Source organism: Chromohalobacter marismortui, assembly GCF_004364315.1.
Classification (GTDB): domain Bacteria; phylum Pseudomonadota; class Gammaproteobacteria; order Pseudomonadales; family Halomonadaceae; genus Chromohalobacter; species Chromohalobacter marismortui.
Genome location: NZ_SOBR01000002.1, coordinates 1 through 57,671 on the forward strand (window position 1 = coordinate 1; position 57,671 = coordinate 57,671).

Annotated in this window: 45 protein-coding genes (1 of these 45 running past the window's edge); 19 read left to right on the plus strand and 26 right to left on the minus strand. The window is 58.4% G+C overall.

Annotated elements, in window-relative coordinates:
* Positions 1-76: 76 nt before the first annotated feature.
* Both C8E00_RS03340 and C8E00_RS03345 read right to left on the minus strand, forming a co-directional pair.
* Positions 77-1,612 carry an ATP-grasp domain-containing protein gene (locus tag C8E00_RS03340; RefSeq protein ID WP_133694562.1) on the minus strand — a complete coding sequence of 512 codons (1,536 nt, stop codon included), beginning with the start codon at positions 1,610-1,612 and terminating at the stop codon, positions 77-79.
* A gap of 10 nt (positions 1,613-1,622) precedes the next feature.
* Positions 1,623-2,138, minus strand: coding sequence for a hypothetical protein (locus C8E00_RS03345; RefSeq protein WP_133694564.1), 516 nt, complete (start codon positions 2,136-2,138; stop codon positions 1,623-1,625).
* A gap of 81 nt (positions 2,139-2,219) precedes the next feature.
* Between C8E00_RS03345 and C8E00_RS03350 the strand changes: the two genes are divergently transcribed.
* Positions 2,220-2,819 (plus strand): acyl-homoserine-lactone synthase, encoded by a 600-nt coding sequence (locus C8E00_RS03350; protein WP_133694567.1) that lies wholly within the window; start codon positions 2,220-2,222, stop codon positions 2,817-2,819.
* Positions 2,820-2,863: 44 nt separating this feature from the next.
* On the opposite strand, the gene C8E00_RS03355 is transcribed toward C8E00_RS03350, so the two are convergent.
* A complete protein-coding gene (locus C8E00_RS03355; protein WP_133694569.1) occupies positions 2,864-3,580 on the minus strand; it encodes a helix-turn-helix transcriptional regulator in 717 nt (238 codons plus the stop codon).
* Positions 3,581-3,742: 162 nt separating this feature from the next.
* Between C8E00_RS03355 and C8E00_RS03360 the strand changes: the two genes are divergently transcribed.
* Positions 3,743-4,405, plus strand: a complete 663-nt coding sequence (locus C8E00_RS03360; RefSeq protein ID WP_243833099.1) for a substrate-binding domain-containing protein — start codon at positions 3,743-3,745, stop codon at positions 4,403-4,405.
* Between the two features lie 173 nt (positions 4,406-4,578).
* On the opposite strand, the gene C8E00_RS03365 is transcribed toward C8E00_RS03360, so the two are convergent.
* The 6 genes from C8E00_RS03365 to C8E00_RS03390 form a co-directional block, all read right to left on the minus strand.
* Complete coding sequence (locus tag C8E00_RS03365) at positions 4,579-5,385, minus strand: hypothetical protein (RefSeq protein ID WP_133694574.1); 807 nt, start codon at positions 5,383-5,385, stop codon at positions 4,579-4,581.
* A gap of 18 nt (positions 5,386-5,403) precedes the next feature.
* Positions 5,404-6,144, minus strand: coding sequence for an SDR family NAD(P)-dependent oxidoreductase (locus C8E00_RS03370; protein WP_133694576.1), 741 nt, complete (start codon positions 6,142-6,144; stop codon positions 5,404-5,406).
* A 63-nt stretch (positions 6,145-6,207) separates the two neighbouring features.
* Positions 6,208-6,996: an SDR family NAD(P)-dependent oxidoreductase gene (locus tag C8E00_RS03375; protein ID WP_133694579.1), complete on the minus strand. Its 789-nt coding sequence runs from the start codon at positions 6,994-6,996 to the stop codon at positions 6,208-6,210.
* Complete coding sequence (locus C8E00_RS03380; protein ID WP_133694582.1) at positions 6,993-8,354, minus strand: MFS transporter; 1,362 nt, start codon at positions 8,352-8,354, stop codon at positions 6,993-6,995. Before C8E00_RS03380 ends, C8E00_RS03375 begins: the two co-directional genes overlap by 4 nt.
* A gap of 56 nt (positions 8,355-8,410) precedes the next feature.
* Complete coding sequence (locus tag C8E00_RS03385; RefSeq protein WP_243833100.1) at positions 8,411-9,385, minus strand: polysaccharide deacetylase family protein; 975 nt, start codon at positions 9,383-9,385, stop codon at positions 8,411-8,413.
* 324 nt (positions 9,386-9,709) lie between these two features.
* Positions 9,710-10,768, minus strand: coding sequence for a GntR family transcriptional regulator (locus C8E00_RS03390; protein WP_133694584.1), 1,059 nt, complete (start codon positions 10,766-10,768; stop codon positions 9,710-9,712).
* Between the two features lie 331 nt (positions 10,769-11,099).
* On the opposite strand from C8E00_RS03390, the gene C8E00_RS03395 reads away from it, so the two are divergent.
* Genes C8E00_RS03395 through C8E00_RS03415 form a run of 5 tightly spaced genes read left to right on the plus strand, consistent with a single transcriptional unit; the run spans position 11,100 to position 16,672 of the window.
* Positions 11,100-12,620: an NCS1 family transporter gene (locus C8E00_RS03395; RefSeq protein WP_224113565.1), complete on the plus strand. Its 1,521-nt coding sequence runs from the start codon at positions 11,100-11,102 to the stop codon at positions 12,618-12,620.
* A 49-nt stretch (positions 12,621-12,669) separates the two neighbouring features.
* Positions 12,670-14,025: an amidase family protein gene (locus C8E00_RS03400; RefSeq protein ID WP_133694589.1), complete on the plus strand. Its 1,356-nt coding sequence runs from the start codon at positions 12,670-12,672 to the stop codon at positions 14,023-14,025.
* Between the two features lie 36 nt (positions 14,026-14,061).
* Positions 14,062-14,367, plus strand: a complete 306-nt coding sequence (locus tag C8E00_RS03405) for a hypothetical protein (protein WP_133694591.1) — start codon at positions 14,062-14,064, stop codon at positions 14,365-14,367.
* Positions 14,368-14,412: 45 nt separating this feature from the next.
* The gene (locus C8E00_RS03410; protein ID WP_166638238.1) at positions 14,413-15,456 is read left to right on the plus strand and encodes a CobW family GTP-binding protein; all 1,044 of its coding nucleotides are present in this window, start codon (positions 14,413-14,415) and stop codon (positions 15,454-15,456) included.
* On the plus strand, positions 15,449-16,672 hold the full coding sequence (locus C8E00_RS03415) for an ABC transporter substrate-binding protein (RefSeq protein WP_133694595.1): 1,224 nt from the start codon (positions 15,449-15,451) through the stop codon (positions 16,670-16,672). Before C8E00_RS03410 ends, C8E00_RS03415 begins: the two co-directional genes overlap by 8 nt.
* A gap of 423 nt (positions 16,673-17,095) precedes the next feature.
* On the opposite strand, the gene C8E00_RS03420 is transcribed toward C8E00_RS03415, so the two are convergent.
* A complete protein-coding gene (locus tag C8E00_RS03420) occupies positions 17,096-18,280 on the minus strand; it encodes a reverse transcriptase domain-containing protein (RefSeq protein ID WP_133694598.1) in 1,185 nt (394 codons plus the stop codon).
* A 1,182-nt stretch (positions 18,281-19,462) separates the two neighbouring features.
* Here C8E00_RS03420 and hsdR point away from each other — a divergent pair.
* The 5 genes from hsdR (at position 19,463) to C8E00_RS03445 (ending at position 27,462) form a co-directional block, all read left to right on the plus strand.
* A complete protein-coding gene (gene hsdR / locus C8E00_RS03425; RefSeq protein ID WP_133694600.1) occupies positions 19,463-21,892 on the plus strand; it encodes an EcoAI/FtnUII family type I restriction enzme subunit R in 2,430 nt (809 codons plus the stop codon).
* 79 nt (positions 21,893-21,971) lie between these two features.
* Positions 21,972-23,477, plus strand: a complete 1,506-nt coding sequence (locus tag C8E00_RS03430) for a type I restriction-modification system subunit M (protein ID WP_133694603.1) — start codon at positions 21,972-21,974, stop codon at positions 23,475-23,477.
* Positions 23,474-25,207, plus strand: coding sequence for a restriction endonuclease subunit S (locus C8E00_RS03435; protein WP_133694606.1), 1,734 nt, complete (start codon positions 23,474-23,476; stop codon positions 25,205-25,207). Before C8E00_RS03430 ends, C8E00_RS03435 begins: the two co-directional genes overlap by 4 nt.
* Entirely contained in the window at positions 25,207-26,217 is a 1,011-nt protein-coding gene (locus C8E00_RS03440; RefSeq protein WP_166638239.1) for an Abi family protein, read from the plus strand. Before C8E00_RS03435 ends, C8E00_RS03440 begins: the two co-directional genes overlap by 1 nt.
* Positions 26,218-26,343: 126 nt before the next feature.
* The gene (locus tag C8E00_RS03445; RefSeq protein WP_133694611.1) at positions 26,344-27,462 is read left to right on the plus strand and encodes a PDDEXK family nuclease; all 1,119 of its coding nucleotides are present in this window, start codon (positions 26,344-26,346) and stop codon (positions 27,460-27,462) included.
* 45 nt (positions 27,463-27,507) lie between these two features.
* Here the strand turns inward: C8E00_RS03445 and C8E00_RS03450 are convergent, their stop codons facing one another.
* The 5 genes from C8E00_RS03450 to C8E00_RS03470 form a co-directional block, all read right to left on the minus strand.
* Positions 27,508-28,176, minus strand: a complete 669-nt coding sequence (locus C8E00_RS03450) for a GntR family transcriptional regulator (RefSeq protein ID WP_133694613.1) — start codon at positions 28,174-28,176, stop codon at positions 27,508-27,510.
* Between the two features lie 63 nt (positions 28,177-28,239).
* Positions 28,240-29,427 carry an alpha-hydroxy acid oxidase gene (locus C8E00_RS03455; RefSeq protein ID WP_243833101.1) on the minus strand — a complete coding sequence of 396 codons (1,188 nt, stop codon included), beginning with the start codon at positions 29,425-29,427 and terminating at the stop codon, positions 28,240-28,242.
* Positions 29,428-29,453: 26 nt separating this feature from the next.
* Positions 29,454-30,734, minus strand: coding sequence for a TRAP transporter large permease (locus C8E00_RS03460; RefSeq protein ID WP_133694618.1), 1,281 nt, complete (start codon positions 30,732-30,734; stop codon positions 29,454-29,456).
* Entirely contained in the window at positions 30,731-31,249 is a 519-nt protein-coding gene (locus C8E00_RS03465) for a TRAP transporter small permease (protein ID WP_133694620.1), read from the minus strand. The genes C8E00_RS03460 and C8E00_RS03465 overlap by 4 nt, the downstream gene beginning before the upstream one ends.
* Before the next feature lie 72 nt (positions 31,250-31,321).
* Entirely contained in the window at positions 31,322-32,326 is a 1,005-nt protein-coding gene (locus C8E00_RS03470) for a TRAP transporter substrate-binding protein (RefSeq protein ID WP_243833102.1), read from the minus strand.
* 470 nt (positions 32,327-32,796) lie between these two features.
* Between C8E00_RS03470 and C8E00_RS03475 the strand changes: the two genes are divergently transcribed.
* A complete protein-coding gene (locus C8E00_RS03475; RefSeq protein WP_166638240.1) occupies positions 32,797-33,012 on the plus strand; it encodes a PD-(D/E)XK nuclease family protein in 216 nt (71 codons plus the stop codon).
* A 193-nt stretch (positions 33,013-33,205) separates the two neighbouring features.
* Here the strand turns inward: C8E00_RS03475 and C8E00_RS03480 are convergent, their stop codons facing one another.
* From C8E00_RS03480 to C8E00_RS03505, 7 genes are all read right to left on the minus strand, one after another.
* On the minus strand, positions 33,206-33,952 hold the full coding sequence (locus tag C8E00_RS03480) for an HIRAN domain-containing protein (RefSeq protein ID WP_133694625.1): 747 nt from the start codon (positions 33,950-33,952) through the stop codon (positions 33,206-33,208).
* Between the two features lies 1 nt (position 33,953).
* Positions 33,954-34,946 carry a HipA domain-containing protein gene (locus C8E00_RS03485; protein WP_133694628.1) on the minus strand — a complete coding sequence of 331 codons (993 nt, stop codon included), beginning with the start codon at positions 34,944-34,946 and terminating at the stop codon, positions 33,954-33,956.
* Positions 34,947-35,019: 73 nt separating this feature from the next.
* Entirely contained in the window at positions 35,020-35,406 is a 387-nt protein-coding gene (locus tag C8E00_RS03490) for an alpha-hydroxy-acid oxidizing protein (RefSeq protein WP_243833103.1), read from the minus strand.
* Between the two features lie 26 nt (positions 35,407-35,432).
* Positions 35,433-35,627: a hypothetical protein gene (locus tag C8E00_RS03495; protein WP_208291873.1), complete on the minus strand. Its 195-nt coding sequence runs from the start codon at positions 35,625-35,627 to the stop codon at positions 35,433-35,435.
* Between the two features lie 68 nt (positions 35,628-35,695).
* Positions 35,696-36,271, minus strand: coding sequence for a histidine phosphatase family protein (locus tag C8E00_RS03500; RefSeq protein ID WP_133694630.1), 576 nt, complete (start codon positions 36,269-36,271; stop codon positions 35,696-35,698).
* 118 nt (positions 36,272-36,389) lie between these two features.
* On the minus strand, positions 36,390-36,626 hold the full coding sequence (locus C8E00_RS16705) for an alpha/beta hydrolase domain-containing protein (protein ID WP_243833104.1): 237 nt from the start codon (positions 36,624-36,626) through the stop codon (positions 36,390-36,392).
* Positions 36,627-36,651: 25 nt separating this feature from the next.
* Positions 36,652-38,394: a sodium:solute symporter family protein gene (locus tag C8E00_RS03505; protein WP_133694633.1), complete on the minus strand. Its 1,743-nt coding sequence runs from the start codon at positions 38,392-38,394 to the stop codon at positions 36,652-36,654.
* A gap of 241 nt (positions 38,395-38,635) precedes the next feature.
* Here C8E00_RS03505 and C8E00_RS03510 point away from each other — a divergent pair, with 241 nt between their 5' ends.
* On the plus strand, positions 38,636-39,394 hold the full coding sequence (locus C8E00_RS03510; RefSeq protein ID WP_133694635.1) for a sporulation protein: 759 nt from the start codon (positions 38,636-38,638) through the stop codon (positions 39,392-39,394).
* 283 nt (positions 39,395-39,677) lie between these two features.
* On the opposite strand, the gene fhuF is transcribed toward C8E00_RS03510, so the two are convergent.
* A complete protein-coding gene (gene fhuF, locus C8E00_RS03515) occupies positions 39,678-40,457 on the minus strand; it encodes a siderophore-iron reductase FhuF (protein ID WP_133694638.1) in 780 nt (259 codons plus the stop codon).
* 32 nt (positions 40,458-40,489) lie between these two features.
* Entirely contained in the window at positions 40,490-42,493 is a 2,004-nt protein-coding gene (gene fhuB / locus C8E00_RS03520) for a Fe(3+)-hydroxamate ABC transporter permease FhuB (protein ID WP_133694640.1), read from the minus strand.
* 242 nt (positions 42,494-42,735) lie between these two features.
* Between fhuB and C8E00_RS03525 the strand changes: the two genes are divergently transcribed.
* A complete protein-coding gene (locus tag C8E00_RS03525) occupies positions 42,736-43,503 on the plus strand; it encodes an ATP-binding cassette domain-containing protein (protein ID WP_133694643.1) in 768 nt (255 codons plus the stop codon).
* Between the two features lie 13 nt (positions 43,504-43,516).
* On the opposite strand, the gene C8E00_RS03530 is transcribed toward C8E00_RS03525, so the two are convergent.
* Positions 43,517-45,163 (minus strand): cyclic peptide export ABC transporter, encoded by a 1,647-nt coding sequence (locus C8E00_RS03530; RefSeq protein ID WP_133694646.1) that lies wholly within the window; start codon positions 45,161-45,163, stop codon positions 43,517-43,519.
* 252 nt (positions 45,164-45,415) lie between these two features.
* Here C8E00_RS03530 and C8E00_RS03535 point away from each other — a divergent pair, with 252 nt between their 5' ends.
* The 4 genes from C8E00_RS03535 to C8E00_RS03550 all read left to right on the plus strand — a co-directional run bounded on the left by C8E00_RS03535 (position 45,416) and on the right by C8E00_RS03550 (position 51,425).
* The gene (locus tag C8E00_RS03535; protein WP_243833105.1) at positions 45,416-46,522 is read left to right on the plus strand and encodes a GNAT family N-acetyltransferase; all 1,107 of its coding nucleotides are present in this window, start codon (positions 45,416-45,418) and stop codon (positions 46,520-46,522) included.
* Positions 46,523-46,548: 26 nt separating this feature from the next.
* Positions 46,549-47,847 (plus strand): lysine N(6)-hydroxylase/L-ornithine N(5)-oxygenase family protein, encoded by a 1,299-nt coding sequence (locus C8E00_RS03540; protein WP_133694648.1) that lies wholly within the window; start codon positions 46,549-46,551, stop codon positions 47,845-47,847.
* Positions 47,848-48,026: 179 nt separating this feature from the next.
* Positions 48,027-48,965, plus strand: a complete 939-nt coding sequence (locus C8E00_RS03545) for an ABC transporter substrate-binding protein (RefSeq protein WP_166638241.1) — start codon at positions 48,027-48,029, stop codon at positions 48,963-48,965.
* 243 nt (positions 48,966-49,208) lie between these two features.
* A complete protein-coding gene (locus tag C8E00_RS03550) occupies positions 49,209-51,425 on the plus strand; it encodes a TonB-dependent siderophore receptor (RefSeq protein ID WP_133694654.1) in 2,217 nt (738 codons plus the stop codon).
* Between the two features lie 266 nt (positions 51,426-51,691).
* Here the strand turns inward: C8E00_RS03550 and C8E00_RS03555 are convergent, their stop codons facing one another.
* Positions 51,692-57,671: the 3' portion of an amino acid adenylation domain-containing protein gene (locus C8E00_RS03555; RefSeq protein ID WP_133694656.1), read on the minus strand. It continues 5,924 nt past the right edge of the window; only the last 5,980 of its 11,904 coding nucleotides appear in the window; its start codon lies beyond the right edge, outside the window — the gene reads right to left on this strand; the stop codon is at positions 51,692-51,694.

Sequence of the window (57,671 nt, forward strand, 5' to 3'; positions counted from 1 at the left end):
CGTGGCACGTTCTTCGATGCAGAGTTCAGAATATGACATGGGGTCAACACCTTACCGGTTTGGTCAGGTGTTGCACTCAGAATTTGCGGCCAAGAACTATGGCATAAATACACAAGCCGATCTTGATCGCTTGACTTGCACTCATTATCCTGAGAATTGGCGAAATAAGGAGATCACTTACTAGCGCACCTATCCCGAAGGCCCCGACAATAACTCCCACTTGATAGGCAGGTAATCCTTCTTTCGCATATAGCCACGCTGATAGAAAAGGAAAAGCCATGGTGGACACCCTATAAATCAAGGTAGCCACGAAAAGCACTCGCAATTGTGGGTTCAGTGAGCGAACCAGCTGGAAAGATTGTCTAAGCATGGAGAGTATAAACTTCGTCTTTTTTTTCTCAATTTTTTCACAATCTTGGAATATTTGCTCATAGGTACTACCGGTCAGGAATACTCGCAACGGGCTGCTGAGGAGATCCTCGGTAGGCTTGAGCGACTTCCCAATAGGATACTTGACGCTTAACGAGTAAACGCTATCAAGCTTTCTTATTTGATCTATCGCATGCTGATTAAATCCTTTAATCGTACCTTCCTGCAAGGTCGCGGTATTCATTACCACTGCAGGCATTCTTAGCCGGTATGACTGGCCACCATATTCCTCGACAAACCGGATAGGCGAAGCATAGGCCAGCGCGGTTAGATACGCTTGGTTGTGTCCTAAGCACTGATCATGATACTGGGGATGCATATTCCCGTTGAGCCGAGCACCGATTTCCACCAACGTGGGACCTGTATCTGTCATGATTATTTCAGCATGCGATGGCCCATGGAAAATGTTCAAACAATCAAGTACGGATCGGACATAGTCCGCAAGCTCTCCTGCGACTGGTTCTTCGTGTGAAACCAATATATCTTTGTCATAGATTCTCTTACCATTGGGGAGGTCAATCTTCTGGTAACGCCAGGTTCCACAGATGTAGTGATGGCCACAGCTAGAAACCGTGTCCACAATATACTCTGTACCTGCTAGGTAACTCTGCACTAGCACTTCAGTGTTTGAGTGTCCAAAAATATCCCTTGAGGAAAGGATATATTCGAATGCTTGATCGAGCTCGCTCACTTGGCTGCAGATAAAAACGCTGTCCGTAGAAGCTGAACTCAGAGGTTTGACCACATAGGCCTTATCGCCAAGCTCACCCACCCATTTCCTGGCTTCTGCCACACTAGTCGTCTTCAGTTGCTGAGCGGTGCGAACGCCAAATCTTCGCAATCGCTCAATCATGAGGTATTTGTTACGCCGGGCCGAGCTGAGATGGACCCCATTAGTCATCAGTCCCATCGCTTCTGAAAGTGCGTCAGCTAGATTAACTCCAGATTCCTGTCCGGCCAGAACTGCCAAAGGTTTGAAATGACGAAGTTCTTCGCAGGTGCTAGCAATACTCCTATGCACAATATTAGCTTCGAAGTTTTCGAGGTCAGGGGCCAACATTGTCGGTAGCAATTCGGGGGTCGACTGCACATGCACGACCGTTGCATTAATGTCATGGAATGCATGTGGAAGATAGTTGCCGGTGGAGTAGGCATCAACAAGAACGAAGAAAGGCTGGTCCATAGTTTTGTCCTTAATACTTGTAACTGATATTTTCCGGATTATGAAAATCAGCAAGCGCCAGTATTACATTTTCCGGGTTCTCGGAAAGACGGTGAAGAAAGTGAAGGTACCAGTTACTTCCGTATACGCAGGTGATACGAGTGTTGATGCCTTGGTCCCGTAAGGCACGCATAATTCTGCTATTCACACCATGGAGCATTTCCACTTCCTCAATACAATCTATGAGACCCCTTTCCCTTAGGGCATTGATAATGCGCGGGTCCTGAGTCGCGCAAGCCACCCTCGATCCGTGCTCTACAATCTGCTCGACCATTGCAAGATAGCGTTCGTCCAATGGATAGCCCCTGACCAGGGAGGTCTCCGGGGGTTCGCTGTAGACTCCCTTGACCAGCCGTAGCTTGACGCCGGTTTCCAACAGTTCCGGCAAGTCTTCTACTGAACGATTGAGTTGCGCGGGAAGGGTGATAGCTAACCCGCAGGCCATATATTTCAACTCAACCATGGCATACGGGGCGAGCGATAGCACCTGTCCCTTAGGACAGGTAACGGCTTGAGAAACATGTGTTAACTATAATATTTCTCCAACGCTAGGCTAGGAGAGGAAGCCGTGACTAATTACATAGAAACCTATAAGGGCTATAAGGCTTCGTTACCGCCCCCTCTCATACAAGAAATGTTTGCACTTCGCAAAGCCTCATTTATTGATAGCCGGAACTGGGATATAGATAGCTATTCAGGCGGGGGGGATGAGCTCGACAGCTACGATGATGAAGATTCTTTTTATATTTTGCTAGCGCAGGATAGCAGATGTACCGCTACCGTTCGATTAAGGCCAAGCCAGTGCAGAAACTTCACGCGTGAACAATTCGGCTTATCTTTTTCCCTGAACGGTACCGCCGATATGAATATTTGGGAGGCGAGCCGTTTTTGCATCAATTCCAATATGCACGCCCACCGTAAGAGGAAAGAATTAGATATACGAACAGTCTCTATTTTCCATGCGATGGTCGAGCATGGCCTCACATATGGAATCGACAATTATAAAATTGTAATTGATAAAGCAATGCATAGAATACTGTGTAGATCCGACTGGCATCTAGTATTACTCAACGAGGGAACTGGAAGTCGAAACGAAGCTACCTTCTATTGTTTTCTGCCCTGTAACCTTGAGCAGCTAAACAGACTGTCACATATTATAAAAGATTAAAATACAGCCAACACCAACTAGCTTGCTTATGGTAATAGTCCTTTTCATTCCAATATCCCAAGCCTGACGGCACGGGCCACAACCTGCTTAATGTTGACGCAGTCAAGCTTTTCCATACAGTTTTTTACATGAAACTTTACGGTTCTTTCTTTAATTGACATTATTATACCAGTTTCTTCATAAGTTTTTCCACTTGCAATCCAAGCAAGACACTTCTTCTCTTGGGGGGAGAGAACGCTTAGCAAATGGCAGCTTTTCTCTGCCTGTAGATATTGATGAGCATAGGCTGTCACAAGTTTTAGCACTGGAAGATTACGGCTAATTTTACCAGGAAAATCACCATCATCGCCATCAGCTGCAAGGTTTATCGTGCTAAATGCAAGGCCGGCATCGTGCATAGGTATAGTGAAACCTTGCTCAATACCATATTTGGCACTCTCTTCATATACAATCCTGTCGTAAGTTATTTTCTCAACCGGGATGTCATCCCAAAAAAAATCTTCTGATGTTCTGCTGGAATACCTCATAACAGGATCAATATGATGATAACCTTCTTTCTTGTACTTTCTTACCCATTGCTGGTCATAATTACCAATCACCGTGATATTGCTAGCCTCAGCAATTTCAAATGGCACATATGCATATGCATACTTTTCAATCCCGACATACTCCATCACTTCGCCCAGGAAACAGATGTACTGGTCTTTTGTTCTTTTATTTATAAGACCTTCTAATAGAGCTTGCGTAACATCGGTTGTCATTCTAGAGCCTTGATATTTAAATATCGCTAAGCTTTGATTTCAACACTTATGCAATTTGACGCATAACCCACGTCAATATTAGCTGATTTAACATTCAAAGTCCATTATATGGACAACTCTATCCTCTGCTCCGTGCCCCCACCGGCATGCCCAACGCGGGCCATGGCTTGCAGCAGGAGCGTAGACGGCTTGATCCTGGCGACCAGCCGGCTCGATGATCAGTTACCCTCGCGCTTGCGCGATCAGGGTGTGTCGCACTCGCTGGTGTTGCGCACCGACGGGATCAGCCCTTCTTCATTGGGGGACGATATTCAGGGGGGATATCTCGCCACTCGTCATTTACTCGATCTCGGCCATCGCGATATCGGCCTGGTCGCGGGGCCAAGCTTTACCTCCAGCGCCCGGGACCGGCAAGAAGGCTATCGCCGCGCCATGCACGAAGCCGGGATTCCCGTGCGTGAAGAGTGGGTCATGGAGTCCGGTTTCGGGATCGAATCAGGGGAAACGGCGGGATACCAAATCCTCTCCCAAGAGGAGCGCCCCTCGGCGATTTTTGCAGTCAATGACAACTTGGCCATCGGGGTCATGGCTGCCGCGCATCGTCTCGACATCAGCATCGGCGCCTCGCTCTCACTGGTCGGTTACAACGACATACCGGTGGCGAGTCGCCTGCCGGTTTCGCTGACGTCGGTTCACATCCCCTTCGATTATGTCGCCCACCAGGCCGTCGAGTTGCTGTTCAGCGAAAGGCCCCCCGGAGCAGACTGTATCCGGCGCGCCATGCCCAGCCTGATACCAAGGGCTTCATCGGTGAGATATCCGTAAAGGCAGGAACTGCTAAGGGGAAGCGTATGGAGCGCTTTCCCCCATGGTGGCTATGGCAAGCTTGGAGAAGGGGGTCGTGAACACGACCAGAACTTTTTGAGCAACACCTGCCATGAAACCACGCTCAAAAGTGATTATCCGGGATGAATTTCCCTATCAGTCTTATGTCCCGATCACAGCAAGCCAGGATCATCCCGGGATGCGGTGACCGGCAGCCACCGAGGGAGAAACCACAACAGAGCGCTGACAAGAAGAGAGGCGACCAAGGCGAGCACGAAGACGAGCGCCGGAGGAAGAGACTCGACACAGGCTGCCATCACGGTACTAAAGGCCACTAGGCTAAGCATCCCGAGCTGGGTATCGGCCAGGGTGGCGCGGGCCACGCCGGCCCCGTGGCGCTGGTGCAGCGTCAAGGCAATAGTCAACATGCTGATGGGAAAGCTCAGGGCGACGCCGGAGACGGCGGGCGCGATGGTGTCCAACACCACGGTGGCCAGGCAGACGATAACTCCAGCGAGCGTGCCACGCATCAGCAAATCACTCCAACGTGGCGATTCCGATACCGTGTCGCGAGCGAGGCCCAAGGAACGCATCAAACGTAGCGCCAATGGCATGGCGAGCAGGAACGCAGCCAATCCCAATGCCACTCCCCCCGGCAATGACGCAGCGGCCGCGGCCACCGGCAGCCAGACGACCATCGCCAGGGCAACACTGCCCCAAGCGCCGAACCAGCCAGCCAACAGCACATAGCACAGACAGAACGTCAAAGTCGCCAGCATGGCGTGCAGCGATCCCAATGCCGCTTCGGCGACAAAAGCCGGAGGCTGCTCATTCAGCATGAAGAAATATCCCGGCCCCAGCACAATGGGGGTACCAGCCAGAACACCACCCAGGCGAGGACCTAACCTCACTACTGCCATGGATACGCCGACCACTATCAGAGCAGTGGAAAACCACTTGACGAACAACAGACCCAGCATCGCCGCGCTCCCGACCGACTACATCACGTCGCCACTATTGGGCCCGAGAGTTTGCCCGACATAGAGATCGCCGTCTGGCGAGGCGGCCAGCATCAGGGCCGTTGGAGCTACTTCTTCGGCCTTGCCGAAGCGACCCAGCGGCAGCTCGGCCTCCTTGTCGGCGATCCACTGCGGGCTCAGCCCCTCCAGCATCGGCGTCAGGATCGGCCCGGGGGCGATGGCATTGGTCAGCACCCCGAAAGGTGCCAGTTCGTGGGCCATGGCCTTGGTCAGCCCCAGCACTCCAGCTTTCGCTGAGCAGTAATGGGCAAGCCCGACGCCCCCCTTCAACGCCAACTGTGATGAAATGTTGATGATCCGCCCACGCCTGCGCTCGGCCATGTGGGGCGCGACCTGACGGCTAACCAGAAAGACACCCCGCAAGTTGATGCCGATCATGCGGTCGAAGGTCTCGGTGGACATCTCCAGCAAGGGGGTCTCATCCAGGATACCGGCACAATTGACCAGCACATCGATAGTTCGATGGGACTTCACAACATCGCCCACCATGACTTTTACCGCTTCCTCGTCAGACACGTCCACGCCATGCGTCGTGACACGAGCCCCGAGATGATCGGCTACCTGGCGGCAAGCCTCGAGATTGAAATCAGCCAGAGCAACCGTTGCTCCTTCGGCATGGAAACATTCAGCGATGGCACGGCCGATACCACTGGCGCCACCTACCACGAGGGCGACTTTTCCCTGGAGTTTTTGTGTCATGAGATTATCCCGTCTCGTAAGAGCCGGAGGCGAGACGACCGCCTCGCCTCCCTTATCAAGCGTTCAGCTCGGCCAACGTACGGTGAGCCCGCCATCGACAATCAATTGCTGTCCGGTCACGTATGACGCATCGTCACTGGTGAGGAACCGTATGGTGCGCGCGACTTCCTCGGCACGCCCCACACGCCCCGCTGGAATTTTCTCACCAGCAGATGCCAAGCCATCGGGGCCTAACGAGTTGACCGGATCAAGCGACTGCGGGGTCTCGATCAGCCCTGGTATCAGGGTATTGACACGTATCCCGCGGGGAGCCAGCTCCACTGCCAGAGATCTCACCAACCCCATAAGACCACTCTTGGCCGCCGCGTAGTGAGCGTGATCATTCCAGCCATAGACACCACCAGCTATGGAGGAAACTGCCACCATGGCCCCAGGTCCCGTCATCGAGCTAGCGGCACTCCGAAGCAGACGCATTACGCCAGAGAGATCCACCGACAGCATGTCGTCCCAATTTTCATCCGACATTTCCTCCAGGGAGGCCTGACGAAGGATACCCGCCGCAGCCACAGCAACATCCAGACGACCGAAGTGATCGATGGCCGCCCGCGCGAAGGCATCACACTGATCGCCATTACGCACGTCCACTGCCACGGCCACGCATTCTCCTCCCGCCTTGCTCACCGCTGTTACGGTTTCCTCTACGTCGTGTGGATCGCCGGGATAATATCCCGCCACCACCTTGACCCCGGCCCGGGCATAGCTGACTGCCAAGGACTGGCCAATCCCGCTAGCCGCACCGGAAATGATTGCGACCTTGCCCGCCAGGCCGTCGTCTCGTGTCAACTCATTCATGCCATGGCCTCCTTAATTTCATCGTGCTGACGATGGTCTACATGCCGGGTGCCGAACATCAAAAGCCCACTCAGGAGCAACGGCAGAGAGCCAGCGATAATGGCTGCCCAAGTCATGGTGAGCCCCATCGTCAAAAGCATGGAGACCAGTCCCGATCCCACGATGGCCCCTACCGGTGCCATCACATGCGCCACATTGGCTCCAGTACCTCGAACATGAGCCGGGAAGGACTCTCCCATATAGAAGAGGATGGCGGCGAACGGCCCTAACAAGAAGAACAGCGTGATGGCATACATCAGATAGACAAAACCATCGCTAGCAGGGCCAAGCAGCATCAAGAGACTCGCTGCACCGCCAAGCAGAAAGCCCATCAACACCGTGTTGCGGCGGCCAATGCGGTCGCCTACCCAGCCGTGGGACAGGTAACCCACGAAGCCCACAGCGTTGGCAAGGATCAGTACGTACAGGGAGCTTTCGAAACTGACGCCCTTAGCCTCCACCAGCACCGTCGTTCCCAAGACAGCAAAGACCTGAATCGCCATCCAGCTAAACAACCAGACCAGCGACAAGGAAATGGTATGACGACGCAGCTCCGGCGCCAGCACCCCTTTCAGACCCAGGTTATTACCGGTATTGACCTCGACATCGTGCTCGGCAGCCAACTTCGCGGCGCCTTCGGCATCCCCAGACTTACGGCGACGCTCAACTTCCTTCATCGCCGCGAATACCGGCGACTCAGGAAGTTTCAATGCCATCACGATGACGATGATCGAGGCGCAAGCAGCAACGAAAAAACTGCCACGCCAACCCACCACGGGTAGCAACAGGGAAGTCATCCCCGCAGCGCACAAGGCTCCAACCGGCCAGCCACTCTGGACCAGGCTGTACATGAAACCGCGCCCTTTAGCTTTCTTGTAGATCTCGTTGAGATAAACGGCATTGACCACTTCCTCGGAAACCGCGAAGCCGGAAAAGGCCCTGATGATGACCAGCGAAGCAGCGCCAATGGCAATCCCAGACAACCCGGAACTGACCGCCCCACCGATCACCAACAGAATCAGAGACTTCTTGCGCCCGAAGTGGTCGAGCATAGTGCCGACCACCAGCGACACGACAAATACCCCAATGGTTGCCCAGGTATTGACCGCTGTAGCCTTAGCCGTACTCCAGCCAAAGTCGTCGGCAATGACAGGCAACAACGTACCAAACAGGGTGTAGTCGTAGACCGACGCCACCCAAGCAACGAAGCAGACCAATGAGGCATAGCCGATCTGTTTCTTGGTGATAACTCTATTCCATGGCTCATCGGCACTGCCGCGAAGCCCTTGTGAAGGAACACTTGAAGTTGGCTCGGCCATCGACTTCACCCTCTTTTCGATTGTCGTTGTATGGTGATTCAGAAAAGATTCAAGGGTTATTTCTTCGGGTTACGCTCGGCGAAATCATCGGCGATTTCATCAAACGTACAGAAACGCACGCCTTCATGGCTTTGCATGTGCTCGATAAGACGTTCGAGCATCATGAGCACCTGAGGGCGTCCCGATACGTCGGGATGAATGGTAATGGTGAAGACCGCGTAATCGTTCTCGCGGTAGACCCAATCAAACTGATCCTGCCACATCTCGCCAAGGTGGCGGGGACTGACAAAACCATGACTATTGGGCGCTTTCTTGATGAACATCATTGGCGGCAGGTCATCGAGATACCAATTGGCAGGAATCTCGATCAAATCGGTTTCCTCTCCTCGAACCAGAGGCTTCATCCACTCCTTGGCGGGCTTGGAATAATCGATCTTGGTCCAAGAGTCACCTACGCGCACGTAATAAGGATGGAAATCGTTGTGCATCAGGCTGTGGTCATACTTGATGCCGCGCTCCAGAAGAAGCTCGTTGGTCACCGGGCTGAATTCCCACCAAGGTGCCACGTAGCCGGTGGGCCGCTTGCCGGACAGGTTGGTCACCAGCTCGATATTGTAATCGAGCACATCACGCTCCTGCTCACGGGTCATGGCGATGGGATTTTCGTGGCTATAGCCGTGGACGCCAACTTCATGACCAGCATCGACGACGGCTTTCATCTGCTCCGGGAAGGTTTCGATGCTGTGACCGGGGATGAACCAGGTCGTCTTGAGGCCATAGCGCTCGAACAACTTGAGAAGACGTGGCGCACCGACTTCACCTGCGAACAGACCGCGGGAAATATCGTCGGGCGAATCCTCGCCACCGTAGGAACCGAGCCAACCAGCTACTGCATCGACGTCGACGCCAAATGCGCAGAGGATCTCTTTCTTAGCCATCTTGAACACCTCGTTGTTGAGTATTGGATAGGGGGTGCTTGTGCAGATGACGACAGCCGTCGAGGCCGTCGACTTATTGAAGACTGGATACAAAGGTCATTTTTGTCAAGAAACCCTATCACTACCTCTTAACACCGCTCTATCATCCTCTGACAAAATTACAGTTAAAAACACTGTAAAAAATGAAAAATAATGGATGAAAAACGCAAAAATAGTTGACTAAGCAGGTGAAAATTCGAACATGGCACAAACGCTTATCCGGCTTTTCCACGTAACGCAAGCAGGCAGGCCCTCCCACGAAGGCCATCTTTTAGAAATTGGGCACAAAAGTCATTTTTATGCTTACAGCGGGCAGCAACGGCAAAGCGCCCCATCACTAAGGGCGCCCAAGAGGAAAAGCGGGAAGCGCAAGGGGGCTCAGGTAATCTTGAGCAGATAAGGGGGCAGGCTTGGTTCGGGGAAGACCGATAATACCTTCAGCCTACGTCGGGAACGCTCGGCAGCTGCCTGAAGATGTGACTGCAGACTGGAGGCCGCTGCATCGAAGGCGCCGAACAGCAAATGATCGAGAACCAGCTTGTGCTCCATCAACAGCGGCTCGTCTGGTGGCACACCCAGCGTCTGAAAGAAGATGCGGTTGACGATCACGGGAAGCTGACTCTGAGCGATCATCTCGCGAGCCTTGCGATTGGGATAAAGTCGAAGGCAGCGCTGATGCAGATCCTGCTCCAGCCGAGTGATGGCGGCGGCATTCTGAAGCTCTGGATGGTCGATCAGGCGTTGCACCTCATCTCGCATCGCCTCGAGTTCGGCGCGATCCAGAAGAGGACCGGAAACCTTGAGCGCCGCCGGCTCCAGCAGCACGCGAATTTCATAGTCGTCAGCCACCGCCTGAGCCGTCAATGGACCGGCCAACCAGTGCGAATGGCGATCCTTTTCGATCAGACGCTGGTTCCGCAGCCGTCCCAGCACCTCCCTGGCCACGGTACGACTGACCCCGTGATATTCACTCAGCACGGTCTCGATGATGCGAAAGTGGCCGAAGGCCAGGCAGGTGGCCACGGCCTCCTCCACCTGGACATAAATGCGATCAGCCGCCGACCGAGTGTCCACGACAGGCCGCTCATCAACTCCCAGGCCAAGCATTTCGGGTGTCAAGGGATCGCGCACCGGCTTCACCGACTCGGGGTCCGGTGTCGCCAGAAAGCCACGCCCCTCAAAACGGCTGATCAACCCCTGTTCATGCAACAGTTCCAGTGCCTTGCGAACGGGGCCTCGACTGGTACCAAACAGCCGCGCGATAGGCCCCTCGAGTAGAATTTGATTGGAAGGAAGACGCTGCGCCTGTATAGCCTTGCGCAATGTCTCCTGGATCATGACATAACGAGGAGCACGCCCCTCCTGCCGCCTGTTCGAACTGTCTGCAGTGGCCAGCACCCACTCCTCCCTGAACTCATCGACTCGCACCTCGCGCATGTCTGACTCGACCCACCCGACGCACGACGAGCCATCACGCCCGCCCACCTATTTTGACACTTCCCCCCAATCCTTTCGAGATCAAGAAAAACGACCAGTGGAACCATTCGTCATTTTTCTTGGGTCATAATATCGGGATAAAAATAAAATTCTATATAAAACAGAAACTTGAAAAGAGCATAGAACCCAGAATCACAAAGCTAGGACAATCATCCCTTGGCAAAAAATGATCTTTGTACCCATACTACAATTCCGAATGGCGTACCTGGTGGCCTCGCTACCGAACGATGGCGCCTTACAACAAACACACAACATCTCGAGGAACGCAGCAGTGGCCCATCAATCACACATCCACGACTCCAGCAGCTCCGTCGGAAGCAGCGGCGCTGGTCAACACTTGCTCGAAGCCGCCATCTTGCCGGTTTGGCTCAACCAGCGAACCATCGGTTTCTTCGGTTTTATCTGGCTCTGGATCGGCATGGCAGTCATTATCGCGACCTTTCAGCTTGGCGCTGGTGGCGTCGCCGGCTTGCCGCTACTTCATGTGGTAGCCATCATTTTCTTCGCTAACCTCGTGCTGGGTGTCGTCATGAGCCTAACGGCAGATATCGGCACAGAACATGGTCTCTCTTTCGCCGTTTACTTGCGTGCTCCTTTCGGTATCAAAGGCACTCACCTGCCCGCCGTGTCGCGCGGTATCGTCGCCGCGATCTGGTTCGGCGTACAAACCTACCTCGGCGCGCTGGCTCTCAACGGCATCGTCGAATATCTGTGGGGATTCGATAACTGGATCTTGTGGTACACGCTGTTCGCTATCGTGCAGATCGCCAACACCGCGCTTGGCATTCGAGCCGTGGAAATGCTGGCTTCCATAGCGGCCCCCTGCATCGTGGCTATCTCGGTGTGGATGTATTTCACACTCGACGTGCTGGCCGAAACACAGGGCATCAATATCTGGACCTTCGTGGGCGACCAAGACGTCGCGGCTCTGGGATTGTTCTTTGCCAACATGGCCTTCTGGTCGGCACTAGCAGTAGACATCCCCAATCTGACGCGCTTTCTGCGTGCACCCGGTGGTGAACGAAACTTCTTCACTCGCAATCGCAACGTGTTTGTCGCCCAGTTCCTGGCGCTGCCCGCCACGCAAGCCTGGATCGCCCTGATTGGCGGGGTTTCCTTCATCGCTGCAGGCGACTGGAATCCAGTTACTGTCATTCAGGGGCAGGGCGGAGGCCTGACTCTGGTCGCACTACTGCTGATGGTGATTCTCGCTCAGTGGTCCACCAACAACGCAGCCAATTTGATCCCCGCAGCACTCACGTTCGTCAATGCTGGGGCTCCACGCATCAGCTATCCAGTCGCACTGGTCATTGCAGGCCTGATCGGGACCGCCTCAATGCCTTGGTTGATCCTCAACCATCTGTTCACGTTCCTCAGTTACTACGGCGCCGTACTCTCGGCCGTCGGTGGCATCATGGTGGCGGATTATTATCTTTTGAGACGCCGGCGTCTCAACGTGCCCGCTCTCTTTGAAGCCAAAGGCCAGTTCCGCTTTGCCAACGGCTTCAATCCAGCCGGCATCATCGCCTGGGTGGTGGGCGGCACCATGGCCTTGGTGTTTCTTGAATACGCTTATGCCGTTGGCTTCGTGACAGCTCTCGTGGTGTATCTGGTGCTAATGAAAACTTGGATTCTTCGCCACTACCCTCAGGAAGAGCTAGTCTCCGATTTCGATGACCGCTTCCTGGCTACATCCGTAGGGCGCAACTGGGTCTATACCGAGCACCAACGCTTCGAGCGCCTGACTACCGATGACATTCCTGCCTCGGCGCTCAAGCGTGAGGATCGTTGAGTACTAGCGGATATCGACCATCTAACGCCCGTAAGACCGGAGACAACTTATGGATGCTTTTCCACGCACCGCCCTAGCCATTGGCCAAGCCATCCAGTACGGCGACATCGACCCGGTGGCGTTAACACAGCACTGCCTGGACGAGGCTACGGCCAGCGACGCGGTTTTCATCTCGCTGACGCCGGATCGCGCTCTGGCGGAAGCCGAGGCGGCTGCTCGTCGCCGGCAACTCGGCATCCCCCTGAGCCCCCTCGATGGTGTTCCACTGGCCTGGAAGGACCTATTCGATATCACAGGCACGCTGACCACCGCCGGCAGCCGGGTACTCGCCAAGACGCCTGCCACACGCGACGCCACGGCGGTTCGTCATGCCTCGGGGAGCGGCATGGTGTGTATCGGCAAGACCAACCTGACCGAACTGGCTTACTCCGGCCTTGGTCTGAACCCGCACTATGGCACTCCGCACCACACGCCGGCAGGATCGGAACCCAGAGTTCCCGGCGGTTCGAGTTCGGGTTCGGCGGTCGCCGTAGCCAAGGGTATCGTCCCGGCCGCTATCGGGACCGATACCGCTGGGTCGCTGCGCATTCCCGCCGCCTTCAACGGCCTGGTCTCCTACCGCCCTTCCCAACCGCGTCACGACAGACATGGTGTCACACCCCTCGCCGAGACTCTCGACACCATTGGGGCGATCGCGCCGTCCCTGTCGGACTGCCTGGCCATCGACGACCTCCTGCGCGGCAAGAAGGTACAGACTCGGGAGCCGGCGGATCCCGGACGTACGGTGATCGTGCTCGACACGACCTGCCTCGACGACGAACGCCTAGAGCCCGGGGTACGACAAAATCTGGAAAACAGCGCCGAGCGACTGGCCCAGGCCGGTTTTCATGTGATCAGGCGCCCCATCGCCAGCATCGGCGAAACACTGAACCTCATCCAGAGGCATGGCTGGCTGGGCGCAGCAGAAGCCTATACCGAGTACCGGGGGCTCCTCGAGCGTGACGAGGCCGACCGCATGGACCCACGGGTGAGACAACGACTGTTGGCCGCGCGAAGCATGACGCCAGATAGCGTCGTGACACTTTATCACCAGCGCCAAGCGCTCCAGAACCGCCTACGCCAGGAGCTGGCGGGAGCGATTCTGCTCACTCCTACCGTTGCACACGCCGCCCCGTTCCTGAGCCCGCTGGAGTCTGATTCTGAATACTTTGCCAAGATCAATCTTGCCACGCTACGTCTCAGCATGGTGGCCAGCCTATTGGACTCTCCGGCAATCGCGATGCCGAGCGGGGTCGATGAAAACCAGCAGCACACCAGCATTCAGCTCAGTGCCCCCAGTGGCGGAGACGAAATTCTCTTGCGGGTGGCACTGGCGGCCGATGAATACCTCGGTGCTGATCATTAATTCGGCAACAAGACGCCTCACTTTCAAGGAGCTTCCATGTGCGGACTTTGTGGCGCCTTTAGCGGCGACAACCACTGGAGTACTCATATCGAGGACCCAGAACAAGCCCACCACGAACGCCGCCGGGCCCGAGCCTATCGAGCCAAGTTGATCAACCGAGTGCTTGGCCCGCGCCGCTTGGTGATCGAGGACTTTCAAGCGTCGAGCTTTGTTCTCGCCTCCGCCACCGGCAAACGGGAGATCGTCGAGGATCTAGGCGGTATCTGGCGTCAGGCCGAGCAATTGAGCGGACGCGAGCTTGATCCCCTGGACACGGAATTCCTGGCCGCTTTGACTGGCTGACCGGCGTTTCCAAAGACGCCCCCTTCCCCGATGAGGAGACTTTCGATGAATGAGACTCCCCCGTTCCTGCCGGTGCATGTTATTTCGGGCTTCCTGGGCAGTGGCAAGACCACGCTTTTGAAATCGGTCCTAGCCAGCGAGGCCTTCGGCGATAGTGCCGTATTGATCAACGAGTTCGGTGACATGGGGCTCGATGACCGGTTGCTTGGAGAGATTGCAGAAGACACTGTGCTGCTATCCAGCGGCTGCGTCTGCTGCACGATCCGCGGAGAGCTGTCGGACGCGCTACGGCGCTTATTATCGCAGCGACAGAATGGCGAGATACCCGCGTTCCAGAGAGTCGTACTGGAAACCACTGGACTGGCCGATCCCGGCCCGATCGCCTCCACCATTACAGCCGACCCCGTATTACGCCATCACCTCCGCCCGGGGACCAACCTCACACTTGTGGATGCCGTCAACGCTATCGAAAGTCTCCAGCGACACCCAGTCTGGGAGGCGCAAGTCGCGGTGGCCGACAAGCTGGTCATCAGCAAGACCGATCTGGTCGATACATCGCGAATCGATCACATCCATGACCTGCTGAATACCATCAATCCGGCGGCACAGCGCCTTGAGCGGGAAGCACTGGACCAGTGCAGCGACACGCTCTTCGCCAGTGGTCCCCACCTCGAGCGATTCACCCATTCCCAGGCCAAAACATGGCTGGGCCCCTGGCGCAAAACGGTGGATCCGGAAAAGAGCAGTCATCTCAGCGATATGCTCTCATTCCGTCTGGCCTTTGACGGCGAGCTGGACTGGACATGTTTCGGCCTATGGCTCTCGATGCTCCTCAATCGCCACGGTAACGACATCATGCGGGTCAAGGGGGTTCTACATGTCAAGGATGATCATCGGCCGGTCGTACTACATGGCGTGCAGCACACTGTTCACCCTCCAGAACACATCGAGACCTGGCCCGACGATGACCACCGCTCGGAGCTCATCTTTATCACGCGTGGTATCACGGCCATGCGCGTGGCAGACTCGTTGGACACCTTCATGAGAACCGTGAGCGACCACCCGTGCCCCAGGATCTCCCATGCCTAAAGCCGTATCTTCAGCCAATTCGGAAGGGCCATACGTTCAACGCGGCCCGGTCAATCTTCGCGTGCTGGGCACCTCAGTCACGCTTCTGGAGAGCATCCGCCAACGCGCGCGCGCCGACCTGGGCATTCGGCTGACGTTTGATGTGCTTGACGGCGTCGCCGCTCAAAGGGCCGGCGTACTCGCCCCGGATAGCTTCGACATCTATGACCAGTGGTTTCATAACGTGGATTTCGTATGGCCAGCAAACGCCATTCAGCCCATCGACATTGAACGCATAGATAACTGGGACAAAATCAACGATTTGCCGAAGACGGGACGCCTGACACCCCACGCACCACTCGGCGCTGGCAGCAATCCGGTCGATCGTCTTTATATACAACCCGATGGCAGCTGCGGCTCACGCCCCAGTGGGCATATAACCATGCTGCCGGCTAGCCATAACGTCGATAGCTTCGGCTACCGCCTGGATATGCTACCTGACGGATTGAGCCACGATCATGAGAGCTGGGCCTGGTTATTGGACAGGCGCTGGCGAGGCATGGTCAGTCTGCAGAACGACAGCGCAATCGGCGCGATCGATGCAGCAATGGCGGCCAAGGCAGCTGGACTGGTCGAGTTCAAGGATCTTGGCAATCTCAGCGTGGAAGAAATCGACAGCCTCATCGACTGCCTGATCACTCTCAAGCGCCAGCAGCACTTTCGAACGTTCTGGAGCAACCAAGACCAGGCCTCCTCCGACATGGTCCGCGGCCGGGTCGGCATCGAGAGCCTCTGGTCCCCCGCCATGACCAACCTCAAAAAGCGCCATATCAAGGTGCGCATGGCCTCACCTATGGAAGGCTACCGTGCCTGGTATGGCGGCATGTCTATCTCGCGCCATGCAAAGGGCCGTACGCTCGATGCCGCCTATGACTATCTCAACTGGTGGATTTCCGGCTGGCCCGGTGCCGTCATGGCTCGTCAGGGGTACTACATTTCCACGCCGGAGCTTACCCGCCCTCACCTATCACCCGCCGAATGGGACTACTGGTACGCAGGCAGGCCCGCCTCCGAGGAACTTGATGACCCCTCCGGGGCCAGTGGATTGATTCACCAAGGCGAAATTCGGGATGGTGGAGACTACCTGACACGCATGAGTCGTATCGCCGTGTGGAATACGGTCATGGACGAGCACAACTACCTGGTCCGGCGCTGGAACGATTTCATGTCGGCATAAGCAGAAAGAGCGTGTGGGTACACAAGAACGGCGGACTGCAGAGACGTAGAAGCCGGGCCGGGGGCGCAATTCGGCTGAACTCCAGTCAAAGCATAGGAATGGGACTATGGAGGAGTGTGGCTTGTTGATGGTGGACCAGCAGAGAAAGAGCCAAGACAGAGAGATTATGAGTTCGCTTTTAAAACAATAAGCTACTGACACACAAGGAAAAGCAACCGTAATCAAGCGAAAGGTACAGTTCTTTGGAATCAGTAGCTTAGCGAAAGTTGAGGATAGCACACGAAGCTGGTGTGTGTACCGCTGGTGTACCTCCCAGCACCCTGCTTGAGGTGTGAAACGATGTAGACACTCTTCCAGCTCCAGCACATTGATTGTCCTCAAAAACATACACTATTTCAATCAAATCAAGTTTTAAAAAGCGTTTTATTCATCTATCCCAATAAACCTTTTCTTCTTATTGTTCAAATTTTTATAATCAACACCAAAAACGTCTCGGATCATTTTGTCTAATGCATTATTTCTTGCACTAACAAGCAAGTCATCTACTTGACGCTCGTTATCAAACTTCCCATAGTAATTTTTATAACCCTCACAAATATTATCCAACCTTGACAGAAACTGTGTTATGGTTATCCCTCTTGCATTGCAATAATCAAGATCAGACACTTCTAGAATCTTCGCTCTAATTTTTTGAAGCTGGCTGTCGGTTACTTCAACACTATAACCCTTCCCTTTTCTCACTATACCAAGGCCTAAAAAATCCACAGACTCGCCAGGATCATACAAGCCTGACTTGCTCTCCTTTATACCCAAACCCACTTTCTCCAGCTCATCTTTTATAACATTTTCTATTTCTTGACATCCCTCCTCACTTTCAGAAAAAGCAATAATATCGTCAGCATACCTTATTACAGAAAAACCCTTTGAAATCAGATGACTGTCAAATTTTTCTAATATCAAGTTGGCAAAAAATGGCGAGATAGGCATCCCTTGCCTAACCCCTTTACCAAGCACTAAACCTTGGCGGCGTATTCTTTTTCCTTCTGCTTTCGTAGCTGTTGCCACTTCTAAGGATATAGTAGAAACCAGCAAATCATGAAGGGATCTATGCTTAACCTTTCGCTTAACCCTTTCTTCAAGACTTTCTCTACTGACATTATCAAAAAATGATGAAATATCAGCCTTGTAGACAAAGCCTTTTTTTCTTCTTAGCCTTACCGCTTCTTTTAAAGCCTTACTTACATTCCTTCCTTTTACAAAGCCATAACTTATATTTGTTTCTGCCCTGCAACCGTTATCGTACAGAAACTTAAGTATCGCTCTCTGAACCAACCTATCCTGAACAACAGGAACGCAGATCAATCGCTCTTTGCCATCTGACTTAGGAAGAAAAACAGGAGCCAGGTCCCAAAAGGAATAGCGTGAATTTTTTATATCATCAGATATTCTCTTAATAAACTCTTTCTTATGCTCTTGAAAAGAGTTTATGCTTATTCCGTCACGTCCTTTCGAGTTTCGCTTCCTGGGAAGTGTATTATCATACATTTCTTTCCACACCACCTTTAAGTAATCAGGTGATGCGACGGTTCTCAAAGCGCTTTTGCTCATCGGTAGGATTCCTTACCCCGCTGTGCTCCTAGCCCCTATCAGCGGGTATCAGACGGGCACCGCCCCTGAGAATACGCGTCCAGGGTGTTTCCCTGCGTACGCTCAATGGACTTCTCGCGACTGCGATCACACGCGCTATCTCGATTGAGCCAATGTTTCGCCTTATCCGCAACCTGCGAGACTGCAAATTGGGCATGCGATTAAAAGTCTGCCGACATCTCGGCCCCAAAGATGCGAATGCCTATCGCTTGCACCTCAATTCTCATCTGTATCACTCCACCCGTGTCGTTTTGGCCCACTTGAAGACTAATGTCTCCGCTCAAGCCTACTGCGACCGCCATCGCGAGCAGATAGCGTTGGGTGGCATGCCACCAAGGTGCAAACCTGCCTCCCGAGCCCGCACCCTGCTTGGCGGCCGCTTTAAAGGCTTTACTGGCTCCCCGAGCAATAAGGGGAAGGAGCCCGTTAACAATTGGCGACCGCCCCTGAGAATACGCGTCCAGGGTGTTTCCCTGCGTACGCTCAATGGACTTCTCGCGACTGCGATCACACGCGCTATCTCGATTTCGCCAATGTTTCGCCTTATCCGCAACCTGCGAGACTGCAAATTGGGCATGCGAGATACTAGTAAATACCACATTAACACAGCTTCAAGAAACGGCTCAATAACCCGAGCCAAAGACCAAAGAACCACCAAGCATTAGATCGGCAATTTTAATAACCAAAACCTCTTAAAAATTCACCTTCAACATCAAGAGGAATCGGTGACTGACCCTAATTCACGCCTTTGCTAACCGGCAAGTCGACGATTCATCTGTTGGGCTACTCATTTCGCCCCTCCCTTCCTGCCAACAGCTTCAGGATCAAAAGCGCGAACTACCTGCTTTTCTCTTCTTCCTGCAGCAGCGACATTCGGAGCTTATCATGGTCGCAGAGGGCGTCGAGAACGACATCGGTCCCATTCCTTCGGGAACAGGCTAAGCATCTCGCTATGGCTGCGCACCAGGGCCCTCTCTGCACCGTCGCCGTAGAGCTGGCCGATGATCTTAGCCAGGCGCGCTGCTTCGCAAAATCGTGAGACTTGCCGGGCCCTCCTCTCCTCCCCTATGCGTATCTGCTCAGCTTCACGTAAGCTAGCGGAAAAAGTGATAAGTAATCTATGAACGCAGCAGGGAAGCAGCTATGACCAGGCAGGCTTTCAGCGAACGGGACATCTGCACCAAGTTCATCACCCCTGCCATCGAGCAGGCGGGCTGGAACATACATACCCAGGTACGTGAAGAGTACCCGGTCAGTGACGGCCGCATCACGGTACGCGGCCGCATGCACCACCGGGCTCACCCGCGTCGGGCGGATTACGTGCTGTCTTTCCAGAAGAACCAGCCTATCGCTGTCATCGAGGCCAAGGACGCCAGCCACAGCCTGGGCCATGGCATGCAGCAGGCACAAGCCTACGCGGAGAAGCTCGATGTCCCCTTCGCCATTAGCTCCAACGGCAGCGGCTTCCTGTTCAGCGACCCCCACCGCCTGGTCTTCGATCAGGCCGAGACCAACCTGGCGCTCGATCAGCTCCCCGGACCCGATGCGCTCTGGCACGGCTACCGCCGCTGGAAAGGCCTGAGTGAAGAGACACGCCCGGTCGTCGAGCAGCCTTTCTACGATGACGGCAGCGGCCGCACGCCCCGCTACTACCAGATGGTCGCGGTCAATCGCACGGTCGAGGCCATCGCCAAAGGGCAGGATCGCCTGCTGCTGGTGATGGCCACCGGCACCGGCAAGACCTACACCGCTTTCCAGCTGATCTGGCGACTGTGGAAGGCCGGCCGCAAGCAGCGCATCCTGTTTCTGGCGGACCGCAACGTACTAGTCGATCAGACCAAGAGCGGCGACTTCAAGCCCTTCGGCGCGGCCATGACCAAGATCTCCAAGCGCCAGGTCGAGAAGTCGCACGAGATCTACCTCTCGCTGTATCAGGCCGTCACCGGCAGCGAGGAAGAAAAGAACATCTACAAGCAGTTCAGTCCGGACTTCTTCGACCTGGTCGTCATCGACGAATGCCACCGTGGCAGCGCCGCCGAAGACTCTGCCTGGCGCGCCATCCTGGACTACTTCAGCGGGGCCACCCATATAGGGCTGACCGCGACGCCCAAGGAGACCACCGAGGTTTCCAACATCCACTACTTCGGCGAGCCCATCTACACCTACTCGCTCAAGCAGGGCATCGACGACGGCTACCTAGCGCCCTACAAGGTGATTCGGGTCGACCTGGACCGCGACCTGCAAGGATGGCGCCCCAGCGACGGCCAGACCGACATCCACGGCGAGGTGATCGAGGATCGTATCTACAACCAGCGAGACTTCGACCGTCACCTGATCCTAACGCAACGCACCGAGCTGGTCGCTCGAACCGTCACCGATTACCTGACCCAGACCGACCCGATGCAGAAGACTATCGTCTTCTGCGAGAACATCGACCATGCCGAGCGGATGCGTCAGGCGTTGGTCAATCTCAACCCTCAGCACGTGGCCAAGAACCGCAAGTACGTGATGCGCATCACCGGCGACGAGCTCGAGGGCAAGGCCGAGCTCGACCACTTCATCGACCCCGAAGAGCCCTACCCCGTCATCGCCGTTACCAGCAAGCTCATGACTACCGGCGTCGATGCCAAGACCTGCAAGCTGATCGTGCTCGACCAGCGCATCCAGTCGATGACCGAGTTCAAGCAGATCATCGGGCGCGGCACGCGGATCGACGCCGAGCACGACAAGTTCTGGTTCACGATCCTCGACTTCCGCAAGGCCACGGAGCTGTTCGCCGACCCCACCTTCGATGGTGATCCCGAGCAGGTCTACGTACCTGGCGAAGGCGATCCGCTGCTGCCCGATGACGATGCTTCTGAAGACGATGGTGAAGGCGACGCCCCAGAGGACGGCAGCGATTCACCGGACGGCGAATCAACGTCAGACCCTTATGGCCCGCCATTGGGTGATGGCGACGACGACACGAGCGGCCTTGGTGAGCCGCCAAGTAAATACGTAGTCAATGATGTCACCGTGGCGGTCATCGGCCGGCGCGTGCAGTACCTGGGGCCAGACGGCAAGCTGATCACCGAAGAGCTGACCGACTATACCCGCAAGACGGTACGCGCCCACTACGCCACCCTGAACGACTTCCTGCGCCGCTGGGAGGCCAGCGACCGCAAGCAGGCCGTGCTGGATGAACTGGCCGAACAAGGCGTGTTCTGGGAAGACCTCACCAGCGAGGTCGAGAAGACCCTCGGCGATACGCCGGACCCCTTCGATGCCATCGTGCACATCGTCTACGGCCAGCCTGCACTTACCCGTCGCCAGCGCGCGGCCAAGGCTCGCCAGTCGGACTATTTCACTCGCTATGAGGGCCAGGCCCGCGCCGTGCTGGACGCCCTGCTCGACAAGTACGCCGATAACGGCGTGGCCACCATCGAAGACACCAAGGTACTGAAGCTGGCACCGCTGGACCGGCTCGGTACCCCCGTGGAGCTCGCCAAGGCCTTCGGCGGCAAGGCCGGCTATCGCGAGGCGGTGAGAGCCCTCGAGGAAACGCTCTACGCCGACGCCGCTACAGCCGGCTGACACAGCTAGGTACAATACGTCGCATTCTGCGCGCCGGCAGCCACACCGGCGCGCTTTCGGTTATCGAGACGAGATTCCCATGAGCATCAGCACCACCATCAAGAGCATCCAGGACATCATGCGCAAGGACGTCGGCGTCGACGGCGATGCCCAGCGTATCGGCCAGCTGGTCTGGATGCTGTTTCTGAAGATCTACGATGACCGCGAACAGGAATGGGAGCTGGACTACGACGACTACGTCAGCCCCATCCCCGAGCAATTGCGCTGGAGCAGCTGGGCCGCCGACCCGGAGGGGCTGACTGGCGAGGGCCTGAAGAGCTTCATCGACAACACCCTCTTTCCCGGACTGCAACAGCTGGATGCCGGCGGCGACGCCCGCGCCGCCGTCATCCGCAGCGTGTTCGAGGATGCCTACAACTACATGAAGTCCGGCCATCTGCTGCGCCAGGTGATCAACCGCATTCAGGAAGGCATCGACTTCAACGCATCTCAGCAGCGTCACGCCTTCGGCGATATGTACGAGCAGATCCTCAAGGACCTGCAGAGCGCCGGTAATGCCGGTGAGTTCTACACGCCGCGCGCCGTGACCGAGTTCATGGTCAACCGCGTCGATCCCAAGCTTGCCGAGAGCGTGATGGACCCGGCCTGCGGCACCGGCGGCTTTCTCACCTGCGCTATCGAGCACAAGCGTAAACATTATGTGCAGACGCCCGCCGACGAGCAGACGCTGCAACACAGCATCTACGGCTGGGAGAAGAAACCGCTGCCGCACCTGCTGGCTACCACCAACATGATCCTGCATGGCATCGAGGTTCCCAGCCAGATTCGTCACGACAACACCCTGAACCGTCCCTACCGGGACTGGGGACCGAAGGAGCGGGTCGATGTGATCGTCGCCAACCCGCCGTTCGGCGGCACCGAGGAAGACGGCATCGAGAACAACTTCCCGGCGGAATTCCGCACCCGTGAGACAGCCGACCTGTTCATGGCGTTGTTCATTCGTCTGCTGAAGCAGAACGGCCGCGCCGCCGTGGTGCTGCCGGACGGTTTCCTGTTCGGCGAGGGCATGAAGACCCGCCTCAAGGAAAAACTGCTCAGCGAGTGCAACCTGCACACCATCGTTCGTCTGCCCAACGGCGTGTTCAACCCCTACACCGGCATCAAGACCAACCTGCTGTTCTTCACCAAGGGCCAGCCGACCGAGCAGGTGTGGTACTACGAACACCCCTACCCCGAGGGCTACAAGAACTACAGCAAGACGCGCCCGATGCGCGTCGAGGAGTTCGCGACCGAGATCGGCTGGTGGGGCAACGAAGCCGACGGTTTCGCCAACCGACAGGAGACCGAGCAGGCCTGGAAGGTCAGCATCGACGAGATCAAGGCGCGCAACTATAACCTGGACATCAAGAACCCCTGGCAGGAAGAGCAGGTCAACCACGATCCCGACGAACTGCTGGCACGGTACGCCCAACAGCAGGCGGAAATTCAGGAAATTCGCGACCAGCTCAAGACCATCCTCGGCGACGCCCTGGGCAGTACTTCCAAGGACCAGGCCGCCCCGCAGCAAGCGGAGGAGCTGGCATGAGTGCTCAGCAGTTGATCACCGACCATCTCGACCTCTGGACCGGCGCCGTGACGCACAAGAGCGGTTCGGGGCGTAGTGCATCGGGTAAGAACGGGAAAATCGAGCTCACTGGCATCAAGAAGCTGCGCGAGCTGATTCTGGAGCTCGCCGTGCGCGGCAAACTGGTGGAGCAAGACCCAAGCGATGAACCTGCCAGCGTACTGCTGGAGCGTATCGCCGAAGAAAAGACCAGGCTTGTTAAGGAAGGGAAGATCAAGAAGCCGAAGAAGCTACCTCACGTCTCAGAGAAAGACAAATACTTCCAAACACCTAAGAAGTGGGAGTGGGTTCGGCTAGGAAACCTCTTTAATTCGATCATGAGCGGGGGAACTCCCAATAAGAGCAACCCAGAATTTTGGGGCGGCAAAATCCCGTGGGCCAGCGTAAAAGATTTGGGAAAATCGAAAAATATAGAGAAAACTATAGACTATATTACTGCAGAAGGGCTAAAAGCAGGAAGCAAATTAGCTGATTCAGGCGACATACTAATTTGTACTCGAATGGGGCTCGGGAAGGTCGCAATATGCTCACGCCCCGTTGCTATAAATCAAGACATAAAAGCAGTAAAGCTGTCATCTGGAACATCCATTGACTTCTTCCTTATTGCATATAAGGCACTCGATATCATAGGGACTGGAACCACGGTTTCCGGCATAACTCAAGATAAACTTTTGAATTATGTTATTGGCCTTCCACCACTAGAAGAACAACATCGCATCGTCAAGAAAGTCGACGAGCTGATGGCCCTCTGTGATCAGTTGGAACAGGAAGTTAGCGACCAGCTGAAAGCCCATGAGGTGCTGGTCGACACCCTTCTCGATGCCCTGACCCGCTCATCGGACGCCACCGAACTGGCTGAGAACTGGGCCCGCGTGTCTGAGCATTTCGATACCCTCTTTACCACCGAGGCCAGCATCGACAAGCTCAAGAAGACCATCCTCCAGTTGGCGGTGATGGGACGACTGGTGGAGCAGGATCCCAACGATGAGCCCGCCAGCGCCTTGCTGGATGAGATTCTAGCTGAAAGGGATAGGCTAAAACGTGAAGAAGGAATGAAAACGAAAGCTTCTGGAGCGGTAAATACTGAAGAGGCTTACTTAACCATACCAAGGTCTTGGGTGTGGGTGAGGCTTGGGAATACGGCAAAATTCATTGACTACAGAGGGAAAACTCCAAAAAAGTTAGGGAGTGGAAAGCGCCTAATCACTGCCAAGAACATTCGAAAAGGGTATATCGACAAGGACCCTGAGGAATTTATTTCAGAGCCATATTATCACACATGGATGACCCGTGGATTCCCTCGTGTAGGTGATACTCTTTTTACCCCAGAGGCTCCTCTCGGGAACGCTGCAAATGTCGATTTAGAGGAGGAGTTCGCACTGGCACAACGTGCGATTTGCTTTCAATGGCATGTGAAAGAGATATCTCCCTTCATGCTGATGCAAATCTTGGCTCTTCCTTTTCAGGAACAACTCATCTTTAATGCAACTGGGATGACTGCTAATGGGATAAAAGCTGCCAAGCTGAAAGAAATCCCAGTAGTCCTACCTCCGCTGGAAGAGCAAAAGAGCATCGTCGAAAAAGTCGACGAGCTAATGGCCCTCTGCGACCGGCTCAAGGCACGCCTAAGCGAGGCCGGGGAGACTCGCTACCAGCTGGCCGAGACGGTAGTGGAACAGGCGGTGTCCTGATGGCTTACGACAAACCTTGGCTCAGTTACCTTGAACAGCTACAGCAGCTTAAAGATCGAGGCCTGACAATAACCGATGAGCAGCGGGCTCTCGCTCACTTGCAGCGGATCGGCTACTACCGCCTGAGCGGTTATTGGTATGCTTTTCGCCAGCGCTCGGGGGCATGTTCCCCGTTGAGCAAGAGTGGCATCCCTATGCTAAAGAAAGGTAAGACAGATCACCTGATGCTCGATACCTTCAAGCCTGGCGCCACCTTTCAGCAGGCGGTGGACCTCTATGTGTTCGACAAGCGGCTGCGCCTACTGGCGCTGGATGGGCTCGAGCGTATCGAGGTCGGGCTACGGGTGGATATTGCGCATACGCTGGGGCGGCTGGACCCTTACGCCTATTTGAATCCTTCCCTGCTGCACGATGAATTCGCCCAAAAAATCGATCAGAAAACCGGACTGACGCCGCTGCATAAATGGCAGGAAAACCAGGCAAGGCTGATCAATCGCTCGAAGGAGACCTTCATCGAGCACCACAAGAAGAAATATGGCTTGCCCGTACCGATCTGGATTGCTAGCGAGATTTGGGATTTCGGAACGCTATCACATCTGTTTGGTGGCATGCGCGAGCGCGAGCAGGACGCCATCGCCGCTCGATACGGAATCAGCAACGGTCGTGTCTTCGCTTCCTGGCTGCGCAGCCTTAATTATCTGCGCAACGTTTGTGCACATCACAGCCGTCTCTGGAACCGGAACATGGCCGACCAGCCTCGAAAACCGGCACAGGGAGAAGTGCCACTTTTCGAGCACGCCTGGCAGGACTCGCATGTCCAGGCGCGCCCGTTTCTACTGTTCTGCATCGTTCAGCATTTGCTGATGACGACAAACCCTACCTCTACCTGGTGGCAGCGTCTAAGCGAGCTATTGGTTAGCTTTCCAGACCTGACGCCGACCGGGCTTAACCTGAAGGGAATGGGCATCATTGATGGCTGGCATGATTGGAAATGGAAGGAACGGCAATAAAAAACCCCTAAGCAGCGCTACTGCCGAGCAGTCGCACCGATAGGGGCCGTGTTGAAGCGTATCTTAGTTGCTACCTTCTACGCGTGCAAAGGGTTTTATATAGCCAATTAGAATAAGCGAGCTAACATGGCCATCGAGCAAGGAATCTGGAAGCTGGCAGGCAATACAGGCGAACGGCCGCAGAAGCTGCGGCCCACGGGGCTTGCCGATGAGGGGCAACTGGAAGAGCAGATCATGCAGGATGTCTCGATCCTCAATCGGGACTGGCTGCTGATCGGCCGGCAGGTGCGCACCGGCTTCGACAAGCTGATCGACCTGCTGGCCATCGACGCCAACGGTACGGTCATCGTCATCGAGCTCAAGCGCGACAAGACGCCCCGCGACGTGGTGGCTCAGGCCATCGACTATGCCTCCTGGGTCGTCACCCTGGCCGACTACCAGTTGATCGAGATCTACCAGGCCTTCGCCGAGCGCTATCATCGCCCTCACACTACGCTTGAGGATGCCTTCGAGGCCAAGTTCGGCATTCCCCTGGATAGCGTCACGCTCAACGAGAACCATCAGTTGGTGGTCGTGGCGACTCAGCTCGACGCCAGCAGCGAGCGGATCATCAACTATCTCAACGAGCATGCCCAGCTCTCGATCAACGCCATGTTCTTCGCCGCCTTCGAGGATCAGGGCAACCGTTACCTGAGCCGGGCCTGGATGATCGACCCGGACGAACCACCCCAGCCTGCCGCCCGCAAGGCACGTAAGGAGCCTTGGAACGGCGAATTCTACACCTCCTTTGGCGATAACCGCCCCTGGGAATTGGCACGTCGCCATGGTTTCATCGCCGGTGGTGGCGCGGCCTGGTACTCGAAGACCCTCGCCATGCTCTCGGAGGGGGACCGGGTCTGGGTCAATATCCCCAAGACCGGCTATGTGGGCGTCGCCGAGGTGACCGGGGAGCGTTGCCGAGGCGACCAGTTCATGGTGCAGACCGAGCAGGGAAGTCAGCGGCTCCAGGATCTCACAACGGCCACCGAGTACCCGCAGATCCACTGGGCAATCGACGAAGACGACGAGGAGGCGGCGGAATACCTCGTACCGGTTCGCTGGATCGCTTCTTTCCCGGCGTCCCAGGCGTTCAGCGAAGTCGGCCTGTTCGGCAACCAGAACACCGTCTGCAAGCCGACAACGCCAAAGTGGGAGCACACCGTGGCCCGGCTGAAGCAGGCCTGGAAAATCGACGAGTCTTGGTGAGTCTCAACGCGTGCATGTGGTGTTGCAAAGCTGGTGCCCACCCTCTCAAGACAGATATTCCGAGTAGCTTTCGGCGAGCTTCTGGATGTTCTCATCCATGTACTGCAAATGCGCTTTCATGGCGCTTTCCGCAGCGTCAGGATCGCGGTTGGCGATGGCGTCGATGATCCGCGTGTGTTCCTCGACGATGGCGGGCACGCGCTGTTCGTTGAGAAACAGCATCCGCACTCGGTTGATATGCAGCTGAACGTGGTAAATGATTTGCCAGACTGAGGGTTGCCCAGCGATGTCGGCAATCTTCTGATGAAGCTCTTCGTCGAGGGTTTCGATCTTGTAGTACTGCCCTTGCCGATACACGAGCCGCTGATGCTCGAGGTTGTCGTACAGATCTCGAGCATCGCGGTCGCTGCATTGCATGGCGGCGTCGCGTATCAGGGCGCATTCCAGCACCGAGCGCGTGTAGTGGGCCGCCTTGATGACATCGAGTCGGATGGGCGTCACGAAGGTGCCGCGCTGGGCGAAGATATCGACGAAGCCGTCGTAGCGCAGTCGCATCAGGGCTTCACGGATCGGCGTGCGGCTGATGCCGAACTCTTCCGACAGCGCTTTTTCATGAATCCTTTCACCGGGTTTCAGTTCGGTGGTGATGATCTTGTCGCGTATATCGCTATAGGCACGATCACTCGACGACCGTTCCTGCACCCCTTTCATCATGCTTTTGGCTCCTGGCTGACCCGGCAGATTACGCTCTGTTACCGCCCATCCTACCCTGCCGCCCTAGGCGGGGCTAACCGTTTGCGGCGCGCAGGCATCGCGTATCAACGAGCGGTCGAGTTCCTGCAGGTTGCTGCATCCGAGAAGCCCCAGGGTGCGGTCCATCTCCTTGTGCAGTAAGCCAAGTGCATGCTCGACGCCCGCTTGGCCGCCCGCGCCGAGCCCGTAGAGGGTCGTGCGGCCGAGCAGCACCGCGTCCGCCCCCAGCAGCACCGCCTTGAGAATATCGCTGCCGCGCCTGAAGCCGCCGTCCAGCAAGATAGTGAGCGCATCGCCGACGGCGGCCCTGACCTCGGGGAGGATCTCCATCGGCGAGACGGAGCTGTCCAGTTGGCGTCCACCGTGGTTGGACAGCACGATGCCGTCGATGCCGTATTCCACCGCCGTGCGGGCTTCTTCCACCGACAGGATGCCCTTGATCAGCAGGTTGCCGGACCAATTGTCTCGCAGCCAGCGAATGTCCTCCCAGTTCAGGGAGGGCATCAAGTGCTTGCCTATCTCGGCGGCCGCGCCCTGCACGGAGGAGTCCTCGGGCGGCAGGAGATCTCCCAGGTTCTTGAAGGTGGGCACGCCATGCGGATACAGCACATCCTTCATCCAGCCGGGCCTGCTCAACACATGCAGCTTGTTGCGCCAGTTGAGCACGAAGGGACGCGCGTAATTGCGCGTGTCCCACTCCCGGTTGCCATAGATGGCGCTGTCCGTGGTCAAGACGATGGTGTCGTAACCCGACGCCCGGCAGCGGTCGACCAGGTTCTTCACATAGTCATGGTCGCGATAGAAGTAGATCTGCATCCATGGCCATCCACCGGGGACCTTGGCGATCTCCTCCAGCGGCTCGGTCGAGGCATTGCTCAGCGTGAAGGGAATCCCTCGGTCCGCCGCAGCGCGGGCCAATTTGGAGTCTCCGTCCTGAGTGATCATGCCGTTGAACCCCGTCGGCCCGATCACGACCGGCATGCTCACCCGGTGGCCCAGCAGGTCTCGGCTGAGATCCCGCTGACTGACATCGGTCAGCGTCTTGGGCGTGAACCGGTAGCGGTTGAAGACGGCCCGGTTGTTGAGCAGGCTGACTTCGTCGTCGGCGCCGCCATGAATGTATTCATAGACGAAGTTGGGAAGCCGGCGGCGTGCGATCTCGGCAAGCTCCGCGATGCTCAGTGCCTGATCGTAGCGCCGTCTGCGCGGCATGCTTCTTTTCATGTCAGCTCCATCATTCAACCGTTGTGCAGAATACTTAAGGGATAGGTCACGATCTCGGGGAAGAGAATCAGTGCAAACAGGATCGCCACGTACATCAACAGCATCGGCCATATGCCGCGCGAAATGTCGATGATGCTGATTCGGCTGATGCTGCACCCTACATAGAGCACCGTGCCCACCGGTGGTGTGATCAAGCCGATGGAGAGGTTGATGATCATCACCACACCGAAGTAGATGGGATCGATACCGACTTGCTCGACCACCGGAATCAGCACGGGCGCGAAAATCAGCACGGCGGGCGTCATGTCCATCACGCAGCCGAATAGCAGCAGAATGACCATGATGATCAAGAGCATCAGGGTCGGGCTATCCGTAATGCTCGTGAGCCCTGCTGCGATCTGGGAGGGAACTTGCGCTACCGTGATCGCATATGCCGTGACAATGGCCGCCGAGGCAATCAGCATCACGATGGCCGTGGTCTTGGCGGTATTGGTGAGTACATCGAAAAGCTGCGTCAGGCGAATTTCTCGATAGCAAAGGCTGATCAACAGCGCGTATACCGCGGCGACGACGCCCGCTTCTGTCGGCGTGAACACGCCGCCGCGCAGCCCGACGATGATGATCAGGGGCAACAGCAAGGCCCAGAAGGCACGCTTGAAGCTGTGAAGCCGCGCCTGCCAGTTGGCACGCTCGAGTCGCTTGGTGTCGGCTTTGCGCGCAACCAGCCACCAAGTGAACGTCATGCCGATCGCCATGAGAATGCCGGGCACGATGCCGCCCATGAACAACCCGGTAATCGAGACGCCGCCCACGACCCCGTAAAGAATCAAGGGAATGCTCGGCGGAATCACGGTGCCCACGATGCCGACGGACGCCACCAGCGCGGTCGAGCGCTTCTTCTCGTAGCCTTGCGCCACCATCATGGGAATGAGGATCGAGCCCAGCGCCGCGGTATCGGCGACGGCGGAGCCGGATAACCCGGCAAAGATCACGCCGGCCACGATGGCGACATAGCCCAGGCCGCCTTTCACATGACCCACCAGTGACGAGGCAAAGTCGACGATGCGCTTGGAAACGCCCCCGGCATTCATGATCTCGCCGGTCAGGATGAAAAAGGGAATGGCCATCAAGGCAAAGCTATTGGCCCCGGTAATGAAGTACTCCGCCAGTGTCGAGACATTGAACATGTCTTGGGTCCACATCATCACCACGGCGGAGCTGAGCATGGCGAAGGCGATCGGCATGCCGATCAACATCAACGAGAACAGCACGGCAAGAAAGACGACGACCATCATGACGTGGATTCCTCATCATGATCATATGCCCATGTGGGGCCATTGCGGCCGGTCAGGACGAAGCTCAACGCCTGGTACGCCATCACTGCGGACATCAGAATGGCCGCGATCATGCCGGCATAGTAGTAATTGTTGATGGGAATATCGGTGGCGGGCCCGGTAATCCCCAGGTTCAGCTCGATCAGGACCAGAAGCCCTTTGACCACGAGGGTCATCACCGCCACGGTCAGGGCTGTCGTCAGCAGGAAAAACAGCTTCTGAAGCCAGCCGGGAATGTGGCGCACCAGGATATCTACGCCCAAGTGGCTATGTTCCACCACGGCGAGGATGGAGCCCAGAAAAACGACCCATACGAAGAGGTATCGCGCTACCTCACTGGACCATGTCAGCCCACTATCGAAGGCATAGCGGAGCACGACATTGGTAAAGACGAACCCCACCATCAGCACCAGTGCCACGGCAATGGCCAGCCTGATGGATTTTTTCAAGAAACCGAACAAGGTCGTCATCGACATGAAACCACCTCTTGTCCACTCGGTTTTGCCATGCGAACTCCAGGAGTTCGCATGGCATGCGTATGACGAACCTCAGGAGCCTTCACGTACCATGTTCACCATGTCTTCAGCCCAATCATACTGACTGTAAAAGTCGTCATAGATCGGCTGAACGGCTTTCACCATTTCATCGTGAAGTGCCTGGCTCGGCTCCGTCACTTCCAGGCCAGCCTTTTCAAGTTTATCTTTGATATCCGAAGCGGACTCACGCATCAAATTCCACTCCATTTCCATGGATTGGCGAGAGGCCTCCTGGATGACGTCTTTCTCTGAATCGCTCAGATTGTCGTAAAACTGTTGGTTCATCAGATACACGTTGGGGCTGAACATGTGCCGGCTTTCCAGCACGTTGTTCTGCACCTCGTACCATCCCGAGCGATACAGCGTGGCGAGAGGATTATCCTGTCCATCGATCACCCCCTGCTCGAGCGCCGGGTAGACTTCGGACATGCCCATGGTCTGCACGTTGGCGCCTAACGCCTGCCCCACGTCCACGTACAGTTCCAGGTTGGGCATTCTCAGCTTGAAGCCATCGAAGTCGTCCATGCTGTCGATTTTTTCCTTGCTCGAGAAAACCCGGAACCCATTCGCCGTCCACGCCAGGGGCTCCACTCCCAGCTCGCGGAAATAGGGATCGATCTTCTCGCCGACAGGACCATTCAGCATCGACTGCGCTTGATCATAGTCTTCGAACAGGAAGGGCCACTCGGGAAACCCGATTTGCGGCTTGGCGGTCTGCAGCCCCATTCCGGCAATCGCCATTTCGATGCTGCCGGTTCTGACGCCATTGGTGTATTGCCGCTCATCGCCGAGCGAGCTGTTGGGATAGATCTTCACCTGCATGTCGGAATGGCTTTCGACATACGGCTTGAATTTTTCGCGGATGGCCACGTTTTGAGGATGATCTTCCGCGAAGTAACTCGCGACCTTGATGGTCGCCGTGCTTTGTGCGTAAACATTTCCGGCAAACATGGCCGTTCCCACCAATGCGGAACCAACCAGAGTGCGGCCTATGATGGCTGGGAGTGAGTATGTCATTTGTTGTGCTCTCCGTTCGCTGATACAGGCGCTGGCATCGAAGGCTCTCTATGGAGCCGACTGATATACTAGTATTCAATATGTGGAGCGCCTAGAAAGACTTTTGTCTAAACACGAACGTCTGACGCTTGTGCTGGCGATGGAGAGGAAGGCCGAGGCGTGCAAGTCAGGAGGGAGCGATGGCTCCTTCGCGATGGCCCTTCGCAATGATCCTTCACCATGACCACCGGGCTTGGGATCGTGCCCTTTGCGAGGTACCTTTACGCGCCTTGCGCGCCGTGACACATGGCGCCCCTTCCCTTTACTGCCAGGACTGCATTGATGGACGACTCCCTGCTGGTCAGCCTCCGCCGCTATCGCCCCCGAGAAGGCCGCGATAGCCTCGAGGATTACCTCACCGAGATTTTCGACTGGCTGCTGCGGAATTCCCGCGAAGTGGCCGTTGCCTTTCTCGACACCGTCATGCGCATGTGCCGGACGCGGAACGCATCGAGCTGCCCAATGCCGATCAGGACATCACCTGGGAGACACAAGCGCCCTATCCGGGAGCGCGCCTCGACATGCTCGCTCAGTGGCCGGGCGGCGCCCTACTTTTCGAGCACAAGGTGCATGCGCCGCTCTCGGCCGAGCAGGTGAACAAGTATCGCGGGCGGCGTCGGAGTTTCCCAGCCGAACCGCGCGGGTGATCATGATCTCCGCCAAGAACAGCCAGTATCGGCCGGAAGCGCACGGCTGCAAAATGGCCGAGGCGGTGGTGGCAGGCATAACGAGCCAGTAAACCTGCTCAAGCGTTGTTATCGCATCGATGCAAATTGGCCCTCGCTCTCGCGAGGGCCAATCGGAATGGTAACGACCGGGCTATGAGCAATTGATGGCTGATTAGGCTTCCAGCCGCTGGGTGGTTTTCGTTATCGCCGACTGGTCTTGGGTGACGCTCGTCAATACATAGACCAAGGGGCGGTCATCGGTGCCATTGATGCGAAACACCAAGCCTTCCAAACTGGCCCCCTGATCTATCATCCGATGCAGCATCTCAAGCTGCCCTCGCGGTACGTAACCCAGCTTGCGTCCCTGCGATTCGATGCGGATAGCCAAGTGATCGTAGGTATTATCAGGTTCGGGAACGAAGCGAACCGGATCTCCTGCCTGCAACTGAGCAACGCCGATCTCCGCCTCATGCCGAAAGCCAGCCACTTCCAGCAGCATCTCGAACTCTGTGGGCGGTTCATCGAAGGGGTGAACCAGCTCGAAGCCATCATTGGGTAATTTGGCGCCCGTGTATCCCAGGAGACCGAAGTCGCTTATGTCAGCGTCGCGGGAAATCCCACGCAGCTCGAGATAGCGGCCAAAGTCTCGCCGATTACGTGGCGGTAGGCGCCGCATGAAGGCATCGAGGACATGGTGTCGATGCTCTGACCGGTTCAGGGAGAATGCCGGATAGCCTTTAAAGCCCATTTCAATGGCCTCGGCCATGTCCTTTTCGTCAACACCATACTGAAGCCAGACGTCATCGCCATGCTTTACCAACTGGCCCACACAATAGCGAGAGCGGTTCTTGCTCTCGCGCGCCTGCCAGTAGAGCAGCAGTCGCCGTGGTTCCACCAGATGTTCAATAAAGCGTGTCATGTCAGTTCTCCAGAGCCTGTAGCAGGCGCCCTCTCCTCTCAAGAGTCAAAAAAGCAACGAATTCAGCGCGTTCCTGCGTAAAGGGGTGTGGGAGATCAAATTGTGTCAGGCTATTTAACATAGTCTTTAGATCATCCTCGCACCACCCGTGCAGCCGTTCTATCAGTGTCGGCCGAATGTCGGGAAAATGCTTACAATACGCGGCGACCCCTGCGATCAGTGGTAGGCGCCGTCGGTCACCCTTAGCCCAACGCATCTGATGCTCGCCCCTCCGCAAGTAACCGTCGAGCTCGTTCGGGTCGCGCATCATGCGCTGCATTTTCCGCTGCTGCAACTCATGGCCCAAGCTGGTGCCATTGTCGAAATATGGTGTAAAGCGTGCCCTTGGTCCATCCTCGCTCCAGATCAGCCCCCAGTTCTCCTGATGACGGTCAGTGTTACCAATCAAAGCATCGAAGCACAGACACAGCCCCCAGTAGACCTGCCAGTCATGAGTGAGCGTGCCCGTATGTGCTAATGCCTTGCTGACGGTTAGGATGGTGGATAGGTTGTGCTCACGCCCCTTCTCGCGGTCATACCCGGGAATCAGGCGTTGCATATAATCGCCGCCAGGGACGTGGCGCTCCTCTCCACTGCCCGGATAACCCATGAACCATTCGTTCACCGTGCCAGGCTCATCGCGGGTCGAATCGATTGCAACGAACACCGGCGGCAGTGTCAGCCGCATCAAGCGACCGATGCGGAAAGCGATCAGCTCGGCCCAATACTGTTCTGGATGACGAGGCTTGCCAGGATCTTTGGCGCTCTTTATGGCTTCCTTGAATAGATAATTGTGTCTGGGAATGCAAAAGTCGAAGGGGGCTGGATCCGGGCAAACAAGCAGCGACTTATCCCGCGCCCCAACCGGGAAGACCTCGTAATCCTGGTGGGTATCCCAGTCCGCAATATCGATAATCTGATCCGGCTTCTGATCTACTCCCTCACGATCGATCATGGCATGCCTTAGCAACCCCAGAAATCAAAAAACCCTCAGCAGCTTCACCGCGGCGCGGACTCACTGACCAAGGTCACATTACCAACCACTGTAACACCAACAGCGGCTCGGTCGAGGCATTGCTCAACGTGAACGGAATGCCCCGGTCCGCCGCAGCGCGGGCCAACTTGGAGTCGCCATCCTGGGTGATCATGCCGTTGAACCCCGTCGGCCCGATCACGACAGGCATGCTCACCCGGTGGCCCAGCAGGTCTCGGCCGAGATCCCGCTGACTGACATCGGTCAGCGTCTTGGGCGTGAACCGGTAGCGGTTGAAGACAGCCCGGTTGTTGAGCAGGCTGACTTCGTCGTCGGCGCCGCCATGAATGTATTCATAGACGAAGTTCGGAAGCCGTCGGCGTGCGATCTCGGCAAGCTCCGCAATGCTCAGTGCCTGATCGTAGCGCCGTCTGCGCGGCATGCTTCTTTTCATGTCAGCTCCATCGTTCAACCGTTGTGCAGAATGCTTAGTAGGGAATACGCCGTGAAAAGAGTCGCTGAGGCGACCAGCATCACGATGGCTATGGTGTTGGCGGTATTGGTGAGCACATCGAAAAGCTGCGTCGGGCGAATTTTTCGATAGCAAAGGCTGATCAACACGGCGTTCGCCTGAAACGGATTGTCGTGGCAACCGTCACCCATGTTGCTGCCGCGCCCCTGAGGGGCGAATGATTGGCGCCATTTAGTTGCAGGAAATGGGCAGCAGATGGTTAGGGCGCGCGAACGTCCAACCGGCCCAACACCTCCAGCCCCTCGGTTGCCGGGCGTACGACCACCATCTCGCCCGAGCCGACGCTGCGCCCGACCAGCGCCGAGATGTTCACCTGATGCGTTACCAGCAGCATGTTGCCTGACTTTTCCCAGGCGGCTATCTGCTCACGGGCGGCCCGGGTGCGCGCCGCGCGCGCGCTACGTTCACGAAAGAAGGAATCCAGCCACGGCGCAGGCTCGACGTCGCCCAGTTGCATGAGCACGGCGGTATCCAGCGCCCGACACCAGCGCGACGCATACACCGCACCGATGGGGATATCCCGCTCGCGGAACACCTCACCAAGCGCCCGCGCCTGGGCACGCCCTTGGTGGGAAAGATTGCGCTGGGTCTCGCAGCGGCCACGCTCGAACCCTGGCGGGTCGCCGATGCCCGGCGCCAGTGCATGGCGCATCAGAATCACCAGGCCACCTTCCTCGAGCGACTGCCAGATCGCCTCGTTGGACTGCGCACTGAGCGGCAGCGCGCCCGGCATGGCGAAGATCAGGATCAATAGGATGTAGCGCAGAGCGGGCATAGGATGATCTCAGTGGCTGTACTCTGCAAAAGGTAGACACTGACGGGCACAGACGACACCAAGGTGATCAACTCACCCTAAACGCCATGGGCAGACGCAACGCCAACGAGCCCCCCAGTCACCAACGGGGCACTTGTTCAAGCACCCAGGAACGATCCGCTTCAAGCATCAGCCCCTTTTCGACGAGGCCATCAATCGCGGTGTTCAACGCCTCTTGATACGCCTGTGCCGTGGGATAGCGCTCGCTTATTGGGGTTCTGGGGTCACCGCTGTCACCATGCCCAAAGGGAATGAAGCTGCCCGACAAGTTACATAGCGGGCTTAGTGCTCGTCGAATGCTCTTCGAGCGCGCCATGAGAAGACAAGCCCTAGATCATCACTCAGGGCTTCGCCATGCGGGCGCCGCCGACGTTCGTGCTGCGTGCGCTCACCAGACGGAAGCCCACCGCACCGGCGATCACCAGCATGACGCCGCATCCCGTCGCCAGCAGGTAGGCGCCGGTCACCGCGCTATCGGCCACGCCGTAACGTCCGGCCAGCGCCGCCAGCGAGCCGGCGTACTGCCACCATAGAAAGGCCCCCACCGCGACGCCGGCCAGCATGGTCGCCCCGGCCACCCGTCGACTGACCGCCGCCCAGCTGCGCTCGTTCTCCACCGGGCTACGGTGCAGAAAGGCGCGGTACTCACTCTCTGCCTGGCTGACATGGGTCAACCTGGAGACGATCACGATCGCCACCAGCGCCACCAGGGTACTCAGGATCACCGGGTGGAGATAAACGGGCAGCGAGACCCATTCCGCCTGCACCATCAGCGACAAGATCAGGTTGCCGACAAAGCCGACCCCAAGGCCCCAGCCGGCGCCAGCGGCGGTAATCCGACGGCTCCAGATGCTCATCAGCGCCACCGGTCCCCAGGAGGAAGCGAACAGCGTGGCGGCGAACCATACCACGGCCATCACCGCCGGCGGCTGGAAGAGTGCCAGCAGCAGCGCTACCAGCCCGGCCCCCAGCACGCCGATGCGGCTGGCCCGCATGGCACTGCGCTGGCTGCGCGAAGACAGCAGGATATCGTGGGCGAGGCTGAAGCCGATGATCGACAGAAAGGTCGAGCAAGAGGAGAGCCCGGCGGCAAACACCCCAGTGAGGATGATGATGCCGAGCCAGCTCGGCAGCACGTTGAGCGCCGCCCACACCATGGCACGCTCGCCGTCGAGCGTCGGATCGTAGAGGTTGATCGCCGCGCCGGTCATCATCATCAGCGCGTAGAAGACCGCCAGCACCACGGCGGTGAGCATGGCCGAGCGCATCACCACGTGCTCGTTGCGCGCCATCAGATAGCGGCTCGCCTGCCAGGGGCTGGCCGCCAGCACCGTGGCCCATACCAGCCCCAGCGTCAGCCCCCAGATGAGCGCTTCACCGGGTGATGAGAAGGTCGCTCCTTCGCCCTCGATCACGCCGTGCCACAGCGCGATACCGGGCTTGTCGGACTGCGCCAGCAGCCCCTCGATCACTCCCGACCAGCCGCCGAGATCGCTGATGATGTAGAGCGAGCCACCCACCGCGGCAATGGAGAAAATCACGAACATCACGGTGTCGGTGAGCACCACGCCCTGGGAGCCGGAGTAGAGAATGAACCCGGTGTAGGTGAGCCATACCAGCACCAACCCGGCCCAATAGGGCAAGCCGGTGAGCTCCTCGAACATGATGCCGGCCCCCTGCATCACGCCCAGCAAGTAAGCCCCCAGCCCGAATACGGTGGTGAGCCCGGCGATCATCTGCACGCGTTTCGAAGCGAAGCGCTTGCCGAAGAACTCAGGCACCGTCAGCGCCTCGCTGCGGCGCAGGTAACGGCCGAACACCAGTGCCCCGAGCAGACAGCCCGAGGTGCTGATGGCGGCGAAGATCAGCATGACGAAGGGATACCCCTGGTAGGCGAAACCGGTCTCGCCCAGAAAGGCGCTGGTGCTCAGATAGCTGGCGACCAGGGTGCCGAGGATCATCAGCGTGGGGGCGTTACGCCCGGCGACCAGGTAGTCGTCGAGATTCTTGACCCGGCGGCCGGCCAGATTGCCGATAATGAAGTAGCCGACGAGGCTCATGAGGATGGCAGCGGTATAGATCATGGCGAATAACACTTGTTGTTGAAATTTGCCGCCATGGTAAGCACTTGCATGCGCATCATTGTCTTCGTTGCGACATCCGCCTCGACCGACACGACGCGCCTTTCTTTCTCGGATTCAAGCCCCGTGCCTCCCTGAGCCAACGAACAGCGCATCGCGCGGTGTCGAAAACAGCCCAGAAGATGCAACACTGTCCGGGCACTCACATACTTGGCGGGCAACGGCAGTCACCCCAGGAGGAAGCATGTTCGATAAGGTAATGGCCGCGATCGGCATTGGTAGCGCTCAGGTAGACACACGTTTGGCGTCCAGCGTGATTCGCTCTGGAGAGACGCTCGAGGGTGAAATCCACATCCAGGGCGGAAAAGTCTCGCAAGAGATCTCGGGACTCGTGCTGGACCTGATCAGTGAAGTGATCAAGGAGGTCGATGACAAGAAGATTCGAGTACCCCATACCTGGGCCCGTCTCGCCCTGACCGACCCCATGACCGTAGCTGCCGACGAGAGTCATGTCGTCAAATTCTCGATGGAAATACCGCTGCTTTCACCGCTATCGGTGGGCCGCCAGCAACCCAAGACCTGGGTAGCGACACGCGCCGATATCGACAAGGCCATCGACCCGCGCGATCGCGATCCTCTCGAGATACGCCCCGGGGCTCTGCATGAAAAGCTCTTCAATGCCATGAAAGCACTGGGCTTCCATCTCAACGGTGCACCGCTGGAAGCCTCCCGCCGCAACCCCGCGACGGGGTGTATCCAGGAGTTCGAGTTCAAACCGAGCCAGGGCAGTCGGTTCGGCCATCTGGATGAGGCCGAGCTGGCCTTCTTGCCTTCACAAGAGGGCGTTCTGGATGTGCTGATTCAACGGGACACCAAAGCGCGTGGGCTGGGGTCGATGCTGGCGGAAGTGAGCGGTTCCGACGAGCAGTTCTACCGTATCAGCTTAAGCGGCAATGAAAGCCAGGACCAACTGGAAACCATGCTCGGTCAAACCTTGTCCTGAAGGGGTGGTCTTGCCACCTGGCAAACGCGGTCAGGTGGCATTGCGTCAGCTAGCGAGCCACTTCACACCAAGCGCAGCGACAGTGGCCGACTGCCGCCTGCCAGCCTCGCGAAACGCATGGAAAACCGGGAGCGCGGCACAAGCCAAGCCCGCTGGCCGAGCTCCGAAACCGATGACGGGGCAGCATATGTCGGTGACCGCGACGCTACGGCACCGTACGACGCTCCTGCTCCAAACATCCTTCAACAGCTTATTTCCCCAGGATCCCCGGCGGCTCGAGGGCTCAGGACCGGCGCTTGACCGGGCGGTTCTCGGGCTTCAGCGGGCAGGTCCCGCAGAGCGCCTCGCCGGGCAGTCGATACTTGACGCAGCACAAGCGCCTTACCCGAGCCGGAGCCTCGCCGCCCAGATCGAGATAACGCACCGGCCGATAGAGGGGATTGCGTCGGCCATCCGGCAGAAAGCGCATCTCCAAAAAGCGCAACAGCGGATCGCCGGCCCCGTTGAAATCAGGATGTCGCGAGCAGGTCTGTGCCACGTATTCCACGTAGTGGCCAAGATTGCTCCAGAAGACCTTGGGCGAGAGGCCCGAGAGTTCCGCGAGGCAGTCGATCAAAGGACGGCAATGGCCCTCGAACAGCGCCCCGAAACGCGCCCCGGGCTCGCGGGAGGGCACAGGGCGCCCTCCATGGGGCAGCCAGAGCCGCGCTGTCTCGCCCTTTTCACCGACGCTGACTCTCACGTCGTCCAACGCCACGGGTAGCGCTTGGTTCAGCAGCAAGTTGGCGACCAGCGTGGGGATCGATAAGGCACTCAGATGGTACTTCGACCAGAGCGAGGCCGCTGCCTTGCGGTCGGCTCCTACACCGTAATCGGCCACTACACGGTCCAGTAATCCATTCAGTGTCTCCGGCTCGAGCAGCTCAACACCCCGGCATGTCGGCACATCGGGGAGACCGAAACCCGGCGCCCTGAGTGCATTCAGAGGCGGTTGTCGATAAAGCGCCAGCAGGGCCTCGGCGGAGGCATCCAAGGACGACGCCGATACGCATCTAGTGGCCATATGTCACCTCGTGGATCATGCCCCTTCCTCCATCACAGCCGCCGCAGTCCCCACATGAAGTAAGCGCCCCCGATCAACGCCGCCACCAGCCCCGCCGGCATGTCGAAGGGAAAGATGACCTGGCGCCCTATCCAGTCGGCAACCACCATCAGCAACATTCCAATCAGCGCCGCGCCCAGCAGGTGCTGATAGGCGCGTGTCAGGCCCAGCAGCCTGGCCATGTGCGGCGCCAGCAAGCCGACGAAGGAGAGCGGCCCCACCACCAGGGTGGCGCAGGCCGTCAGCAACGCCACCAGCAGCAACAGCAGCAGCCGTGCCCGGTTGAGGGTAATGCCCACGGCCCGCGCCGTGGGCGCCCCCAGCGGGAGAATATCCAGCCAGCGGGTGAGCGGCAGCGTGCACAGCGTCAGCACCGCGGCCAGCGTGCCCACCACCAGCGCACTGGTGAGGTCGACGTAATAGGTGGAGCCTGCCAGCCAGGCGATCACTTGCTGGCCACGCGGGTCGCCCGCCGACAGGATCACGCTGCGCACCGCATCGAACAGCGCGCCGATCGCCACCCCGGTCAGCAGCAACTGTTCGGGAACGAAGCCGCTGCGGCGGTTGAGGACCACCAGCACCAGCAGCGTGACCAGCGCCCCCAAGGTCCCCACCCCCACCAGCATCCCGCTGGTGGGCGACGGCAGCAGGAAGATCCCCAGGATCAAGGCGATGGCGCAGCCGCCGCTGATGCCCAGCACCTCGGGGCTGGCCATGGGGTTGGCGGAAAGCCGCTGCAGCAGGGTGCCGGCGACGGCCAGCATCAGGCCGCTGGCGGCGGCGGCCAGCACCCGGGGCACCCGCCACTGCAGGACTGCCCAGTTGTCCGGCGACAGCCAGTACCAGCCGCTCCCCCCCTGACCCAGCAGCAGGCCGAGCCCCACCGCCAGCAGCAGGGCGATCGCCAGTCGCGTGGCCAGCCGCCCCGGCGCCGCGTGCCGATTCGCCAACGCGATGGTCGGCTGCGGTGCCTGGTTGCCCTGCAGCTTCAATCGCGGAATCAGCCACATCAGCAGCGGCGCCCCCAGGGCGCCGGTCACGGCACCGGTGGGAATCAGTATCGGCAGCGACCCCAGGAAGTGCTGCAGCAGCAAGTCGGTGGTGGCCAGCAGCACCGCCCCGAGCAGCGTGCCCCACAGCAGCCGCTCGCCGAGACGCCGCGCTCCCGCCAGGCGCACGATGTTGGGCGCCGCCAGGCCGATGAACCCGATGATGCCCACCACACTGACGATGCTGCCGGTGATGAACACCGCCAGCCCCAGGCCGGCGAAACGCAGGTACTTGAGCGACACGCCCAGGCTTTTGGCGCTGGCATCGTCCAGCTCCAGTACCGCCAGGGGCCGCAGCAGGAAACACGCCGCCACGCCAGCGATGGCCAACCGCGGCCAGAGGGTCGCCACGCCTTCCCAGCCGTTCTGGGCCAGCGAGCCGGCCCCCCAGATCAGCAACCCCGACAGCGCCTCGTGATTGAACAGTAATAGCGCGGTGGACACCGCGCCCAGGTAGAGGTTGACCACCAGCCCCGCCAGTACCACCACGATGGGGGCCAGCCCTCGCCGCCAGGCCAGGGCGCATACCAGCCCCACGGCCAATCCGCCGCCGGCCAGCGCCACCCACTCGCGCCCCATCGACACCAGGCCCGGCGCCATCAGGGTCGTCGCCATCAACGCCAGATTAGCGCCCGAGGCCACTCCCAGCGTGGTAGGCGCTGCCAGCGGATTGCGCAGCACCTGCTGCATCAGCACCCCGGCCAGTGCCAGCCCGCCGCCGGCCAGCAGCGCGATCATGAGTCTCGGCCACCAGGCATAGAACAGCGTCAGTTCGTCGATGCTCTGCAGCGAGGGGGTGATCAGCGTCTTCAGCCCCAGCACCACGCCCCCCTGAGCCTCCAGCCCCATCCATGCCAGTACCAGCAACGGTAGACTGAGTACCAGGCAAACAAGCGTCGGTGTCCAGCCACGCGTGACGTGGTGGTTCAGGGTCGCTTCCCCTTTCATCGTGTGCTGGCCCCCTGCGGTGTCCTGCCGCCTCTCATGGCTGAGTGTCCTGTATGTTACGTCATGTTTTTATAATAACGATTATCAGTAAGCTTAACATTTGCAATTTATTCGCACTACTGCCTGTCGCGTCTTCCCAGGCGATCGCATGCATTCGGCCACATGGAACCAACCGCTGGTAGATAAAAATAACGATTCTCGTTTACGCTAGAAAGATCACGTCTCAGCACAAGGAATCCAGCATGTTCGAGGCCAAGGGCGCCACCTTCGAGGTCAACGGCACACGCCTGCTCCAGCCCGTTGAGCAGCGCTTCGATGAAGGCAAGGTTTACGCCTTGATCGGGCACAATGGCTCGGGGAAGTCGACACTGCTCAAGCTGCTGGCGCAACAGCAGCCAGCCAGTCGAGGTGAGATCCGACTCGATGGCCGACCTTTGCACGATTGGGGCCACCGGGAATTTGCCCGCCAGGTCGCCTATCTTCCCCAGCAGTTGCCCAGCGCCGAGAACCTGACCGGCCGTGAACTGATCGGCTTCGGCCGCTACCCCTGGCACGGCCTGCTGGGGCGTCATACCCACGAGGACAAGGCCGCCGTGGAGCGGGCCATCGAACTCAGCCATACCCAGGCTTTCGCGGACCGGCTGGTGGACACCTTATCCGGTGGCGAACGTCAGCGGGTCTGGCTGGCCATGCTGCTGGCCCAGAAGAGCCGCTTCCTGCTGCTCGACGAGCCCCTGGCGGCCCTGGACATCGCCCACCAGGTGGAGGTGCTGGCCCTGGTGCGCAAGCTCTGCCACGAACTGCAGCTCGGGGTGATCATCGTGCTGCACGACATCAACATGGCCTCGCGCTATTGCGACCATTTGTTGGCGCTGCACAGCGGCCGAGTGCTGGCCGGGGGGCCTCCGGAGGCAATGATGAACGACGCCACCCTGGAGTCCATCTATGGCCTGCCCATGCGCGTGATGCCGCATCCCGATGGTGCGCATCGCATCGCCGTGGCGCACTGACGGGACAGCCCCATCAGCGAGATGTATCAGCGGTCGAAGCTGGCTCGTCGGCGGTATCGAGAGAGCCGGTCGACGACAATTGCCCGCTCTCCAGGCGCAGCAGCCGATCGGCAAGGTGGAAATAGCGATCGTCGTGGGAGATCACCAGCACCGCCTTGCCCATGCGCTTCAGCTCCGGCAATACCTCGCGGTAGAACACCTCCTTGAACACCGGATCCTGATCGGCCGCCCACTCGTCGAAGACCACAAAGGGCCGATCCTCGAGACAAGCCACCACCAGGGCCAGCCGCTTGCGCTGCCCTTGCGACAGCGCCTGGGTGGTGAAGGCGCCATTCTCGACTCGCACCTTGTGCTGCAGGTGCAGCCTGGCCAGCAGGCGGTTGCCTTCGGCGTCAAGCTCGGCACGCGGCGCTTCCAGCAGCCGCTCGAAGAGATGGAAGTCCGAGAACACCACCGAGAACAGCTGCCGGTAGGCGTCGCGGTTGCAGGCCTCGATGCGCTCGCCGTCGCGCCCTATCTCGCCCGCCTCCGGCGGATACAACCCCACCAGCAGCTTGGCCAGGGTAGTCTTGCCGCTGCCGTTGCCGCCGACCAGGAAGGTGATCTCGCCGGGCCGGAACTCGAGGTCGAGCGGCCCCAGTTCGAAGACGTCGTCGCTTTGCTCATGGTAGTAGCGGTGGGTAACGCCCCGCAGGGTCAGACGTTCGAAACGTTCCACGGGCGCGCTCGTTGCCGGCTCTGCGGTGGGCATATCCCGCGTGATGTCCTCGATACTGGCGGCGGACACCTTCGCCAGGTTGGCTCGCGGAATGTTCATCAGCAGCCCTTCCAGGGGCGTCATCATGTAGACGAACACCAGCGCAAAGCCGGTCATGACCCGGTTCGAGCCGGCGCCATCGGTCACCAGCACGAACATCACCAAACCGATGAAGGCGTAGATCAGAAACTGTCCCCAACTGTTGGACATCACGAACAGCGACATCCCTCGGGTACGCAGGCGGCGCACCGTATCGATGGAGCCACCGAGCACATCCGTGGCAAAGGCCTCCCGCTTGCCACGATGCAGCCGCAACTCCTTGGCCCCTTCGGTCAGCGAACGAAAGTAACCGAACAGCCGGTCCTGCTCCCGGGAGGCGCCATCCAGATGACGAATGGCCCGCAGATGGGCGACGTGGTAGCCCAGTGACCCCAGTCCCAGCACCGCCATCGCGGCCAGGAATATCGGCCACGACAGCCACGCCATGTAGAGCAGGCACCCCATCACCACCACGCTATTGGTCAGGATGACCGGCAGGCTGACGAAGAACTGCGCCACATTGGTGCTGTGTTCCGACAGCGCCGATTGCACCCGCGGCCCCCCCAGTTGCTCCAGGCGGCGCAGGTCCGCCGCCATGACGCGGCGGACGATGAACTGGCGCAGGTGCGCCAGGCACGTCTGCCCCAGGCGCTCGAACAGCACGGCCGAGGCCATGCGGCTGCACAGCAGCCCCACCGCCACCAGGGCGAACGTCCAGGCGATGCTGGTGCGGGTGTCGGCGTCCGCAGTCAAGGCGGCATTGATCTGGACGATCAACAGCACACCGCAGAAACCGGCCATGATGCTGGCCGTCATTGCAGCCAGCATCAGCCAGCGGGACCGACGGATCAGGTAACGCAGCACGGCAACCTCATTGCGCAGGGAGTGTGCCTATCCAGACGAATCGCGCGGCGAATTTTTCAACACGCCACTCATCGCCATTCGGCTCGCGCCGGCTACCCACGCTAGCTGCCCTTCTCCTTGCCTGACCGCGCCTTCCATCGACGGGCGCTTATTTGCATCGACATCCTGAACAAGACGCACTCTCATCCGTCTGCATGGATATACCCGCGATCGAGCCCATCGCGCCACACATACAGGCAAGGGAGCATCCACTTGTTCGATAGTCATCTCGCGACGAAGCCGCAGGCCGAGACGCCACCTCGACCGATGCCTTTCCGCGCCGCTCCCGACGGCGACCCGTTGGAGATCGTCAGCGACGCACGGGGTCTCACCGCCCGGGATCTGCAAGGCAGCGCGTGCGGCTGGTGGTCTTTGGAGCACACCGCCCAGGGCGTCGTGCTGGACTGGGCCGGTGCCTGCGCCGAAGAACCGAAGGAAAGAGAAACCCTTGCCGCCATCGAGGCGATCTTCGCCGACCAACCGCACCTCCAGGCGCTGCACCTCGCCCACGCCCTGGCCCGGCTTCCCGGCTTGGCGCGGTCCGGCCTGATATCCCGGCGTCCGGACATTCCGCCCCGCATCACTCAGGAGGCGTTCTTCCAGCAGCCCCGCCTCTGGCTTGGCGATGCGCGCCCGCCCTACCCCGTTCGCCATGTGTTCACCGAGGGCAGACGCCACCCCCTGCGCCCCGACACGCCGAGCGGCACCGTCTACCGGCGCTACCTGCCCTGGCTGGGCCGCACGCTGAGCCTGCGCGTACTGGAGGTCGAACGTGACCTGGACCGTTTTCACCGTTGGATGAACGACCCGGCAGTCGCCCATTTCTGGCAGGAAGAGGGCGACCTGGCCCAGCACCGCATCCGCCTGGAGCGCACCCTCGAAACCCCCGGTATCGTGCCCTTGATCGGCTGCTTCGACGACGCACCGTTCGGCTATTTCGAGACCTACTGGGCCAGGGAGGATCGCATCGCGCCTCATTGCGATGCCGGCGACTTCGACCGGGGGTGGCACGTATTGATCGGCGAGCCCGAATTCCGCGGGCGCCCCCACGTCGCCGCCTGGCTGCCCTCCATCTCGCACTACCTGTTCCTCGACGACTGCCGCACGCAGCGGCTGGTGATCGAACCCCGGGCGGACAACGCCAGGATGATCGGCAATCTCGCCAAGTGCGGCTATGCGCTGCTCAAGGAGTTCGATTTCCCCCACAAGCGGGCCATGCTCGGCGTGCAATTGCGCGAGCGGTTCTTCAACGAACTCGGTTGGATCCCCCAGCCGCCCCACCCGGGGTCGGTTCCACGGCCCGATCCACGATTCACCTGACAAGCCACTCAGCCACGAGGACTCTCATGCCTATCCACGACCTGATCGGTATCGGCTTCGGCCCCTCCAACATCGCCCTGGCCATCGCCCTCGAAGAACAGCGCGATGACGCGCTCGACGCCTTCTTCATCGAACGCCAGCCCCGCTTCGCCTGGCACCCCGACATGCTGCTGGAAAACGCGCACATGCAGATCTCCTTCCTCAAGGATCTGGTCACGCCGCGCAACCCGGCCAGCCGCTACACCTTCCTGAACTACCTCCACAGCAAGGAGCGCCTGCAGGATTTCATCAACCTGCAGACCTTCTTCCCCAGTCGCCACGAGTTCAACGACTACCTGGCCTGGGTGGCCTCCCACTTCGAGGCTCGTTGCGCCTATGGCGAGGAGGTCATCGAGGTGTTGCCGCAGCTACAGGGGGACGACGTCGAACTGCTGCGCGTCTGTTCACGGGATGCCGACGGCAACCGCCACGAGCGCCTGACCCGCTCGCTGGTCGTCGGCGTCGGCGGCGCCCCCAACATTCCCGCCTGCTTCGCCGACCTCGCCGCCGACCCGCGCGTCTTCCACTCGAGCCATTACCTGCGGGACCTGAAGCGTCAGCACGATCCAGAGCGAGTTGCCGTCATCGGCGCGGGCCAGAGCGCCGCCGAGATCTTCCTCGATCTGCATGGCCGCGCAGGCACCCAGGCGGATCTCATCACTCGCGCCTGGGCATTCAAGCCCTCCGACGACAGCCCCTTCGTCAACGAGATATTCAACCCCGAGTACACCGACTACGTGTTCAACAACCCCACCGGCCAGCGCGAAGCGCTGATGCAGGAATACAAGAGCACCAACTACTCGGCCCCCGACCTCGACCTGATCCAGCAGATCTACGACGTCTTCTACCAGCAGAAGGTCACCGGCGATCATCGCCATCGCTTCCGCCGCCGCCATGAAGTCACCCGGGCGGTCTCGGCGGACGACGGCATCCGGCTGGATATCACCGAGCTGGACAGCGGCGTCACCGACACCGCGACCTACGACGCCGTGGTGCTGGCTACCGGGTACCGGCGCGACATGCACAAGACCCTGCTCGACCCGCTGGCCCCCCACCTAGACGAGTTTGCGGTCGATCGTCACTACCGGGTGTTCACCCCGCCCCACTTCAAGCCGGCAATCTTCCTGCAGGGCTGCTGCGAACCGACCCACGGGCTGAGCGATACGCTGCTGTCGATCCTGGCCGCCCGGACCGAGGAAATCTGCGAGGCACTCGACAAGACATTACCGCCGCAGCACGCAAGGCATGCGGCAACGCCGCCTCCGTCGCTGATGGGCACTAACTGACACCCCACTGACCCGGCCGCTCCTCGCGGAGCGGCTGACGATACCAAGCGGTATTGACTCTTGTGGGGGAAGAAATCCGGCGTTGACACACAGGGATCAATTGAGAAAAATAACTATTATCATTAACAATGTTGAGCAAGACGCATTCTTTCAAATCGTTCGAACATACAGGCATAAAAATGAAGCATCACCATGGCATAGCTTATCGCTCGATAGCGAAAAAATGCATTCTATTGTCGACCATCCTTTTTGCCTGTGTGCTCATCGGCAACGCGTCAATGGCAAGCGATGAGGGCGACGAAGTCTCATTGGCGACGTTCGATTTTGCAATCGCCGAGACGCTCAATGCGCTTGGCCATCCGCCTACCTTCATCTCAGGCCTCCAGGGATACGAGACGTATTCACGTCAGCCCGGCATCATCCCTTCGTCGATCAACCTCGGTTACCGTCATCTTCCCAACCTCGAACTCCTGGCAAGCGATCCCCCCAAGTACATCCTGATCTCTCCTCCTGCTCATGTGAGCCTTATCCCCAAACTCAGGAAAATCGCCACCGTCAAGGAGTATCCACTCTACAAAAATTACGATGGAAAGAGTCACAAGAGTCATTGGCAAATCATTGAGGAATTGACTCGAGAGCTGGGCAGGCTGACCGCAGATCCGACAGCTGCAGAGAAATATATTTCACAAACCAACAAGCGCTTCGATGAATTGAAAAAACACCTTAAGGATGTCAGTTCTCCCTTGCTAATCGTTCGCCTGATGGATGAGCGTCATGCACGGGTTTATGGACATGGCAGTGTGGAGGGCATGGTGCTAAAACGCCTTGGACTCGAGAATGCATGGAAAGACAAGCTTGGTAAATGGGGCTTGGCGACAGTCAGTGCGAAAGCCCTTCTGCCCATAGATGCCAAGGTAATCTTCCTCGATAGCCCTTACGATCCTCCCGGCGGGCAGGAAAGGATACTCAATCAGGGATTATGGAAGCACTGGCCGAGTATCAAGCGAAACGACTACGCCATCTTGTCCCTCGACTATTGGTCATGGGGAGGCTTCCCCTCCGCCCGGCGTTTCGCGGAAAGCCTTGCAGACTGTCTGCCCCACTCTCCGTTGTCATGAGCATTGTCCTAGAATCTCTTTCCTCTCCAAGGCTTGAACAGCGCCGCTAGCCTGACTAGCGCTTAGCATATTACCCATATCGCTCTATAAAGACTTGTATTTATAGCGTTTTTTATGACGCAACTCCATGCCCACCATATCGATGAGACTTTTCTTGTAGAGGGGCTTGACAAGCCAATCCACACGAATTCTAATGCTAATGATAATAATTATTATTTAATATAAACCCAAAGGAGATCTTTCATGAACACTTCCCACCCCTTTAGCCGGCAATGCCTATCCATCGCGATAGCCGGCATCTGTGGCGCTACGTTGGTGCCTGCCGGCCTGGCTCAGGCACAGACTTCGAACACTGCAGGGGCTCAAGCCAGCAACGCTTCATCCGTGGAGCTCCCCGTACTGCAAGTGACGGAAGACAGAATCGCGAATGCGCTGCTGCCAACCGAGGGTTACACCGCCAGTACCAGCACCAGTGCTACCAAGACAGACACGCCGCTGATGAAGACGGCACAATCCGTGTCGGTCGTCACTCGAGAGCAGATCGAGGACCAAGGCGCAACATCGATACAGCAAGCCTTGCGTTATACGCCCGGCGTGTTCACCGGCGGGCGCAACGGCTTCGGCAACCGCTATGACTTCATTTCCATGCGGGGCTTCGGGGGTGTGGGTAGTCTCGACAATATCTATCTCGATGGCCTAAAAATGGCGGGCGATGTCTCGGGTTATAACTCGTTGCAAATCGATCCCTATTTCCTAGAGCGCATTGACGTCTTCAAAGGTCCAACCTCCGTATTGTACGGACAGAGTTATCCTGGCGGTTTGGTCGGTCTTACCAGCAAGCGCCCTCTTTTCACACCTACCCATGAAATCCAGTTGGAGGCAGGCACGCATGATGCCCGAGCTGCACGCTTTGATTTCAGTGGCCCCATAGGAGAGAGCCGGCGGGCAGCCTATCGCTTGGTCGGGTTGGCCAGCGGTTCCGATAGCCAGTTCGATCATGTGGAAAACGAGCGCTATACCATCGCACCTTCTCTGACGTTACTCCCAACCGACAACACCTCCTTGACCTTGATGGCCTATCTACAGCATGAGCCCAACAGTGGCTACTATGGGTGGACACCGGCGGATGGCACGGTGAGGGATCATAATGGCCGCAGGATCGACAACGACTTCTTCGATGGCGAGCCGGGGTTCAATGGATTCGAGCGTTATCAACGCTTGATCGGCTACCAGCTTAAACATCAGATCAACGATACGTGGCAGGCCCAGCAGAACTTCCGTTTCGCCTCTTCCGATATTGATTACGATCAGATCTATTCCAGTGGCTGGGTGGGAGACAGCAACCAACTCAACCGCCGCGTTGCGAGTGCCAATGAGTCACTTCATGCATACAAAGTCGACAATCAGCTCCAGGGCAATTTCACAACGGGGCCGCTTTCACACACACTGCTTGTCGGCCTGGACTATCAGTACCAGCGTAATTCAGGATCATGGCGTTTCGGTGCCGCCACTCCACTAAATGCCTTCGACCCAGAGTATGGCAACACGCAAGTCACATACGGTGCGCCCACCAATTTCATCAACAAGGTGGAACAAACCGGCGTTTACTTACAAGACCAGATAAGCCTGGGCCAGTGGCGCTTCAATCTTGCCGGACGTCAGGACTGGGCCGATACCAGTACCGCATACACCAATCTGGGGATGGCCTCCAAGAGCGACAGCAAAAAGTTCACCAGCCGCGCCAGCCTCTTGTATGCTTTCGACAACGGCGTCTCCCCTTACGTCAGTTATTCGGAGTCATTCGAACCCGCATCGGCCACCAACATTGATGCTTCAGGCAACACATTGGATCCCAGTGAGGCGTCTCAATACGAGTTGGGGCTCAAGTATCAGCCCCCTGGCAGCAATGATCAGTACACGGCTGCCATTTACCATCTCGAGCAGGAGAACGTTTCCGAGGCTATCCCCAACTCGCCATTCTATGAAGCCATCGGTAAAGTTCGCTCCCGAGGCCTGGAGCTGTCCGCCAAATTACACCCCACCGAACAGCTGTCCCTGATCGCCAGTTATACGTACACGGACATGGAATATGTCGAGACCAATGACGAAACCGAGGGCAACACACCCTATGGTGTTCCCCGGCATATGGCTTCAGCATGGGGTAAATATGAGTTCGCAGGAGGCATGTTAAACGGCCTGGGGGTCGGTGCAGGCGTTCGCTATAACGACTCCACCTGGGGCAACGATACCCATACATTCGAAGTGGATAGCTATACGCTGGTGGATGCCATGCTGGAGTATGATCTTGGCATGTTATCAAGCGACTTCCAGGGCATGAACGTAAGAGTCAATGCCAACAACCTGCTCGACAAGGATTATGTCTCTTCTTGCTCCAGCACCACGATCTGTCATTTTGGTGCAGAACGCAATGTCACGGCCACGTTGAGCTACAACTGGTAAACTATTGATTAGCATGGGTAAAGGAAACTTCCCGTTGCGACGCGGGCGAGCCTGTAACCGGGCTCGCCCGTGGCTAATGGGAACACCAAGGCGACTCATTCCCCGGTGGCTTCACGATCTCTTCTTGAACATTGACTATCGCCATGACTTGCCTTGCATGTGTTCTGCCAGCTGCCGCCGAACATGCTTGACAGCCAAGACAATTCGGCGCGCCAGGCATGCCTGGCGCGCCACTGCAGTCATGAAACCTCGACGATCGTTGCTGTTCAGACTGGCGTCCGCTCAGTAACGCGAGAGTAACGGTCGGCGCTTTCTTGCAATCGTTCCTGCAACTGAAGCAGTACGGTGTCGTCGGTCATGATCGAGAAATGATCCCTGGTGCTCTCAAAGGAGCTTCCCGGTATCCGGCTCATCTGTTCCTCCAGCGCCTGTCGATCCTCCCATGGCCTTTCCGCCGCCCACCAACAGTCCACCGCACAGTCCAATGCCGGCAAGCTGCTAGTCCGCAGGGAAAGTCTTTTCAGATGCCGTGCCACGCAGAAGATTCGAGCCAATTCCTCCCTGTCGAGTGCATCGTAACCTTCACGAAGCTGGACCCCCTTCGATGAGATTAGTCGCTCCAGTCGATGAGCGACCTCCGTTTCACTCGGCTCATCGGCGGGCGTCATGTCGCACACATGCTCCCTTTCGGGTTCCCTTCCTGGCAAGATCGCCGACACGAAAGCTGCAAAATCCTGCTGCCAGTCATCCTGGCCCTCTTTGCTGGTCCGCGGGATGAATGGGTCCACCAACGCAAGCAGACTCACTTCCTGGCCTTGTTCCTCGAGTCGAGCCGCAACCATGGTCGCAAGCGCCCCGCCTAGCGACCATCCCAGCAGCCGATAGGGACCCGATGGCTGAATTCGACGAATCGTTTCCATGTAGTCTTCAGCCATCGCTTCGAGCGACATGTCGCAATGCTGAACATCGGTCAGCATCCGGCAAGGTAGGCCGTATACCGTGCATGTGCCTTGCAGGCAACGGGCCAACGGCTGGTAATCGAAAACAGTCCCCATGACGGCATGAATGCAGAATAGCGGCGACTGGTCCTGACACTCACTATTGAGAGGGAGGGCCTCTTTCCGCGGCACACTCGACTCCTTTCCGCCTCCCAGCAACTCTGCAATGGTCGGCTTCTGCATCAGGTCGAGCAGTTTGAAGTCGAGTCTGGGCTCTCGCAGGATCCCTATACGACTCAGTACCTTCAGGCTCGTCAGGGAGTCTCCTCCCAGCTCGAAGAAGTTGTCGTGGCGTCCCACCCGCTCGATACCCAGCACCTCGGCCCAGATTGACGCCAGCGCCTCTTCCTTCTCGCCTTGCGGTAGCTCGTAGTGCGAGCCACTGGGCAGGCCCGGTTCAGGAAGCGCCTTGCGGTCCACCTTGCCATTGGCAGTCAGCGGGAGCGTCGCCAGCTCCATGATCGCTCCAGGTACCATGTAATAAGGCAGCTGCCGGCCGATTTGCTCGCGCAGCGCACTGGTATCGAAGTCGACGTCGGCATGGGGAACGACATAGGCCACCAGCCGCGCTCCAGTGGCACCATCGTGCACGACCACCACCGCCTCACGCACCGTCGGCTGGGCGAGTAGTTCGGCTTCGATCTCACCCAGTTCGATGCGCAGACCACGAACCTTCACCTGGTGATCGAGGCGTCCCAGGTACTCGAGCTGACCGTCATCCCGCCAGCGCGCCCGGTCGCCGGTACGGTACAGTCGCCCGCCCGCACCGAACGGATCGGCGACGAAGCGTTCCGCCGTGAGATCACTGCGATTGAGATAGCCACGGGCCAGGCTTATCCCACCGAGATAGAGCTCTCCCGCGACGCCCTGGGGCATCAGGTTGAGTTCACCATCCAAGACGTAGGTGCGGGTACCGCTAATGGGTCGCCCAATGGGAATCTGGCGGTGAGCGTCATCACGACACCACCAGTGAGTAACATGGATCGTGGCCTCGGTCGGGCCATAGAGGTCGTGCAGGTTCGCCCCGTCGAGGCGCTCGAACACGTCCTGCTGGAGAGCAGCCGGTACCGCTTCCCCACCACACATGATGTGCTTGAGACGTGTCCTGCTTCCGACATCGGGATAGTCCAGGAAAGCCTGCAGCATCGAGGGCACGAAATTGAGCGTGGTCACATCGTGCCGCTGGATCAGCTCGATGATGCGTTCTGGATCTCGATGGTCGCCGGGCTGGGCGATCACCAAACGTGCCCCGACACTCAGCGGCCAGAAAATCTCCCATACCGAGACGTCGAACCCGAATGGGGCCTTGTGCAATACGGCATCCGCATCCGTGAGTTGATATGCCTGCTGCATCCAGGTCATGCAGTTGGTCAAGGCCCCGTGACGAATGGCAGCCCCCTTGGGCCGCCCGGTGGAGCCCGAGGTGTAGATCACGTAGGCCAGGTGATCGCCGTGCAGTGCCACGCCGGGGTCGGTCGCCGCGTGATGTGCCACGTCCAGTCGATCCAGGGCGAGAACACTCAGCCCACCGGTTGCTGGCAGCACCTCGCGCAACTGCTGCTGTGTCAACAGCAGTTCGATGCCGCTGTCGGCGATCAGGTAGGCCAGCCGCTCGGCGGGGTAGTCCGGATCCAGCGGCACATAGGCGCCACCGGCCTTGAGGATACCCAGCAGCCCCACTACAAGTTCGACGGAGCGCTCGGCGGCGATGCCTACCCGCGTCTCGGGGCGCACGCCCAGGCCGATCAGATAATGCGCCAGGCGGTTAGCGCGGGCGGTGAGCTCGGCATAGCTGAGGCACTGATCGTCGAAGATCAGTGCCGTGGCCTCGGGCGTCGCATCGGCCTGGCGTTCGATCAGGCGATGTATCGGGACGATACCGCTATCACGCTGGGGATTTGTACCCCAGCTATGCAGTTGCTGGCGTTCCGCCTCGCTCAATAGTCCAATTTCGCTCATCGCCTGCTGCGGAGCCACTTGCAGGTTGGTCACGATACCGGCCAAGGCCGCTTTCAGATAGTCGCATAGTCGTTTCGCGCCAACCGTGCGGTCGACATGCCCGACCAGCTGAAAGCCCTCCCCTAGATCGTCCACTGCCATGCCGATGGGATAGTTGGTGCGATCCCTGCCACCCAACGTTTCCATGCCTGCCCACCCTCGGTGAATCGCTCCCTCGGGTTGCGGCGAACTGTAACGATAGTTCAGCAGGCTGGTGAACAGTGGTGCGCCAGCGGGCAGGCCGCTGCAGCGTTGCGCCAGGGCGAGGCTTGCATGCTCGTGGTGCAACAGACCGGTCAACATGTCATGGGTCCGGCGCAGGCACTCGGCCACATCCTTCCCTCCCAGCGTGATGCGAACGGGCAAGGTGTTGATGAACATCCCCAGCGCCCGTTCGGCGCCCTCGGTGCCTTGCATGCGCCCGAACAGCAGAGTGCCGAACACAACATCGTGCTGCCCGGTGGCCTTGCTCAGCACCTGGGCCCAGGCCAGATGGAACAGGCTGGCCGTGCTCACGCCATGACGCTGCGCCTGCTGCCGCACCTGTCGGGCCAGCTCCGCCTCCAGCGACATGCGCACTTCCTCGATGTCGCTGCCATTACCCCGTACATCCAGCAATCCGAACGGTGCCGTGGGTTCCTCCACGTCGCCCAGTTGCTCCCTGAAGAAGGCTTCGTGCTCTGCCGGGCTCACGCCCAGCCTCGCCTGCGCGACGTAGTCGCGGAAGGGCAGCGGCTTGGGCAACTCATCCTCTCGCCCTTGCTGAATGAGGTTGATTTCCTCCACGAGCAGATCGAGTGTCGTGTGATCGAGCACCAGGTGGTGGCTTGGCAGTTGCAGCAACCAACGTCCTTGCTCGTCGTCTCGTGCCGCAACCGCCCGGACCATCGGCGCCCGGCGCACATCGATGCGATACTGCTCAGGATTCACGTGGGCGTTCAGTCGTTCGGCCACACTGCCCGAGGCGTTGACGTCTTCCCCTTCCAGCCACTCGACCTCCAGTAAGGCGTGCCGTTGGACCACCTGTACCGGCTCGCGGAGCCCTTCCCACAAGACCGCGGTGCGCAGGATATCGTGGCGGACAATCAGCTGATTGAAACCGGTAATGAACCCTTCCAGTCGTTCCCGACTGTCGAAGCCCAGGAGGCACGGAAGGACATACGTGTCGCCCCGTTGCTGCAACCGGTGATGAAAGAGGATGCCTTCCTGCAGTGGTGCCAGCGGATAGATGTCCTGGATGTTGGCGCCTCCACCGGGTACCGCGCCTTCTATCCGGGCTATTTCCTCGACATTCAGGTCGATCAGCGTCAGCATCTCCGGCCGGATCGACTGACAGCTCTCCGGAATCCGATTGGGCGGTACGACAAGTTGCTGCCGCTCCGGTGCCTGAGACAGCGCCTTGGCGAAGGCCGCCAGTTCGGGACACTGGAACAGCGTTCGTACTTGCGCTGCCAGACCCCGAGCACGCAGGCGCTCCAGCACCCCCAGAGCCAGAAGCGAATGCCCACCGAGCTCGAAGAAGTTGTCGTGGCGCCCCACCCGCTCGACGCCAAGCACGTCCGCCCAGATCGCTGCCAGTGCCTCTTCCATTTCGCCTTGCGGGGCGACGTACGCTTCCCCACTGTCGAATTCCGGTGCCGGCAGCGCGTTGCGGTCCACCTTGCCATTGGGCGTCAACGGCAAGGCATCCAGCGTCACCATCACACTGGGGACCATGTAGTCGGGCAACATCTGCCCCAGGCGTTCGCGTAGCGCGGCCGTGTCGATCGGGACATGCGGCGGGGCCACGACATACGCCACCAGCCGCGTACCGCCCGGGCCTTCCCGGGTAGCTACCACGACATCGCGGATTTCTGCGAATGTCGCCAACCGGGCCTCGACTTCACCGAGCTCGAGACGCTGGCCCCGAATCTTGACCTGCTGATCGCCACGACCTACATACTCCAGCACACCGTCGGCGCGATAGCGGGCCAGATCGCCCGTCCGATAGAGCCGTTCACCGGGCTTAACGGCATGCGGGTCGGCCACGAAGCGCTCCGCCGTCAGGTCCGGTCGGTTCAGGTAGCCCCGCGCGATACCCACGCCAGCGACATACAGCTCGCCGCATACGCCGGCAGGCAGTGGATTCAGATGATCGTCCAGGACGAGCAGACGAGTATTGTCGGTTGGCCTGCCGATCGGCACTACCGACGAACTTTCGTCATCCTCCGCACGCAGCAGATACAGCGCCACGTCGTCGGCGCATTCGGCGGGGCCGTAGGTATTGACCAGGGGGATCGAGGGGTAATGCGCGTGCCATTGACGCGCCAGCTCGGAGGTCGAGGCTTCGCCGGTGGGCAGCATCCAGCGCAGCGCCGGCAGCTCGGCCGGCGGATGGGCCAGCAGGCTCTGGATCAGCGCGGGTACGCTTTGCAGCACCGTGATGCCGTTGTCGCGAACGGCATCGAGCAGCTTGCCGGGATCGCGTGCGATCTCGTCGGGGACGATCTCGACACAGGCGCCACACAGCAGCCCGGCCAACGTTTGCCAGACGGCGATATCGAAGCTCAGCGCTGCCGTCTGCGCGATGACATCGCTGGCCGACAGCTCCAGATAGGGAACCTTGCTCAACTGGTTGTTGAGCATGCCACGGTGACTGACCACCACGCCCTTGGGTTCACCGGTCGAACCGGAGGTATAGATGACGTAGGCGGCCTGATCGGGATGCACCGGGAAGGCGATATCCCCCACCGGCCCCTCCGCCGCGACAAGCTCCTCGAATACGAGCAGTTTCGGCGGACTGGGCATGCTGGCAAGCACCGGTTCGAGACACGGCAGTTGATCGAACGTAGCAATCACTAACGAAGCTCGACTGGACGCCAGCATATCGACGATACGCTGCTCGGGAAGCCGAGTGTCCAGCGCCAGATACGCACCGCCAGCCTTGAACGTAGCCAGGATCATGCTCGGCAACGCCAGGCTGCGCTCGGCATATAGCGCCACGACGTCATCCTTCTTCACGCCGACTTGCCACAACGCCCGGGCGATGCGATCCGAGGTATCATCTAGCTGATCATAGGTGAGCATGTCTCCTTGGTGGCGTACGGCAGCCTGGTGTGGATGAGTCCGAACCTGCTCACGGAACAGTTCGATATAGCCTTGCTCGAAGGGATAAGCCATCGACGGCCCACGGCACCGGGCCAATTGCGCCTTGACCTGGTCGGCTGGCAACGCTTCCAGTTCATGATATGGCACGTCGGGTCTTTCGATA

Bases quoted from the DNA above. Each gene is read 5' to 3' on its own strand.
- C8E00_RS03340 (WP_133694562.1), bottom strand. From the start codon at position 1,612: ATGGACCAGCCTTTCTTCGTTCTTGTTGATGCCTACTCCACCGGCAAC.
- C8E00_RS03355 (WP_133694569.1), bottom strand. From the start codon at position 3,580: ATGACAACCGATGTTACGCAAGCTCTATTAGAAGGTCTTATAAATAAA.
- C8E00_RS03360 (WP_243833099.1), top strand. From the start codon at position 3,743: ATGGCTTGCAGCAGGAGCGTAGACGGCTTGATCCTGGCGACCAGCCGG.
- C8E00_RS03365 (WP_133694574.1), bottom strand. From the start codon at position 5,385: ATGCTGGGTCTGTTGTTCGTCAAGTGGTTTTCCACTGCTCTGATAGTG.
- C8E00_RS03370 (WP_133694576.1), bottom strand. From the start codon at position 6,144: ATGACACAAAAACTCCAGGGAAAAGTCGCCCTCGTGGTAGGTGGCGCC.
- C8E00_RS03375 (WP_133694579.1), bottom strand. From the start codon at position 6,996: ATGAATGAGTTGACACGAGACGACGGCCTGGCGGGCAAGGTCGCAATC.
- C8E00_RS03380 (WP_133694582.1), bottom strand. From the start codon at position 8,354: ATGGCCGAGCCAACTTCAAGTGTTCCTTCACAAGGGCTTCGCGGCAGT.
- C8E00_RS03390 (WP_133694584.1), bottom strand. From the start codon at position 10,768: ATGCGCGAGGTGCGAGTCGATGAGTTCAGGGAGGAGTGGGTGCTGGCC.
- C8E00_RS03400 (WP_133694589.1), top strand. From the start codon at position 12,670: ATGGATGCTTTTCCACGCACCGCCCTAGCCATTGGCCAAGCCATCCAG.
- C8E00_RS03405 (WP_133694591.1), top strand. From the start codon at position 14,062: ATGTGCGGACTTTGTGGCGCCTTTAGCGGCGACAACCACTGGAGTACT.
- C8E00_RS03410 (WP_166638238.1), top strand. From the start codon at position 14,413: ATGAATGAGACTCCCCCGTTCCTGCCGGTGCATGTTATTTCGGGCTTC.
- C8E00_RS03415 (WP_133694595.1), top strand. From the start codon at position 15,449: ATGCCTAAAGCCGTATCTTCAGCCAATTCGGAAGGGCCATACGTTCAA.
- C8E00_RS03420 (WP_133694598.1), bottom strand. From the start codon at position 18,280: ATGAGCAAAAGCGCTTTGAGAACCGTCGCATCACCTGATTACTTAAAG.
- hsdR (WP_133694600.1), top strand. From the start codon at position 19,463: ATGACCAGGCAGGCTTTCAGCGAACGGGACATCTGCACCAAGTTCATC.
- C8E00_RS03430 (WP_133694603.1), top strand. From the start codon at position 21,972: ATGAGCATCAGCACCACCATCAAGAGCATCCAGGACATCATGCGCAAG.
- C8E00_RS03435 (WP_133694606.1), top strand. From the start codon at position 23,474: ATGAGTGCTCAGCAGTTGATCACCGACCATCTCGACCTCTGGACCGGC.
- C8E00_RS03440 (WP_166638239.1), top strand. From the start codon at position 25,207: ATGGCTTACGACAAACCTTGGCTCAGTTACCTTGAACAGCTACAGCAG.
- C8E00_RS03445 (WP_133694611.1), top strand. From the start codon at position 26,344: ATGGCCATCGAGCAAGGAATCTGGAAGCTGGCAGGCAATACAGGCGAA.
- C8E00_RS03450 (WP_133694613.1), bottom strand. From the start codon at position 28,176: ATGATGAAAGGGGTGCAGGAACGGTCGTCGAGTGATCGTGCCTATAGC.
- C8E00_RS03455 (WP_243833101.1), bottom strand. From the start codon at position 29,427: ATGCCGCGCAGACGGCGCTACGATCAGGCACTGAGCATCGCGGAGCTT.
- C8E00_RS03460 (WP_133694618.1), bottom strand. From the start codon at position 30,734: ATGATGGTCGTCGTCTTTCTTGCCGTGCTGTTCTCGTTGATGTTGATC.
- C8E00_RS03465 (WP_133694620.1), bottom strand. From the start codon at position 31,249: ATGTCGATGACGACCTTGTTCGGTTTCTTGAAAAAATCCATCAGGCTG.
- C8E00_RS03470 (WP_243833102.1), bottom strand. From the start codon at position 32,326: ATGACATACTCACTCCCAGCCATCATAGGCCGCACTCTGGTTGGTTCC.
- C8E00_RS03480 (WP_133694625.1), bottom strand. From the start codon at position 33,952: ATGACACGCTTTATTGAACATCTGGTGGAACCACGGCGACTGCTGCTC.
- C8E00_RS03485 (WP_133694628.1), bottom strand. From the start codon at position 34,946: ATGATCGATCGTGAGGGAGTAGATCAGAAGCCGGATCAGATTATCGAT.
- C8E00_RS03490 (WP_243833103.1), bottom strand. From the start codon at position 35,406: ATGCCGCGCAGACGGCGCTACGATCAGGCACTGAGCATTGCGGAGCTT.
- C8E00_RS03495 (WP_208291873.1), bottom strand. From the start codon at position 35,627: ATGGGTGACGGTTGCCACGACAATCCGTTTCAGGCGAACGCCGTGTTG.
- C8E00_RS03500 (WP_133694630.1), bottom strand. From the start codon at position 36,271: ATGCCCGCTCTGCGCTACATCCTATTGATCCTGATCTTCGCCATGCCG.
- C8E00_RS16705 (WP_243833104.1), bottom strand. From the start codon at position 36,626: ATGGCGCGCTCGAAGAGCATTCGACGAGCACTAAGCCCGCTATGTAAC.
- C8E00_RS03505 (WP_133694633.1), bottom strand. From the start codon at position 38,394: ATGATCTATACCGCTGCCATCCTCATGAGCCTCGTCGGCTACTTCATT.
- C8E00_RS03510 (WP_133694635.1), top strand. From the start codon at position 38,636: ATGTTCGATAAGGTAATGGCCGCGATCGGCATTGGTAGCGCTCAGGTA.
- fhuF (WP_133694638.1), bottom strand. From the start codon at position 40,457: ATGGCCACTAGATGCGTATCGGCGTCGTCCTTGGATGCCTCCGCCGAG.
- fhuB (WP_133694640.1), bottom strand. From the start codon at position 42,493: ATGAAAGGGGAAGCGACCCTGAACCACCACGTCACGCGTGGCTGGACA.
- C8E00_RS03525 (WP_133694643.1), top strand. From the start codon at position 42,736: ATGTTCGAGGCCAAGGGCGCCACCTTCGAGGTCAACGGCACACGCCTG.
- C8E00_RS03540 (WP_133694648.1), top strand. From the start codon at position 46,549: ATGCCTATCCACGACCTGATCGGTATCGGCTTCGGCCCCTCCAACATC.
- C8E00_RS03545 (WP_166638241.1), top strand. From the start codon at position 48,027: ATGAAGCATCACCATGGCATAGCTTATCGCTCGATAGCGAAAAAATGC.
- C8E00_RS03550 (WP_133694654.1), top strand. From the start codon at position 49,209: ATGAACACTTCCCACCCCTTTAGCCGGCAATGCCTATCCATCGCGATA.